Genomic DNA, 57,671 nt, shown 5'->3' with positions numbered 1-57,671 from the left:
GTATTGGGCGTGTGATTGTTGCATCAACTGAACAACAACCGTTAGTGATGGGGATCCTCGTTGCAGTAATAGTTGGATTAACATTAACGGCACCGATATCGAGTGCAGCCATTTGTTTAATGTTAAATCTGGAAGGGCTTGCTGCCGGTGCAGCAACGATTGGCTGTGTCTGTCAGATGATTGGGTTTAGTGTTAATAGTTATCGTGATAATGGATTAAGTGGATTGATTTCTATCGGTATCGGAACGAGTATGTTACAAGTACCGAACATATTAAAAAATCCATATATAATTATCCCACCAACGTTAGCGAGTGCGCTCGTAGCACCGATTATGACAACACTATTTCCAATGTATAATAATGCAATCGGAGCAGGAATGGGAACGAGTGGTTTCGTTGGACCGTTGATGACAATTCGTGTCATGGGCGCAAGTATTGAAACATATACACTGATTGCTATATTCTATTTCTTGCTTCCTGCGATTGTAAGTTTTACAATTTATTCATTAATGATGAAGATAGGACTTATTCGAAAAGGTGACCATACAATACAAATTGTTGAATGAGTAAAGGGGAATGTTATGAAACAGACAATCTATTTTGCTGGAGGCTGTTTGTGGGGTGTTCAAGCATTTATTAAAACATTACCAGGTGTTATTGAGACAGAAGCCGGTCGAGCGAATGGACAGACTAACACATTAGACGGAGCATATGATGGTTACGCTGAATGCGTGAAAACAACCTTTGATCACCATAAAGTCACTGTTGATCAATTAATGGGTTACTTCTTTGAAATTATTGACCCATATAGCATCAACAAACAAGGTGATGATGTCGGTGAAAAATATCGCACAGGTGTTTACAGTGAATTAGAATCACATTTGACTGAAGCACGTCGCTATATCAATCAACGTGATGATTCTGAAGATATTCAAGTTGAAGTGTTACCACTTACTAATTACGTGAAAAGTGCAGCCATTCATCAAGATCATTTGGACAAATATCCAGACGATTATTGTCACATCCCTCAGGCGTTATTATTGAAATATATTCGTTAAATTTTCGTACTTGCGCGCAAACTGAATCTGCGCGCAAGTATGGGTTGAAAAGAGGCTGAGAGTGTTCGTACTTGCGCGCAAACTGAATCTGCGCGCAAGTATGGGTTGAAAAGAGGCTGAGAGTGTTTGTACTTGCGCGGAAACTGAATCTGCGCGCAAGTTACGGGGTGAAAAAGGCCAAAAGTGTCCATACCTGCGCGCAAGTACGGGATGAACATACCATTATGTCTTCAAATGAAGTAGTAATACTTGTTTGAAGACTTTCTTTGTTAAATAATAACTATGAATACGATATAATATAACTATATTAATTAATGAAATGGGTGTTCATATGGAAGCTATTAATATCGCGAAAAATAATAAACATATTCAATTAAGACTGGATATGGCGAATCGACATGGATTGATTGCAGGGGCAACTGGAACTGGGAAAACAGTGACATTAAAAGTATTAGCAGAACAGTTTTCAAAAGCAGGTGTTCCTGTATTTTTAGCAGATATTAAAGGGGATTTAGCGAGCCTTGCTGAACCTATTGAAATCAACGAGAAAATACAACAACGTCTTGATACAATGGGAATCGATGATTATACACCGAATCAATTCCCTGTTAGACTTTGGGACATTTTTGGTGAGCAAGGAACACCTGTCAGAACGACGATTACTGAAATGGGACCAATGCTTTTATCACGTTTGCTTGAGCTAAATGATACTCAAACGGGTGTGATGAATATCGCGTTCAAAATTTGTGATGAACAAGGTATTGTAATGCTTGATTATAAAGATTTACAAGCAGTATTAAAGGATATGTATGAAAATAGTAGTGAATATAGCGGCTTATATGGTAATGTAGCAAAACAATCCGTCGGTGCGATCCAAAGGCGATTGTTAGAACTTGAAGCTCAAGGTGCAGAAAGCTTTTTCCAAGAGCCATCAATCGAATTGAATGACTTCATTCAACATTCAGAGGATGGACAAGGGATCATTAACGTTTTGATGGCCGAAAACCTTTATACAAAACCGAGATTATATTCGACATTTTTATTGTGGTTATTGACGGAGTTGTTCGAAGAATTGCCTGAGGTCGGTGATTTAGACAAACCGAAGCTTGTGTTTTTCTTTGATGAAGCGCATCTATTATTTGATGATGCTCCGAAAGCGTTTGTCGATCAAGTAGAACAAGTTGTCCGACTCATTCGTTCTAAAGGCGTCGGGGTTTATTTCATTACACAGAACCCTATTGATTTGCCAGACGAAGTGTTATCTCAGTTAGGGAATCGTGTACAACATGCATTGAGATCATTTACGCCTCGTGATCAAAAAGCCGTCAAGAGTGCCGCTGAAACGTTTAGACAAAATCCTGAATTAGATGTCGAGCAAGTGATCGGAGAATTGAAAACTGGTGAAGCATTGATTTCCTGCTTGAATGAAGATGGGCAACCGTCTATCGTTGAACGTGCACTCATTAGGCCACCGGAGAGTAAAATTGGCGTCATTGACGATACGGTGAAACAAACTGTTATAGAAAATAATCCGTTTCATCATCAATATCAAGATATCGTCGATCGTGAAAGTGCTTATGAAATGCTTGAAAAGAAAGTTGAAAAGACTCAAAAAGTTCCAGAAACAAAGAAATCAACTAAAAAGGACAATATTGAATTCAAACGTGTAGCGACCAATGTATTATCCACTGTTGGACGACAAATTGGTAAAGAAATTGTTCGGAACTTATTCGGAGGGAGAAAGCGTCGATGATCATTGTTGATATGATTATAGACATCATTGCTTCAATATTTTCACCTGGAAAAAGACGTAACAAAAATCATAAATAGATAAAGGAAGATTGGATGTACCGATATATTTTTCTAGATTTAGACAAAACAATATTCGACTTTGACGCCGCTGAAAATGAAGCAATTCGTGAAGTGTTCAAGTCAGAAGATTTAACAATTACCGATGATTTATTCGCTGAATACAAACAAATCAATCAAGCGACATGGCGCAAGTTAGAGACGGGTGAATTGACGAAGAAAGAAGTGATTACGAAACGGTTTGAGCTATTCTTTGAGCGACATCATATTAAAGTAGATGGTGTTCAAAAAGATCGATTATTCCGTTCAGTACTCGAAAGTAATACGCAATTAATTGATGGAGCACACTCACTGCTTGAGTACTTACAGAACAAAGACTACATTGTGTGTAGTGCATCCAATGGAGTGTATGAAACTCAAATGAAGCGGTTAAAAGGTACTCAACTGTTCGATTATTTTGATCACCACTTTATTTCCGAGGAAATTGGCTATGATAAACCACACGTCGAGTTTTTTGAGCAGGCGATTGAAAGACTTGGAAATATAGATAAAAAGCAGATATTAATGGTGGGTGATAGTCTTACATCTGATATCGAAGGGGCCAATCGTGCGAAGATAGATGCGTGTTATTTCGGAGAAGCATCGAATCATACAGCAAAATACCAAATTTATACGTTACAAGCGTTGAAAGAAATTTTATAGTGTGTGGTGTGTATATGGACTTAACTAAGATTCAACAATTTTCAAAAGAGCGGTTAGCAGGAGATTTAACAGGGCACGATTATCGTCATATTTGTCGTGTCATAAAAAATGCGAATGATATTATGAAAGATGAAACGTTGGCTCAATCTCAAGTTGACTTGATTCATGCAGCGATATATGTTCATGATGTCATCGATGATAAAGTGACAACAGATCCAGATAAAGCATTACAAGATGTCGATCAATGTTTAAAGGACGCATGTGTTACAGAGGAAGAAATTCATCATATCCATGATATTATTACGCATATGAGTTACTCAAGAAACTTACAATCACGTTATGAATTAACGTTAGAAGGCCAAATCGTCCAAGATGCTGATCGAATCGATTCACTTGGCGCGATGGGTATCGCTAGGACATTTTATTATGCAGGTCAAGCGGGGCATTTGTTATATGATGAAGAGTGCCCAAGAGATTTAGAGACGTTAACGACAGATAATTATCGGAATCAAGGGACTGCGATCAATCACTTCTATGAGAAACTCATTCACTTACATAAAACAATGAATCGACCAAGTGCTAAGCGCTTAGCAAAAGAACGAACAGAAGTGATTGAGTCATTTTTAGACCAATTTAATCATGAAGCATATAGATCATAAAAAAGGGGAATATATTGATGAAAAAATTTAAATACTTTTTAGTGATTAGTACTACGGCAATGTTGTTATCAGGATGTGCTGCACTAGATGATTGGGGTAAAGATTTCGAAAGTAATACGTCAGGATTAGAAAGAACAGTCACGATCTATAGTGAAGACGGTGAAGTGATTAAACAATATAAAGGAAAAAACGTCCGGACAAAGAATAGCAGTGAAACAGGCAATCAAGTCATTTTGAATATCGATGGCAAAAGAATTCAAATCATTAATGCAAATGTTGTCATTGAAGAAAAAGGTGTAGAGGATGTTGAAGTTTCTAAATAATCTTCAACATATTGTCATAACATGACGTATTATATCCTAATTCATATGGTTATAATAAGAATATAAATATAAATGATTAAGGAGAGTCATGATGAAGAGAATTATATCGATTGTGTTGTTCAGTGTACTCGTGTTACAAGGTTGTTCGAATGATGAGTCTAATGAGACCTCAAAGACAGATGATATTAAACAACTTGTCCAAGAGTTGAGTGGAAACAAAGAAGTGAAAGCAGCGTCAATCTCAAGTGAAACGTTAACGGTTGAGAATGATGGAGAAACGAAGAAATATAATTTACCAGAAAGTGAATTTTTTGTTTCAATGGCACCCTATATCAACGAAACACATCCATGTGAAATTCATAGTCTATCAGGTTGCCAAGGGGAGCTTGTAGGAGAAGATATTGAAGTGCTTATTGAAGATGAAGACGGTGAAGTCGTGGTCGATGAAACGATGACAACACCAGACAATGGATTCTTAGATTTCTGGCTAGAAAAAGGGAAGCAATATCATGTGACGATGAAGCATGACGGTAAAGTTGTTGAGAAAGATATCACGACAAATGAAGGCGACAATACTTGCATTACCGATTTGCAATTAAAATAATATTTGGAAGAAGTTTAGAACGAATCGTCCTAAGCTTCTTTTTTGAAATTTTCAAAAAAATAATTAGTGACAAGTTATTCAATTCATAATAAAATTATCTTGAATTTGAATAAATATATGGTACGCGTAAATTGATTTTACGCGCACGATAACGAAGAAAACGGCTAGAAATCGCAATATGGTGCGCGCAAATTGAATTTACGCGCACGATAACGAAGAAAACGACTAGAAATCGTGATATGGTGCGCGCAAATTGGATTTACGCGCACGATAACGAAGAAAACGACTAGAAATCGTGATATGGTGCGCGCAAATTGGATTTACGCGCATGATAACGAAGAAAACGTCTAGAAATCATGATATCTAAACATTAAAAAGGGGGCTTTAAACATGACAATTCAACTCATAATGTATTCAAAGGAAGACCATTTTGATGCGATAAACACATACCAATTCCACGATAGAACATTTACTGATCATCCGTTAACCGTTGTGAGAGATTGTGAAGGTGACAAGAATCGCTACCCTATAATCATTCAAAAAGATGACGTTGTCGTCGGTTTCTTTTGTTTACATTTAGATGAAGGCCCTGAGATGTATGGTTATCGTAATAATGTCATTTTACTTAGAGGTTACTCAATCGATGAGCGTCATAGAAAGTTAGGGTATGCCAAATCAAGTTTTGACATGTTAGACGATTTTATTTTGAAAGAAATTGAAGCGGACCTTGACGGAGTTATATTGGCAGTGAATGAATTGAACATTGCCGCTCAAAAAACTTATGCAAAAGTTGGGTTCAAAATCGATAAAGAAAATATTGTCTCCCATCGTGGTAAATTAATGGTCATGAAAAGAAACTTCATGGTTAAATAATGTGACTTCCGGGTATATTTATTATAACGATAATAATAAATAGGAGGTCATGTATATGAAAGTAAATAAGATTATTTATATTGTGTTAGCAATATTTTTCGGCGGATTAGGATTGCATAAATTCTATGCGAAGAACAACGGAAGAGGCGTTCTATATTTATTATTCTTCTGGACAGGTATTCCAGAAATTCTAGGAATTATTGAAGGAATATTAACCATTTTCAAACCGTCAGATGAGGAAGGTAACATTATTAAATAATAAAGAAAATAAATCATTAAAATGAGAAAGTGAAGCGTGACAATATGGAAAACAAAGTCCCAATGTCAAAATCAAAATCAATTAAATCCACACAAGTCTTTCCAGAGCATACGAATCATTTGAATACGATGTTCGGTGGTAAAATCATGGCAAATATGGATGAAGTCGCTGCAATCACTGCAATGAAACATAGTGGTATTAACTGTGTCACGGCATCGATTGACTCTATCGACTTCATTAAACCAATTAGAACAGGTGATATCGTTACTTACGAAGGGGTCGTATCTTATGTCGGGAGATCGTCAATGGAAATTTGTGTGCAAATACGTGTAGATGATCCAAAGGATCATAAATCTAGTCTTGCTGCGTTAAGCTTTTTAACGTTTGTCGCAATTAATGATGATGGAACGAAGAGACAATTACCGAAGGTATACCCAGAAACTGAAGTAGAGAAGTGGTTGTATGAAACGTCAGAAGCTCGTGTGAATACTAGACAAGATAGAAGGATTCAAACGAAAGGGACAATCAAGTACTTAACTAAATTTATGGAAAATAATTAAATAAATCACCATGAAAATTCCCGAGTATATATTATGTATATGCTCGGCTTTTTATTACTCATTTTTATAATCATTCTTTATGTGTTCAATTACTGATTGTGATGAAATCGACACAAACGCTTCAATAAAAGGACTTATTATACGTTATAATATACATATAAAATACTACTTTAAGGGTGATAAAATGAATACACCACTCATACAGACAATCCATCTATTGATGGATAAATTAAAAGCGAATGAATTACAAAATCATATCTTAATCACAAAGTTAGAAGATGAATCGACGATAGATATATTGCTCGCAACATTGAACGTGTTCGAAATGAATAAGAATGTCAAAATCAAAGATGTGACATTATTTTTAAATGAGTTTATAAAGCATATAGAGCCTGACTTACTGACATTCAACCATCAAGGTTGGATGCATCATCCACTCCAGCTAATGAAAGAGGAAAATGAACTATTCAGAGCGCAGCTCAATCATTTGAATCCACTCGTTGATTTAGATTTAGTGAAAGGTCAATTATCTAATGAATTGAACGGGTTAATCAAAGAAATTAAACGATTTAATGCACATTACAATCGTAAAGAGAAATTATTTTTCCCAATATTAGAACGTTATCAAGTGAATAGTCTTACACGGACGATGTGACGAATGGATGATGATGTTAGAGCTTACTTCAAAGCGTTAGAAAATAGAAGTGTCAGAATTGGTGAGTTAGAATCAAGGCATATTGAAATGAGTAAGAACCAATTTATAGAAGCATTTCAAAATATGTTAGACTTCGAACATTACTTACTGTTCCCGATTGTCAATCAATTGTTTACGATAGAAGACTTTAAAGCAATTGATGCTGAGAGTGAAGCGTTCGGTTACGCTGTGCACGTCGATAAGTCACAACATATATCAAAGAAAGAACAATTGGACCATAGTGAACAACATAAAATTGGCCAAGGGTATTTGACGTTGAAAGAAGTAGATTTAATTTTGGATAATATTCCGTTAGAATTAACGTTCGTTGATCGTAATGGTTTATTCAAATACTTTAATGATATCGTTGAGTCTAAAGATATGATGTTTATACGTACACCAATTTCTATTGGCCGTCACGTAGCCAATTGTCATCCTCCGAAAAGTATGGGGAAAGTGATGCAAATTATAAGACAGTTAGAATCAAAGCAAAAAGAGAAAGAGCATATGTGGTTTAAAAAAGGAGATGAGTTTATTTTCGTCACATACAAAGGTGTATTTGATGACGATGATGAATTCATGGGTGTTCTAGAATACGTTCAAGATATACAACCATTCTTTGAACTCGATGAACCCATTAAGAAACATATTACCCCGATTGATGAAAAAAATAGAGGTATATAAGTGACAAATATTTTATTTATTCCAAGCTGATGAAAATGACACTATTATATAATGGAAGTAATGGCAAGAATATAATAAAAGACTTTTTTCTGTAAGCAGAGTAAATGAGAAATACTCTGCTTACAGAACTAAAATCCTTAATAAAGTAAAGAAATAGCGATAAAATTTGATAATCATCAAATTTTATCGCTTCTTTTATTTCTAGTATTATTCAATTTTATATCAAATGATTTTTGATTATTACATAAACATTGTCAATGCGAATGTCCAAATACATAAGAAGATTAATAGGGCAATACTATATTTCATTGTCATTTTGAGTAATGCAGATTCTTCACCTGTTTTATTAACAGCTGCGGTTGCGATGGCAATCGATTGTGGTGAAATTAGTTTACCAATACTACCACCGACTGTATTAGCAGCAACGAGAAGATTTCCGTTAACGCCCATATTACTTGCAGCAGTTGCTTGAATTCCTGCAAATAACGTATTGTTATTCACTACTGATCCTGTCATGAAGACACCAATCCAACCGAGTACTGGAGAGAGTAGTGGGAAAATTGCGCCAGTTTTTGAAGCAACTTGTCCGAGTGCTGCAATCATACCACTATAAGTTGTCACTTTAGCAATCGCCAAGATTAATGAAATTGTTAAAATCGGAATCCATAATTCTTTAATGGATTTCATCAATAGGTTGAAGCCTTCTCCGATACTGACCGTTGGCGAAGTTAATATCGTAATGATAACGGCAAGTAATAAAGCTGTCCCCGTCGCACCGATTAAATTAATTGGTGACTCTAATCCACCAGGTAACGGTATTGTGACCGTTGATTTTGCTAAAAGATCAGCAATTTGTGGTACTGACCAGATTAAAATAAGCACTGTTAATAAGATAAATGGTGACCAAGCTTTTGCAATCGTACCGATTGGATGAGCTTTCGTTTCAATCTCTTCGTCAGACAGTCTAAACGTATTTTTCGGCTGCCAGAATCGACTAAGAATAGCAATACCAATCATTGCGAATAAACTTGGGAATATGTCAGCAAGTTCAGGCCCCATAAATACTGTAATAACAACTTGTGAGATTGTGAATATTATTGATGCTGTTAAAATTGCTGGTAAAGTTTCTTTAATTCCTTTGAATCCATCGATAATAAAGATTAATAAAGCTGGAATAACAAAATTAATGATAGGTAATGTTAATGCAGACATTTGTGAAACTTCTAATGCAGAAATACCTTCTAAATTAAATGTATCGACAATTGCAACCGGTATACCAATCGCACCGAAAGCACCACTAGAGCCGTTGGCGATCAAACATAGCATCGCAGCTTCTAACGGTTTGAAACCTAATTGTACAAGTAATACCGCACAAATCGCGATAGGTACTCCAAATCCAGCAGCCCCTTCTAGAAACGCATTTAAACAAAAACCGATTAATAAAAATTGTACACGTTGGTCAGCTGTGATTTGGATAATACTGTCTTGAATAATGTCGAACTTTCCACTCTCAAGGGTTACTTTGTATAGCCAAATGGCCATTGTAATAATATAGCCGATAGGGAATAAGCCAATGATTACACCTTGCAATATACTCCCTGATGTTTGTTCTAAATTTAAATTAAAAACTAGCATTGCTATAAGTGTTGTCACAACTAAAGTAATCCAAGATGCATTGATTCCCTTTACTTTCATCACTGTTAGTAACGTTAAGAACAAAATAATTGGAATCGCTGCGACAACACTGGATAAATACAAATTACCTAATGGATCGAATGAATCTACTAACATAATTTACACTCCTAAGCTTCAAAAAATGGATTTTGAATATTTTTGATTGTTTCTACTGATTTACTAAATTGCTGAGTTTCAACGTCATTTAGTGGCAATTCAATGATTTCTCTAATACCATCTTTGTTAATAATGGCAGGCACTCCGATGTAAAGGTCGTCATGGCCATATTCACCTTCTAATAGAGCACTTACTGTAAGGACAGCGTTTTGATCAGACATAATGGCTTTTGTAATTCTTGCAAGTCCCATTGCAACACCGTAGTATGTTGAACCTTTCGCTTCGATAATTTCATACGCAGCATCACGAACATTTACATACGTTTTTTCCATAAATTCATCTTTGTTTGGTAATTCATCAAGCAACATTGATAAAGGGCGGCCACCAATATCTGCTGTAGACCAAACAGGAAGTTCTGAATCGCCATGTTCACCAATAACCATCGCGTGAACACTTGTTGGGCTAACTTCAAATTGTTCACCTAAAAGATATCTAAATCTAGCAGTATCAAGAATTGTTCCTGAACCGATGACACGTTCTTTCGGTAATCCAGAGAATTTATGTACTGCATATGTTAGTATATCGACTGGATTTGTTGCAATCAAGAATATACCATCGAATCCGCTATCCATGACTTGATCTACGATAGATTTAAAGATTTTTAAGTTCTTGTCAACTAAATCTAATCTAGTTTCACCTGGTTTCTGCGCGGCACCTGCACAAATGACAACAAGTCCAGCATCTTTACAATCTTCATATGAACCGGCTTTAACTTTTAATGGAGAAGGGGCATATGTTTTACCATGATTTAAGTCTTTTACTTCACCGATTGTTTTCTTTTCATTTAAGTCGATGAGTACTAACTCATCTGAGATACCTTGGTTTAATAAACTGAATGCGTAACTTGCTCCAACATCACCTGTACCGATTAACACAACTTTTTGATTGTTTTTATGCATGAATAATTCCTCCTATGTGATAAATTTCACAATTATTATAGTTATATAATATCATGTATATATAGAAATACAAGTCACGAATCATTTAGAGAATAAATGTGTATTTATAAAAAAGTAATTATATAAGCAATGTAAGCGTCTACGTGATGTAGAATAAAAATTTTTGAACAAACGTATGTGTATTTTAAAATAATACATATAAGGTGTAGTATCTATCTGGTATAAATACAGATCTTCATCATCATCGATTCCCGTTAATGATATTGCTATTACAACGTGTTTGTAATTATTTGAACATTATTTGGAATACATTGTATATCATGATAAACTTAAAATTGTGACGATTTAGAAAAACATATAATCAGGAGTGAAGTAACGTATATGAGAACAACCATCAAGGTGATGTTTGCATTAATTGGTGTTATCGTAGGAGCAAGTTTTTCAACAGGTCAAGAGGCGTTGAAATTCTTCTCTAACCATGGAATGGATAGTTACATAGGAATTTTTGTATCAAGTATTGTATTTATATTGTCAGCATTGGCAATTGCTGAGTTTGGTACGCGTTATCAAAGTGAAGATCATGAGAAATCAATGAAAGTGATTTACGGTTTTAAATTTGGTGCTTTTTTTGATTTATTATTAAGTCTAATTTATTACTGTATCGTCATTGTCGTTGTTGCTGGTGGAGGGTCGACGTTAAGAGAAAGTTTCGGTGTACCGACGTGGCTTGGAACATTATTAATAGTTATCGTTGTATTCATTTCATTACAACTGCCATTTAATAAGATTTTGACAGCACTTGGGTTCATTACTCCATTATTAACGATGATGGTCGTTGGTATTGCATTATTCCAAATTTTCGGTGGAGATATCGACTTTTCAACAGTTGACCAAACGGCTCAACCTGAAAATGCTTCATCAGGATCAGCAATATGGGATGGTATAAACTACGCAGGATTTACAATTGCAACAGCTTTCGCCTTTATGGCAACGATTGGATCCTACGAAGGTAAAGAAGGGAAATTGCAATCTATTATCGGTGTTATTCTCGGTGCAATATCGTTAATGGTACTACTTGCCATTATTAATACGTCAATATTGGCAGAGCTTGAAATGGCGAACTCAGTGGACTTACCAATGTTACAGTTAGCGAAAGATATTCACCCAACATTTGGATTGATTATTAGTGTCATAATGTTACTTGCGATTTATAACACGGCACTTGGATTAAGTTTCGCTTATACCGTTCGATTCGGAGAATTTGGAACGATGAAATACAAGTTAATTGGAGCAATTAGTCTATTAGTTGGATACGGCTTAAGCTTTATCGGATTTGTTGATCTCATCGGAATTGTTTATAAATATATCGGTATTGTCGGATTATTCTTTGGACTTTCACATATTTTCTATTTCATGTTATATCATACGTACTTAAAGAAGCGTAAAAAGGCTTAAAAAAACGTGTCTATTATTTATAATAGACACGTTTTCTTTATTTCAATGACTCTGGGAATGGTGTTAGCTCTAGTCCAAAAACAATTGGGAACCAGAATAATACGATTAATATAATCAGAACGCAGGCGATTAAATTCAGTAAGAATCCAGTTTTCGCCATGTCTTGAATCGTTAATTTATTTGTTCCAAATATAATAGCGTTCGGTGGAGTCCCAACGGGTAACATGAATGCGCAATTGGCCGCCATTGCAGCAGGTAACATTACGGCTAATGGATGAACATCAATCGCCACACTTAATGCGCCAAGTAATGGCAATATCATCGTCGCCGTTGCTGTGTTTGATGTGATTTCAGTTAAGAATAATACGAACAATGTAATCACGATAATAATAAGGACAATGTTCATACCGTTTAAGTTCTTCAATTGTTCACTTAGCCATACATCAAGGCCTGATTCACTAATTCCACTCGCAAGTGCCAAACCACCACCGAATAACAGTAGCACGCCCCATGGAATATCTTTTACAACAGACCAGTCTAATATTCTACCTGGCTTTTTTCTAGTTGGAATGATGAAGAATAAAATACTGATAAACATGGCGATTGTTCCATCTTTAACAAGTTGTAACGCTTCGAAATTTTGAAAAAAGAATCCTCGAACAATCCACAAAAATGCAGCAAGTAAGAATATACATAATACAATCGTTTCTTCTCTCGTAATTTTACCTAACTTTTGAAGCTCAGTTTTAATGACTCGAGAACCACCTGGTAACTGAGTCATGGTTGATTTGAATCTAAAGAAATGTAAATACAACCAAGTAATGATAAGTAAGGTAATACTTGCTGGCACACCAACTAGCATATATTGTGCGAATGATATTTCAATATCAAATAATTCTTTCGCTTGTCCTGCAAGTAAAATTAAAGGTGGCGTTCCAATGAGTGTACCAAGTCCACCAATGGTCCCAGCGTATCCGATTGCAAAGAGTAAAGTTTTCTCGAACTTTTTAATGTTGGACGAGTTTTTACCATCGGATAAGGTTTCAGCTTCTAGAATTAAAGCAAGCCCGATCGGAACCATAATCATTACTGCAGCAGTGTTCGATACGAACATACTCATAATCCCTGTTGCAAGCATGAAGCCAAGGATTATACGAGATGTTGTTGTACCGATAAAATTGATAATATTTAATGCGATACGTGTATGTAAATTCCAACGTTCCATTGCAATGGCGATAATAAAACCACCCATGAATAAGAAAATAATATCATTTCCGTATGAGCTAGATACTGTGCCACTATCCATTACATTCCCCATCGGAAATAGTACAAGAGGAAGCAATGAAGTCACTGGAATTGGAATTGCTTCTGTAATCCACCATGTTGCAATCCATAGGGTTGAAGCTAAGACAAAAATTGCTGGCATCTCAAGGTTTGCAGGTCGGAAAAATAATAATGTGAGTAGGAAAAGAAGAGGCCCTAATACTAATCCTATCAATTGGAATGTATTGTAGCTAGGGCCATCATTTAAGTTAGATTCAGGTTGTTTGGAGAAAAACTTGAGTAATCCTTTCGTTCTATAATGATCTGTCCATAACATATCGTGAGCTTTTTTGATTTGATGGGATGACATATTAAAACTCCTTTTGTAATCGTTTGCAAATAATTATAACAATTCAGAATGAATGTTTAAAGGTTTTTTGTAAGGTAATCAGAGTAAATCGGGAATACTCTGAATACAGACAATAAATACACCCATAACAAAAGAGGACATCATCAGATGTCCTCTCATAATCTATTTTTATTTAGCTTTTTTTTGACCTTTGAAATAGTTAATAATCATTGGTAAAACGACTGGAATTAATCTAATTAATATTCTCTTCATCTGTTAAACCTCACTTTTTGCTAGAATTAATTATTAAATACCCACAAAATAACAAATTAAACATGCATTAATGATTTAAACTTCTCATCATCAAGTAATGTTCCGACGAAGAAACTTCCGAATTCACCGTAACGTGCGCTGACTTCATCAAATCTCATTTCATAGACTAATTTTTTGAATTGTAAAATGTCATCGCTAAATAAAGTGACGCCCCATTCGTAATCATCGAATCCAACAGAACCTGTAATGAATTGCTTCACGATTCCAGCATAACTTCTGCCGATCATGCCATGTGATTTCATTAATTCACGGCGTTCAGCCATATCTAACATATACCAGTTGTCATTACCTTCACGTCGTTTATCCATTGGATAGAAGCATACATAAGGTGACCTAGGGACTTCTGGATAGAGTCTTGCTTTAATGTATGGGTTTTCGTATGGGTCTTCATCAGAATCTTTCGCTAAGTAGTTACTTAATTCAATCACTGATACGTATGAGTATGTTGGAATTAAGTAGTCACTGATTGGAAGTTTGTTTAATTTTGTTTCTAACGCATTTAATTCATCCATAGTTGGTCTAAGTAGCCATAACATTAAGTCTGCTTTTTGACCTGTAATATTGTAAAATGCGTGAGAACCTTTATTTGATTCGTGAACTTTTTCTAAGCTTGATAAGTAAGCGTTAAAATCGTTGATCATTGTTGATTGTTCATCGGCACTTAATGTACGCCACTTTTCAAAGTCAATGGCATAAAATAAATGCAAACTATACCAACCGTCTAATGTTTTTGCTGCTTCGTTCATAATATCTCTCCTTTGTAAGTGTATTCATCATTCATCATATCGTAAAAATGTATAACATTCATCCTAAAGAGATGAATTTTCGATGAAATTTCGTTATAATTCATATATCAATTATTTTATGAAAGAAGGCTAGGAGAATATTATGTCAAACTTACGTTTAATCGAAACATTAAAAGAAAAGTTAAGCGGCGAGCAAAAAACGATTGTGTTACCAGAGGGTGAAGACGAAAGAGTATTAAGTGCAGCTGTAACGCTTAAAGAAGAAGGGATTGTGACACCTGTTTTATTAGGGAATATCGACAAAGTTAAATCGTTAGCAAATGAATTATCAGTCGATGTATCGTCTATTGAAATTATTGATCCTAAAACAAGTGAATTACGTTCGGAATTAAAAGAAAGCCTATTAGAACGTCGTAAAGGAAAAGTTGACGAGGATAAAGCAGAAACATTACTGAATGATGTGAATTATTTCGGTACGATGCTTGTATATACGAAAAAAGCAGATGGATTAGTTTCTGGAGCTGTACATTCGACAGGAGATACAGTAAGACCTGCGCTTCAAATTATTAAAACAAAAGAAGGCGTATCGAAAACAAGTGGTGTGTTCTTCATGATTAAAGGTGATGAGCAATATGTCTTTGGTGATTGCGCGATTAACCCGACGTTATCCACTGAAGACTTAGCTGAAATCGCAGTTGAATCAAATAATACAGCGAAAGCATTTGGAATGACACCAAAAGTTGCGATGTTAAGCTTCTCAACGAAAGGATCGGCTGATACTGAAGAAACAGAAAAAGTACGAAATGCAGTGGAATATGCTAAAAAGTTGAACCCTGATATGATTGTTGATGGAGAATTCCAATTTGACGCGGCATTTGTTCCGTCAGTCGCTCAAAAAAAAGCACCGGATTCAGACATTCAAGGTGATGCAAATGTATTTATCTTCCCGAGTTTAGAAGCAGGAAATATCGGTTACAAAATTGCTCAACGTCTTGGTGGATATGATGCGATTGGCCCAATTTTGCAAGGGTTAAATGCACCAGTTAACGACTTATCACGTGGTTGCTCTAAAGAAGATGTTTACAACTTAACTTTATTAACAGCTGCTCAAGCATTAGACTAAGGTGAGCCATTGGACAGTTTGAATTATCCATATAGATATATTGATCACGCATACGGTCATTATCCATTAGAGTCGTTTGGGTATGATGATATGTTATGTGAGATGGTTGGCTCGAATGAGAGTGAACGTGTTATAAGAAGTTGGGTCCATCAAAATACGATTGTACTTGGTATTAAGGATGCGCGACTACCTCATTTAAAAGACGGGTTAGAATATCTAGAATCTTTAGGGTATCACTATATCGTAAGGAATTCTGGAGGACTTGGTGTCGTTTTAGATGATGGGGTGCTTAACGTGTCCTTGATTATACCTGGTGGATTTGAAGTATCCATTGATGACGGGTATGAAATGATGTATGACCTAATTCAATCGACATTGTCGAAGTACAAACTCCCTATTGATGCGAAAATAATTGAACAGAGTTATTGCCCAGGAGATTATGATTTATCAATTCACGGCAAAAAATTTGCAGGGATTTCACAACGAAGAATTAAGAATGCCATCGCTGTACAAATATATTTATGTGTATCAGGCTCAGGAAGTGATCGAGCGCGATTGATGCGAGAATTTTATCGCCGTGCAACGGATAAATCCAGTCAAGAGAATTATCCCAATATCGACCCAACGCAGATGGCTTCATTAAATGAATTGCTAGGCACTGAATTAACAGCGATGGATATGATGATGGAATTGTTAATTACAATGAAATCAAATGGCTCCAAGTTGTTAAATCAACCATTATCAAGCCATGAAATTGATCGATTCGAGTATTACTATGACCGTGTTTTAAAACGTAATGAAAAAATGATAAAGAAAGGGGTGGGCGAATGAAGAATGAGATTTTTATATGTGATGACTGTCAAGCAGTGAATGTACATTCGTTATTACCAAAGCTTAAAAAATTAGACCCAGATGCAGAATATGTCATCGGATGCCAATCTTATTGTGGTCCTGGGCGTAAGAAAACATTCGCATTCGTAAATAATAGACCACTCGCAGCGAAAACAGAAGAAGAATTGTTAGAAAAAGTAGAACATCGATTACAACAAAAGAGAGACCCAGAAGAAGAAGCAAGGTTGAAAAAAAGAAATGAAGAACGTAAACGCCGATTAGAAGAACAAGAGGCTAAATTGAAAGAACGAAGAACGAAAAGTTAATATTGATAAACGATGAGGTAAATTATTCAAGTAGAATAATTTACCTCATTTTTAATATTTAATTTACATAGGATTAATAATCAAATGGTAAAGTGAAATAGATAACAGATAAAGTAATAAATGAGGGGGCTTATCAATGATTGAACGTGTATTGATTACCGGAAGTCGCGCACCGATAGCATATGAAGTAATCCAACAACAAGTGAAATTAGGCCGAAGTGTATGGGCAACGGATTCAACATCGAAGGTGAGTGTCAAACGTTCAAAGTTTTTAAGTGGCTTTGTTAAAACGAGAGCTCCACGATTTGATATTGAAGGATACATCGATGATATTAATGCGATTTGTAGATATTACAAAATCGACGTGATTATTCCCTTAAATGAAGAATCATTTTATTTATCTGAATTTAGAGATAGGCTTGATGTAGATGTATGGGTGGAAGATTTCAATAAAGTGCTCAGTATGCATAATAAATATAATTTCTCTAAAATTTTATCCAATTTAGGGTTTAACGTCCCATGCACTAAATTTGTTCAAACAAGACTTGATTTAGAGAAATTTTTAAGTGAACAATCAGGTGATGAATTTATTATTAAGCAAGCATTCACGAGATTTGGACAATCTGTACGTAAAGTGTCGAGAGAAGAGCTTATGAATACTCAACAAATAGACTATCCATTCTTAGTGCAACAATTTATATCGGGCACTGAATGGTGTTCATACTCGATGGCGTATGAGGGAGAAGCATTATCTACTGCGTTATACTTATCTAATAGTCAAGAATCTTACAACGCATCAACGCATTTTAAGTCTGACCAAAATGTAGAATTATGCCAAATTATTAATGATCTAATTAAAGCGTTAAATTGGTCTTACCAAATCGCATTTGACGTCATTCAATCAGAAGTGGATGGAAAGTATTACTTTATTGAGTGTAATCCAAGAGCGACGAATGGTGCATTGTTTATGAGAAAAGAAGTATGGAAATTAAAACAATCGACACCACGCTATGAGACACGTCAACTTGTTTTCGTATCATTTTTTAATTTTATGAAGCAACCAAAACGTTCTTCATTTGATAAGTTGAAATATGGTAAAGACGTATTTTGGCATCCAGAAGATAAAGCGATATTCTTTGAACAATTAAAGTGTGGTGCGGGTTGGTGGTTAGAAGCCCGTACGAAAAAGCGTAAAATAAATGTTGTCACGACAGAAGATATCGAATGGAATGGAGATAAAGAGGTTATATAAAGGGGAACTTTGCATGAAGTGGTATAGTCAGTATGAACAAATTGAGTGGCAACATGTATCGAAACAGTTACATTGGATGAAACCACAGTTGAAATTATGGATGAATGAGCTTGATCAATGTATAAAAAACGTGAGTGCAGAATTACTCGTACTTCATATTGAAGATCAATTAGTACCTGTGTCAGTCAGTCAGCGGAATTACAATGATACATGGATTAATTCACTATATGGACAATTTGTCCTTGAGACGGAAGAAGAATTTCTGAAAGTGAATATGCCGAAAATAGCCCATCGATTAGGATCAGCTATGATAAAGATTGCGGGTTCAATCTTAAAGTTTTCACAGTTAAAGACGGTCACAATCTATCCAAGTTTTACGTCTACGACTTTATATGATCATTATCAATTTGTAAACATAGAAGCAATCACTGAAGCGGTGGCAGAAAAGTTTCCACAGCATATGATCATGTTTAGAACGATGACTGAACATCGTGATGGTATGTATATCGAACAGTTAGAGCAATTGGCATTCAACAAGCAAATCTCTAGGATGGTTTTCTTGTACGATCCTGATGAAAAGCATACAAAAAACGAACGCAAAGATAAAAAGAAAGACTTCAAGAAGTTGAAAAAAAGTGGTTATGCCATTTCGAATTATGTAGATCGTAAAGACTTATCTAAAATGCATCTATTATATCAAGATATATATTTAAATAAATACTCGAAATACAATCCGATGTATACGCAGTATTACTTTGAAGCATTATATGAGAATAACTTAATTGATATATGGTGCATTAAGGATCAAGATGAAATCATTGCGTTTATGGGGATTTGCAACAATGATGAAACAATCGCACCATTGTACTTCGGGTATGTTGACCATATTAAAGGATTATATTTTATGATTTCGTCTTTATTGTTTAAGTATAGTGATGAACAGAACGTGTTAATCAATAATTCGGCGGGAGCTAAAGATTATAAGAAGGCTCGTGGAGCACGTCCACATCTAGAGTATCATATGGTTAAGTACGATCACCTGAAGCTGTTACCAAAATTGAGTTGGATGATTTTTAACACATTATCGACTGCAGTCGCTACACCAATTCTTAAAAAAATTGAAGGTTAAAAAGTATTATGAGACACTACTTAAGTAGTGTCTTTTTTACAAATCATGATGTTCTGTGTAAAATTGAATTATCAACAAATAGGACGGTTTAAGCGGATGGAATTATATAAAAATAAAAAAATGCTCGAAGAAAAAGTATTCAAAGATCCAATACATCGTCATATCCATGTAAGAGACCAGGTGATATGGGATTTAATTAAGACGAAAGAATTCCAACGGTTAAGACGAATTAAGCAACTGGGCACGTTATACTTAACATTTCATACAGCAGAACATAGTCGTTTCAACCATTCGTTAGGTGTTTATGAAATTGTGCGACGTATGATTGACGAAAACTTCGAAGGCCGTGATACATGGAACTCTGACAACCGTTTAGTCGCTTTATGCGCTGCGTTATTGCATGATATTGGGCACGGTCCATTTTCTCATAGTTTCGAGAAAATTTTTAATACGAACCACGAACAATTTACGAATGATATTATTATAGGAGAGACTGAAGTGAACCGTGTATTGAGCACAGTTCATGAAAGTTTCCCTGCTGAAGTTGCATCGATTATTGATAAAACGCATAAAGATAAATTGTTGATTTCGATGATCTCAAGTCAGATCGATGCTGATCGTATGGATTATTTACAGCGTGATGCTTTTTATACAGGTGTGAGTTACGGTAGCTTCGATATGGAACGGATTTTAAGAGTGATGCGACCGACTGAAGAGGAGATAGTCATTAAAGAAAGTGGAATGCATGCAGTTGAGGACTATTTGATGAGTCGTTATCAAATGTATTGGCAAGTGTATTTCCATCCGGTGAGCCGTGGTGGAGAAGTCATCTTGAATCTTGTATTGAAGCGAGCGAAACAACTTTATCAACAAGGCTATGCATTTAACACAATACCTAAACATTTATTACCATTCTTCAATGAAAATGTATCAGTCAAAGATTATATTCGTCTTGATGAAGCAGTTATATATTATTATTTACAAGAGTGGATTGAGGAAGACGATGAGATATTAAGTGATTTAGCGAGACGCTTTGTTCATCGAGACCTATTCAAATACTTACCATTTGATGGATCGCAAATTACAATCATGGAATTAACAGAGTTATTTGAGCAAGCAGGAATTAATCCAGAGTATTATTTCTTCTCAGATTCATATTCGGACTTACCGTATGATTATGATAGACCAGGTTCTAAGTCTAATCGTAAGCCGATTCATCTATTATCAAGAAACAAAAAAATCAAAGAAATTAGTTCGCAATCGGTAATCATTAACTCAATAACGGGTAAGAAAAGACAAGATTTCAAATTGTACTATCCGAAAGAAAAGATTATGAACATTCAAGATGAATCAATCAAAACTAAAATATTAAACTTACTCAATGAACTACATTAAGGAGGATTATGATGAGTCAAGGATTTCAATTTAACATTATCAAAAACGACCCACTCGGTGGCCATAAAGGAACAAATGCTGGATCAATCAGTTTAGAAAACGTAGCACCGGTTTTCATCGATGTAGCAAATGAAGATGTATTTATTGATATGGGAGGATTACATGCTCGTGCAGAGGTAGAACAGCGTGTCAAATGGGTGGCAGATAAAGAGGCCGCGAGTGGTGGTTTAGAATATTATCTAGTCTGGGTGACGACTGAACGAGGCCCAGAAGGACCATACTATGCTGGTGTTACATGTTGTTATATGCTAGTCAATAAAGAGAAAAAACGAGGCTACAAATTGATGCATGAGCATGTCAATGCGATGGACCAGTCGATGAAACATCAAATAAACTTAGAAAATCTGCCGAAGCGTTTAAAACCATTGCTTAAGACATTTTTAATCGACCATGATGAAGAGATGTATGAACGCGCGTCTCATGAATTAAAACAAGCATTAAATTGATATTGATTAATTAGTTAAATCATTATAAAATTAAGATAGCTATATAATATTAGCTAGGACAGATAAGGTCGAGTGCACATCCGTATGCATTCGACCTTTTCGTAATTGTTTTAGTGATTAAAGAGGCGAGTGTCATGAGGGAACTTGAATTAACGCTCACATCAAAGATTGAGCAAGATGGTGAAGAAGAGATACAACAATCGAACTATTTCGCAACGATGAAATCTGGTCGAAAAAAGTTTATTCAGTATGAAGAAAGGCTTGATCAAGATACTACGGATGTCGTCCTTGTGATAGGTGATCAATCTGTCAGGATGAATCGTTCAGGACAAATGAATGTTAAACTGTTATTCGAACCAGGGCATTACTACGAAACGTTCTATCATTATACATCGTATAAAATTCCGATTAAAATTTATACGCATGATGTGTTGATAAAACAGCGAGAGAACGAGAGCGTAATAGAGATTAAGTATGACTTATATGAAAGAGATGAAATTATTTCAAATCATCACATATTATTTCAATTAAAGGAGCAATCATAATGACTTATACTGAACAACTAAAAGAGAACTTAAAATTAGTATTAAAAGAAACGATTATTTCTGAATTTAACGTGGATGAAGTGGATGATATTAAGATTGAAACACCGAAAGATCCAACACATGGAGATTATGCAACGAATATCGCAATGATATTAACAAAACAGTTAAAAGATAACCCGAGAAATATCGCATCAAAAATTGTCGAATCGATTGATCAACATAAAGCAAATATTGAGCAAATTTCAGTCGCTGGACCAGGGTTTATTAACTTCACAATGGATAAATCATTTTTACAAGATGTATTGAAGACAGTCATTTCAGAAGGTACACAATATGGTAAGAGACCACAAGATAAAGACCGCGTATTACTTGAGTTCGTGTCAGCGAACCCGACGGGAACATTACATATAGGACATGCACGTAATGCGGCAGTTGGTGACTCTCTGGCACGTATTATGAACTACGGTGGGTATGATGTAGATAAGGAATACTATATTAATGATGCAGGGAATCAAATCAATAACTTAGCTACATCAATTAACGTCAGATACTTTGAGGCATTAGGTGAGTCGAAAGAGATGCCAGAAGATGGCTACCGTGGTAAAGAAATTACAGAGCTCGGTCGTCGATTAGCGAATGAACATCCAGAATACAAAGAGATGGACGAATCTGAGCGTTTATTAATGTTTAAAGATATTGGTGTGAAATATTTAATGAATGAATTAAAAGAAGACCTTGAAAAATTCAGAGTTGAATATGATTCATGGTTTTACGAAACAAGTTTATATGAAGACAATGTGATCAACCCAACGGTTGAGAAATTAAAAGAAAACGGCTATACGTATGAAGAAGATGGTGCGTTATGGCTTAAGACGACAGAGTTTGGTGATGATAAAGATAGAGTATTGATTAAAAGTGATGGTTCGTACACTTATTTCACACCAGATATTTCATATCATAATAATAAGATGTCACGTGGTTATGATAAATTGATTGATTTACTCGGTGCAGATCATCATGGATATCAAGCACGTTTAAAAGCTAGCATGGAGACTTCAGGATACGATAAAGAAGCATTAGAGATCATCATCATGCAAGTTGTTCGATTAATTAAAGACGGTGAAGAAGTGAAAATGAGTAAACGAACTGGAAAGACATATACACTTCGCGACTTAGTCCAAGAAGTCGGTGTCGATGCAGCGAGATACTTCTTAGTCATGCGTTCAAGTGACTCTCATTTTGATTTTGATTTAGATTTAGCACTATCTAAATCAAATGATAATCCAGTATATTATGCACAGTATGCGCATGCTAGAATTTGTTCTATTTTGAAGCAATCTGAAGGGGTCAAAGAAGGCGTTGATTTATCCCTTATTACGCATGACAAAGCTATTGATTTAATGATGGCCGTTGCCAACTTCGGTGAAGTCATTGAGCTAGCTGCGGATCGTCGTGAACCTCATCGTATGACGAATTATGTACAAGAGTTAGCAAGTAAATTCCATAAATTCTATAATGCGGAGAAAGTATTATCAGATGACAAAGCATTAACAGATGCTTATATATATATGATCGAAGCGGTTCGTCAGACGTTGAGTAATGCATTAATGCTCGTAGGAATTGAAGCACCGGAGGAAATGTAAATGCGAAGGTTCCGATTATATCTAATAGGCTTATTAATTTGTTTGTTCATTGTTGGCTGTAACCCATCCAAGGAATCAACGACATCAGATGAATCCTATAGAATCATTTCGCTTATGCCGAGCAATACTGAAATACTTTATGCACTTGATTTAGGCACATCGGTTGTCGGTGTAACTGATCAAGATGACTATCCGAAAGATGTTCAATCACTCCCGCAATTTAATACGTACGAATTAAATGCTGAGGCATTATTGAAATTGAAGCCTACGCACATCGTAACGCATGAAATTGCATACCCAACCCAACAAAAAGTATTAGATCAGTTGAAAAAAGAAGGCGTTGAAATCATTACGGTGGACGATGCGACAACGATTGATGAAGTATATGACACGTTCAATCAAGTCGCTACGCCTTTTGATCGTACTGATAAATCAGAACAATTAGTAGAAGAGACAAAATCACAAGTACAAGCAGTGTTAGATGATATTCCTTCATCGGATACAATGACTAGAGTGTATTATGAAGTTTCCTTAGAGCCTGAACGATATACATCTGGTAGTGAAACATTACATCACGATATGATTGCTCAATTAAAAGCGAAAAATATATACGAAGACCTTAAAGGGTGGCAATCGATTGCGTTAGAGAGTTTGATTGAAAAAAATCCAGATATATATTTGCATGCTTCTGATATAACAGAAGAAGATTTAATGAACGATATTCAAGGAAACAAGGCTTTGAAAAAAATTAAGGCAGTACAAAATGATAAAGTCTATGTGCTAGACCCAGATATTTTAAATAGACCAACCCCAAGAATTGATGAAGCATTAAAGTTATTAAGAGATCACATATATGAAGCATCTTAATTGGCTTTTACTATTCAATGTATTCATTGTTTTATTGTATTTAACGATCCGTTTAAATACTTTTGATGGGATATCTAATGAAGAGTGGTCTATTATGACCTCGATTAGACTCCCGAAGATTTTGATGGCGATGTTACTTGGTGCGATATTATCTATGGGAGGGGTTGTCTACCAACGACTACTTAACAATGCTCTGGCAGATAGTTATACGCTCGGTGTATCATCTGGCGCGGTTCTAGGTGCAGCATGTGCACTAATCTTTTTTAGCTCTGCGATCTTTATCCCGTTGATGAGTGCAATTTTTGGTTTATTGATACTTGTCATTATATTGACATTAAGTGCATGGTTGGACAATGGGAGATTAAGTATTACAGTGATTTTATATGGCGTGTTATGTTCAATGGCTTTAAGCGGGATATTATATCTTCTCATTATCTTTAATCCAACTAAAATTCAGTCGATTGCTCTATATATGTTCGGTTCTATGAGTGGGATGAATTATAATCATGTGTTAATTAGTACTGTGCTGTGTATTGGTCTATTTATTTATGCACGATATTTTAAGTATGAGTTATCTGTTTTAGAACTCGGTGATTTAAAGTCGAGAACGATTATCAGCCATGTCAAATTACATAAGTTAATGGCATTGCTAGTTTTCACCATTCCAACTGCACTTTTAATCGGATATACAGGTATCATCGGGTGGATCGGTATAATAGTTCCTCAAATGATTCAACGGAAGAAATCATATACAATGTATAATCATTTATATAGTTCAGCTATATGGGGTGCTACGCTATTAATGTGTTGTGAGTTAGTTAGTGCATTTATGTTTTATCCTATACAAATACCTGTCGGGATAACTGTTATGTTATTTTCATTACCTTTATTATTTATCATGATGGTTAACAAAAGTTAATCTTTTAAAATACAAACTGTTGTGTTATTTCATTAAATAGTATTAATATTGTTTAGAATCATATACAATAATATACAAGTAAAATATGTCAAAAAGGATATAGTGTATGAGAAAATATATGTTCATATTATTGATATTTATAATGGTCTGTACGGCATGTAGCCGAGAACAATCATCAATGAATAACGATAAAGGAAAAAAGGTTATTAAAACTGAAAATAATCATCACCAATCAGCCATTGATACGTTAAATCAAATAGATTACAAAAAGTTAAAAAGTTTTGATCAGAAAAAAAATGAAATAAAATTGAACCCATCAGACAATAATATTCTTGTTCAGTTAGTTCATACTGAAGAAGCGATGGATAATGTATATTTAATTGCTAAGCAACATGAAAAAATTATATTTGCAAAAAAATTAGGTGCGATTACGAAGTTTGATCGTGAATATGATATTATGCCTTATTGGTTAGAAGAACCAACTGATTTCACAAAGGATCAATTAGATGATATTGTTGTCCATCGACATTACGGGTCGAGTTTATTTTTTAGGCAGAATAAGAATAACTTTACAAATGTTCATGTCATGCCGATTGTATTAGATGCAAAAATTCAAAAGGAATCATTGATTTTGGAAGATCGATTGACAGGTTTATCAGATGACTTGAAGTTATCTTATTATCTAATTGACCAATTTAAAGTAAATTCAATTTTAAAGCATAAATCAACGAAAGATCAAGAAACATTCAAATTACATATGCCAGATTTAATTCAACGCAATAGTGTAAAAACATTGAAGGACAAAACATACATTGTCGATGAAAAAATTTTCACTGCTAAAGGCACAGACTATATTATTTCACAATTATTAGAGTATAATAAGATTTCAAAACACTTAGAGCTTGTCGGCCTATCATTAGATCCATACAAAGAGAACGAAAAGAAGTTCAAAGTGAGTCGAGAATTATTTGACCGTGAAAAGACTGCAAATATTTTTGGTGACGATGGAAAGGTCAAAAAGTTTTATGGAGTTTGGTCAACGAGTGAAAATAAAGATGAACAAAATTCTGAGTTATTATTAATTACAGAAGATACAATCTCTAATGGATTGAATATGGCTGTTCATCGTATTGAAGGTGAAATTCAAGACGTAGATTACGGTGAACATACTTTAAATGTTGAAGCTTTATTTACGCCTGCAAGTGACTTACAAGGTGGAACACCTTATTCAAGTACATTTAAATTGAATATATATAAAATTAATGGGAAACCTGTTCTAGTGGATAGTCGAGGATTAACTTATTTTAAGCTAATGGATTCGGTGAAAGAGTTTAAAAGTTTAGAAATGAATGAGAAATAGGAGTGATATGATGTCTAACAATGTATGGGGATTGTTTCCGATTTATTTATTTTTTGCTCATTATTTAGCACAACAGTCGGAAGGTATGGAATGGTTATATATCGTTGTACTACTCCTTTTTGTATTGCAGTTCGTATTATCAACGATTGACTATATTAAGTTCGGCCGTGAAGAATTGGCTGCTGACGTTCGAAAATCACTTGAGTATAAGTTGGTTGGTCTTAACGTTTTGGCAATATTGCTTATTGTCATTGATACCCTATTTCTAACCCCTCCAACACTACTAATTGGTGGAATAGAAGTGATTATTTCAGTAATATGTATATTAATTTTAAGATCAAGTAATATATATCCAATGATACGTAAAAACAAAAGAGCATATTTAGAAAATGAATCTTAAAATTTAATACGGAAGTCCTATATATACAAAGAAAGCTCATTGTTACACTACAACATGAAGAAAATGTATAAAAAGGAAGTGTATTATGAATATTTTAATTTTAACTGGGAGTGCATTTGGACATTCTCACACAGAAGCTGTAGCGGATAAAATCAACGAATTAATCGAAAAGCCTGAACATACTGTTGACCATTTAATGTTAAGAACTTTAGATATGCCATTATTTGGTCAAGGAAAAACAGATGACGTTGAATTATTAAAGCGTAAAGCAGAAGATGCAGATGCCATTATTATTGGTACACCAAACTATCACACGTCTTATTCGGGAATTCTAAAAAATGCGTTAGATCATTTAAGTTTTGATGAATTTAGTATGAAGCCTGTTGCTCTATTCTGTAATAGTGGCGGGATGAGAAGTACAGACCCTTTAACTCAACTACGTATGGTTATTCGTGGAGTGCATGGAATGGTGATTCCGAATCAAATTTCAACGACAGATAATGATTTTATGAAAAATGAAGTCGGTTATTATGAAATCAACGATGACGAACTGATTGAGAGAATTAGCAATATGGTTGATATGTTAATAGATCAAGCTTATAAATGTATTAACTAAATTAATTTGATTGAAAATGATTATGTAGTTAAGGTTTAGGGTAAAATATGTAGTTTATAAAATAAAGTAGAAATTCCTAGCGTTTTGTATTATAATCAATTTAGAGAATTTTCTCATCTTTTAAGCTAGGGGGTTTCGTTACAGTGGAGCATCAATCGAACAGTTTTCAATATGACTATGATGTGAGTGACAAGCCAAGTGAACAAATTATTCAAGATTTAAATTTATCAGAAAATGAAGCGGAATTAATTGATGAAGCTATTGATATGATGAAACAATCGAATTGTCAAATGAATGCAGCAGAACTTTTTGATGCTATTGAATTTATTCAGTCATTAAAGCAACCAACAAAGCAATTTCAACATAGACAGCAAGAACAATAAAAAGACAACCAAAGGTTGTCTTTTTTTGATGTTCAAATCCCTTTTTTTGTGAAAACTTTGATATGATGTAGGTATATTCATAACAAGGGGGATACAAATGTTCGCATTACATAAGGATTAATTGCAACAAGCGAAAGGACAACATGGTAAAGTCATTTTATTTAGTATGGTGATGTTCATTGTCGCCATGGTATTAACCTTTATGATATCAATGATAACGATGTTGATATTTGGAGGCGTTGTGTCTGCTGTTTTTGCAGGAGGGGAACCGACACCAGGTAAAATCTTTCTGGCGATTGTATTATATATTATTTTATTATTTGTATTAGGGATTATTTCAATCTTAATTATTACACCGCTATTCACCGGACTTTATCATTGGATGATCAAAGCCGGACGCGGGGAACAGATTACTTTTAAAGATGGATTCATCGCATTTAAAGATAAAGATCATTTCATCAAATTAATTAAATTAGGATTATTTAACTTTGCATGGAGTAACATTTTAATTATGGCACTCGTTGCATTATTTTTCTTAATTGCAATGATTTTCATTGCTTTAGGTGCTACACTACTACCATCTAGTAATGATGTTGGAGCTGGAATATTTCTCTTCATTCTGTTTTATATCATTGCATATATTTTATACATTATTGTCATCTGCCTAGTATCTTTAGTAGTCTTTATGACGCAAGCAATATATTTAGAAAATTATAATATGCCGACGATTGAGAAGGTGAAGACGGCGTTCAAAACAACTTTTAAAGGGAAGGTCGGTATTTGGAGTTTACTCATCAAAAATATTCTATTCATTATCGCATACTCAATTGTAACGGTAATATTGTATGTAGTGATGATATTCTTATTCGCTCAAGAAAATGCATTTACATCATTGTTAGCTTTTATCATATTGATTTTACTTTTCTTAATGTTCTGCCTGTTTAGTTATTTTATTATGGGAAGTTTAGTGTCGTTCTATCATCATAATAAGCAGAATCAACCAATCTCACGTCATTCAAACAACGAACATCAAGACGCTGAAAAAATATATAAAGATGATTATCACTCAATCGATCGATTTGATGGATAATTAATATAAGAATCCTCCAACACATTGTGTTGGAGGATTTTGTAAATTTAATGTAAATTACTTCATTTAATTCCTATTTACATGGTAAAGAAATAATCTAGCTAAGAAGTATTTATTGAAGTAAATGATAATAAGAGTGATAGTTATGATGTTGCTTATAATTCTTTCAATAATAAAAATGGAGAAACATCAGCAATAGAAATTGGTCGAAGACATCACACAGAAAAAGCTCTTATAATACACAACTATGCATTGAAGCAAATGGAAAATGATAATAATGATATAGAATTATATTATCATTATGGACAAGATCATTTACTTGAGATGGCACCAGAAGAGAAGACAACAAAAGTAGATGGAACTTCTGAAGAGGTTACAAAAGAAGATCCTGATGTAGATGAGCATGTAAAGTTAAATCCTGAAGACTTTGAGAAAAATGGTGTATCAAATGGTTCTGTAACGATTGCTGGTATCTTAGCGATGATTGGTTTAGCATTAACATTCTTCCGTAGAAAACAACAATAATTATATAATTAATTAGAGATGGAGCAATGCTCCATCTTTTTTATTAAAATAAATATAAAGATAGTTGGTAGATTGGGATAGAATAAGAAGATCTAGCAACTAAAAAGCGATTATAGTTGGTAGATTGAGATAGAATAAGATAATCTAGCCACTAAAAAGCGATTATAGTTGGTAGATTGAGATAGAATAAGATGATCTACCAACTAAAAAGCGATTATAGTTGGTAGATTGAGATAGAATAAGATGATCTACCAACTAAAAAGTGATTATAGTTGGTAGATTGAAGAGATGACATGAAAACTACAAACTAACACCCAGCAGTTTGTAACTGCTGGGTGTGTTTAATTAAAGAGGCTGGATGTCTTCTTTTTGTTTCCATTGAATATATCCATAAATACTGTTAATTAAGAAAGCAACCCACATCACAATCATTGCAACGCTTCCAAAGTTTACCGCTTCCATTTGAATGCTTTGGACTAAGTTTGTGACCCATAAGACGATTGTAATGATATTGACGACGATCCAGAAGAACCATTGTTCACTGAATCTTAATGTCATTAATGTTTGAGCGACAAGACTTAGTGATGTGCTTGCCCCATCAATCCATGGTTGCTCTGAATAAAATGCGCCTGACAATTGACTTAATAAGAACACGAGTGCTGCGTAAACGACGATAGTAACGACGATGACAATGCCCCATTGGTTCATTGAAAGCCCTCTTGAATCTACTTCTTCAGTTTTCTCTGATTGATCAAGATGGCGGTTTTTGAGCCATACATATAATCCGATGAATTGGAATACCCCAAAGATGACTTGCATTCCAACTTCTCCCATAAAGTGTGCTTTGAAACTTAAGTAACCGTAAGTTGAAACTTGAATTAATCCATAAAAGAATGTGGATAGACGGCCTTTGGCGGCCATGAACACACAGAGTACACCTGATATCGCTGCGATTAAATTCAGCCATCCATCTACGCCGATTGATTTTTCTTCTCCAATAAATAAAGGTAAGAAGAATATAATAATTTGAGCCAAAATAAACAAAGTAAAGAACGTTTTTTCGTATTTTGTAAACCCTTTAAAATCATTAATTATGTTCATTGATTTTCTCCTTGAATTTAATTGTCTTTACCATCTGCAAGCACTTCATCGACTAATTCATGTGCTTTCGTATACATTTCGTAGAAATCCCCACCGCTATCTAGTACTTTTGTAACATTTTCTAAGCCATGTGCCTTAATCTCATCTAAGAACATTTGATGCATATCTTGTCGCTGTTGTTCGTCACTCAACCTCATATCACGGAAGCCATCATCGACATACTCAGTCACTGGTGGTAAAACGATAATCAATGCCCATGTTTGTAATGAAATATAATAATCGAAGACAGGTTCAATTTTTTTATATTCCTCTTCTTTCGCATAAAGCTTCGTATATAATTTCGTTGTCATCACATCTGTATCTGCAAAGAATACTTTACGTGTTCCTGGTGAATGAATATGCTCTCGATTTAATTCAAATTGTCCGATACCAATTGCATGTAAATCCTTAATATCAAGTTCATCATCTGGCACTTGTCTAGTTGTTTGGTATTCACGTGAATATTCTAAAGAGTAACTCGTAGAATAACGACGTGCTAAGTCTCTAACGAGTGTAGTTTTACCAGTGCTAGCTGTTCCGATAATTAAAACGTTTTTCACAAAGAATCGACGGAAAGGACGCATAACGTAATCCCAGTTTAATAATGGATTTTCACGGATATCAGTCCCACTAATTCCAAGTATTTTACGATCAACCATTGTTATAGTTGTCGTGCGGTTTGTCCAAGTTGCGTTGAAATGTTGTTGTAAAGGTTCAATATATTCTTCTTCACCAACGTAGTAAGATAAGCTCTGTACTTCATAATCCCAAGACTTTTCTTCAATTCCTTGTTCAATCGCTTCGGTTAGCATTTTCAACCAAGGCTCCCAACCATCAGGATACTTAGGAATGTCAGTTTCATCTAATTTCATCACAGTGACATGATCATCATTTGCTAACAATTCACGCATTGCTTTAACACGATTATCAAGATGAAGACCAGCCTGATCACCACGATCTCCATCGTAGCCACTAACAATAACGAATGCGTGTTTATTTTCACGCTTAGCGCGTATAATCTGTTCGAAATGTCCAACATGACACGGCGCAAAGGTTCCAAAAAATATACCTAAATCTCTCATAATAAACTCCTTTGTATATCGACTTTAATTCTAGTTATAGTATATCAAATATTATTATACCAAATATCATTTTGAAAGCGATTTCAAAATTTAAGATATTTACAAGATGTTTACTGTAAATTAATAATAAATTTTAAAAAATTAGCCCATAAAAGAAGGGAATTAAATAATGGTTAGTATATAATGAAAGCAAAATAAAACTAAATTTGAAAAGGGGAATCATGATGAACAAAGTGTCAAAAGTATTCATGTATCGTACCCCTCACGATCTATGCCATTAAAACAGGTCGTTCTGAACTTAAATAATTTAATTATACTTAAAACACGCTCTTCAGAGCGTGTTTTTGGTTTATTATAAGCTAGTTATAGGGTATAGAGTAATAGAATCTATTATAATGAATATACAGACTAATATAGGAGTGATTCGATGTATAACAATACAAAGCACTACATTAATGGTGAATGGCTTGATGGGATATCACAAGAGACGGTAGATGTCATTAATCCGGCAACTGAAGAGGTATTCGGTCAAGTTGGACGAGGGACTAAAGAAGATGTGGATCGTGCGGTCGAAGCGGCGAAAGAGGCGTTTATAGAGTATCGTACGTGGTCAGTTGATGATCGCGTCGAGCTTTTAGACCGTATTATTGATGGCTACGAAGCTCGTAAAGAAGATATTATTGAGACGATTCGTTTAGAATTAGGTTCACCGGTGACGAAAGCTGAAGAGGTTCATTGGCAAGCCGGAATGAACCATTTCGTAGCGGCTCGTGATGCTTTAAAGTCTTTCCAATTTGATGAGCGCCGTGGGAATCATCTAGTGACGAAAGAACCGATTGGTGTCGTTGGGTTAATTACACCGTGGAACTTCCCGACGAACCAAACTTCTTTAAAGATTGGTGCAGCGCTTGCTGCGGGGTGTACGATGGTATTGAAACCAGCATTGAACACACCCATGGCGGCAATAATTTTGGCTGAAATCATTGATGCGGCGGGTGCGCCTAAAGGTGTATTCAACCTAGTCAATGGTAAAGGAAGCGAAGTTGGTGATGCGATCAGTACACATAAAGATGTTACGATGGTGAGCTTCACAGGAAGTGGTGTCACTGGTTCTAAAATTATGGAAAACTGTGCGAAAGACTTCAAGAAAGTATCGCTTGAACTTGGAGGTAAATCAGCCTATGTCATTTTGGAAGATGCAGACTTGAAAGCTTCAGCTCAAAGAGCTGTAAGAAATGTAATGAATAATAGTGGACAAGTGTGTTCGGCTGGTACAAGAACACTTGTCCCATCATCAGTATATGACGCATTCGTCGAAGAAGTATTGACAGAAATTGACTCTGTTGTCGTTGGAGATACAAAAGATGAATCTGTAGAAATGGGGCCACTTGTGTCACTTGATCAATACGAGACCGTGCAACAGTATATCCAAAAAGGCATCGATGAAGGTGCTGAATTAATCGCCGGTGGATTAGGTAAACCTGAAGGTCTAGAGAAGGGCTACTATGCTAAGCCAACAGTATTTTCCAAAGTGGATAACCAAATGGCGATTGCTCAAGAGGAAATATTCGGTCCTGTCATGAGCTTGATTGCATATGATGATGTTGAAGAAGCGATTGAAATCGCGAATGATTCAGTCTATGGATTGGCCGGTTATGTTGAAGGGAGTGATTTAGAACAAAAACGTTATGTCGCACGTTCAATTCGAACGGGTGTTGTGATGATTGATGGTGTACCAAGAGATCCTATGTTACCATTCGGTGGATATAAACAATCAGGTATCGGTCGTGAATGGGGAGATTATGGTATTGAAGAATATTTAGAAGTGAAGAGTATCACAGCATATTATGATGGAGAGTAGGATAATTGTATGAAGTTTATAGATCATAAAGGCATTAATGATGCCCAAATCAATTTGGCGATGGAAGAGTATGTGTTACACAACGTACCATTAGATGAGGATGACTATTTTTTATTTTATGTGAACTCACCATCGATAATTATTGGTAAGAACCAAAATACGATAGAAGAAGTCAATCAAAGTTATGTCGATCAACATAATATTACCGTTGTGCGACGAATATCAGGTGGTGGTGCTGTATACCATGATTTAGATAATCTCAATTATAGCTTTATCACAAAAGATGATGGGAATAGCTTTCATAATTTCAAGAAGTTTACTCAACCAATCGTCGATGTATTAAATGACTTAGGTGTTCCAGCTGAACTGAGTGGACGTAATGATATTGTTGTGAATGGACGAAAAGTCAGCGGTAATGCGATGGTCAGTGTAAAAGGTAGAATGTTTTGTCATGGTACATTGATGCTTGACTCAGCGATTGAAGAAGTTGTTAATGCTTTGCAGGTAAAAGATATTAAAATTAAGAGTAAAGGGATTAAGTCCATTCGTTCTCGTGTTGCGAATATTAATGAATTTTTAGATGAGCCACTAACAATAGAATCTCTAAAAGAGAAAATATTATCTTATATTTTTGGTGGTTTAGATCAAGTGAAAGAATATGAACTATCCGATAAAGATTGGGCGAATATTCGTGAATTAAGTGAAGAAAAGTATAAAACATGGTCATGGAATTATGGTAAAAGCCCTAAATATAATTGGTCGAAAGATAACAAATTCGAAGGTGGTTACTTAGACGTAAGATTAGATGTGAAGAAAGGCTTCATTGAACAAGCAGCAATCTTTGGTGATTTCTTCGGTATTGGGGAAGTTAGTGAATTAGAATCACACCTTGTCGGTGTCAAGCATGACCGACAAGCATTAGAAGAATCACTCAAAAAGATTGATACGAGTTATTATCTCGGAAGAGTAACCCAGGAAGAATTATTAACTTTACTTGTTTAAATATCAAACTTGCGCGCAGATTAAATTTGCGCGCAAGTTTGATTTCAAAAAGCTCATAATCAGAGTATACGTGCGCGCAGATTAAATTTACGCGCACGTATGACAAACAAAAGAGTGAACATCATCCAATTGATGTTCACTCTTTTGATTTTATTGATGATAATGCACGTGTTGCTTCATCACCACTGCGTGCACCGTGACACATGACTCGACCATTTGGGAATAAAGTGATCCAAATATCACCAACTTGATGACGTTCAATGGATTGGATCATCTTCGTATGACTCAGTTCGAAAATATTATCACCACAACGCTTAATGATGTGGTCTGTAGATTGTTCCATATAACTAAAGTTACCATCATGACAACTTACACAATCTTCTCTCCGGTTAGGTATGGGCAATTTCGTCAAATTTAACCGGTCGATGTAATACATATTATCAGAGTGATCATTGTCAATAATCAATTGTACACCAATGCTTACGACAAATTGAACGGTGGGTGGTATGATGCCAACAGTGCTACATGTGTCTTCTGTATTTGGCACATAGTCAAATAAGCAGTGTAAGCACCGGTCATTATTAAAGAATGGGATGACCGTACCTTTACGACCAATACAAGCACTATAAAGCCACGGGATTTGATACTTTAATGATAATTGATTGATGACAAATCTTGTATGAAAATTATCTGTCCCATCGATGATTAAATCAATTGGATGTGCCTGTAAGATATCATTCAAAGAATCTACCGTCACATGTTCTGGATAACAGGTGATTTGTGTATCTGGAGCGATACTTAGCAATCTATCCCTCGCAGCAAACACCTTCAACTGGTGAATATCACCATGGGTATAGAGTGTTTGTCTGCCGAGGTTTGATGATTCAACGATATCTTGATCGACAATAATAAAATTTTTTACGCCGAGTCGAATCAGTTGATCAGCATAAGCACACCCTAATGCTCCCATACCTATAAGGCATATATTCATTCGAGTTAATTCATCAACCCGAGATTCTCCAAGCAACGTTTTAGCACGACTGAGCATTATAAAAACTCTAATCCTTCTGATGGGCTTGATGCATTTGCAGTCATGCGTTTTGGAATTCTACCCGCTAAATGTGCCAATCTACCTGATTGAACTGCAAGTTTAAATGCTTCAGCCATTCTGACGGGATCATCACTATGTGCAACAGCACTATTCAACAATACTGCATCTGCTCCCAGTTCCATAGCGTAAGCAGCGTCACTTGGTGTTCCGAGTCCTGCATCAACGATAACTGGAATGTTAGATTGATCTATAATAAATTTCAGATTGACTGGATTTAGTATCCCAAGTCCTGAGCCGATTGGACTTGCTGCAGGCATAATCGCATGAACGCCAAGAGCTTCTAATCGTTTGGCAAGGACGACATCATCAGAAACATAAGGACAGACAATGTAACCTTCGTCTAACAATACTTTACACGCTTCAATTGTTTCAATTGGATCTGGTAATAATGTTTTATCACATCCGATGACTTCAACTTTAATCATGTCACATTGATTACTTGCATTTGCAAGACGTGCAATCTTGACCGCTTCATCAGCAGTTTTCGCTCCGGCTGTATTTGGGAATAGTGTATATTTTGATAAATCTAATTGCTGCAATAAGTTTGGTTGAGATTGATCATATATATCCATTCTTCTAACAGCAAATGTGAGTACATCAGTTTCAGATGCTTCGACACTCTTTAATTGAGTCTCATAATCACTATATTTTCCTGTACCTAAAAATAACCTTGAATTAAATGTTTTCGTCCCGATAGTTAACATATTATCCGCCTCCTACAAATTCTAAAAGTTCTAACGTATCCCCATCATGTACAACGACATCATCAAATTGATTGCGATTTACAATGTCATCATTTAACTGAGCAATGACACGTGATGTTTCCAAATTTAATTGATCTAAAACATTTGAAATCGATAAACTTTCTTCGAAATGCATTGCATCTCCATTAATTGTAATATTCATGATATTCCCTCCAAATCTTTCAATATAATTTCACTTAAAGTTTTGCCAGTATATGGTGCGAGCAAAATGCCATTTCGATAATGACCAATCGCACACGTCATATGATCAACACCAGGTATTAAGTTATAAAAAGGATCGTCGCCATGACGTTTTGAACGATGACCTGATTGATATTCGATAATAGAATATCCTTCGAGCATTGGATAATGAGCAACAGCTTGGTCAAGTAGTGTTTGAACACGCTGTGAATTGAATGTTGTATCATCTAAAACACTTGTTGCACCAATTAAGTAGGTTTCATTCCCTTTAGGGACGACATAAGTACCATCTTGATGGAATAATGTTTTATCCAGGTTCAATGTTGGATGACTGATTAATACACTCTCACCAAAAACTGTATCATATTGATCCATGGCATAATTTTTTAATAGGGTCTTTCCGTAACTTCCAACTGTGAGCGTTATATGGTCAACATCATATGATGCATCTTCGGTATATACTGTTAACTGGTCAATCTGTTCAACCTTTGTATGTTCTTTTAAAGTTACACCATTGAGCTCAATCGCTTTGACAAGTGCATCCGTTAATTGATGGACATTGACTGCGCCATCTTTTGGGATATGGATAGCACGCATCGCATTCGGTGCTTCCAAACAGTCAGTTATTTTAACCGTAATGTCAGATTGTTTTAGAAAGTTATACTGTTCTAGTAACAGATTTTCTTCATGAGTCGTTGAAGCAATTTTAGTGAGACCGTTATGGTGAATATCAATGGTTAAACCTGTTTGTGCTGACAATTCTTCAACCCATGCTGGATACATTTCACGTGATTGGATAGCCGCTTTGAAGTATGATGTATCTTCAGTGAACTCATTTTGTGCACCGAGCATGCCACCAGATGCTCTCGTCGCACCATGCCCAGCTGATGATTGATCAAATATTATAATATCCTCACCATTTATTCGTTTAGTCAGCTCGTAAGCAGTCGCTAACCCAAGGATTCCAGCACCAATGATGGCAACTTTATAATTGTGTGTATCGTTCATAGAGTAATTCCACCTCCTTTAGCGTTGCATTAAAGATAAAGGATTTCACTGCAATATGATGAGAAATACCTTTTAACTGTTTAATCGTATTTAAATTAACTCCACCGAGTGAAACGACGTCAAGGGGAGACTGATCCATAATGTCTTTTAGTCCATTGATCCCTTTAGGCGTTACATCTGGTTTCGATGACGTTATGAAAATTGGGCTATATAATACAAACTGGCATCCTGCTTTATGCGCACGATGAATTCCATTGATATCGTGGATTGATTGACTCAATATAAAATCTCTAGTGAGTGACGCATCAATCGGTCGATCCTTTAAATGTAATCTGTCGACATTCAGTGCCTGTGCAGCATCACGATTAGAATGAATAATCAGTTTATCTTTTGGGAATGATGATAATGATTGAATCAACGCATTAGTGAATTGTTCACGAATAATAAAGAAATCCACCATATCAATGACATCATTCATTCTCTTTAGTTCATGTGTAGGTAACCCGTTACCTTCCGTTATGACAATAAACATATCATCATCCTTATAAATTACTTATATGACCTGAAACGTGGTTATTTGAAAATAATAAACTAAAAATCAAAAAGAAAAAGGTATTGAACCAAAAAGAAAAATATATTTAACTAAAATAAAAAACCATCCACTAACGTGTTAGTCAGTGAATGGATTAAATCGATTTTCAGTGACTTTCCTACGCCAGTATAAACTGTATCAGGTTCTAAGAGTTCTAACCATTATGTTAATCTCAGCTCATGATATGAGCACCTCTAGTCATTTGTTCTTGTAATGATAGTATAAAGGAAAAAAGTATATTTGTTAACTCATTAAATTGGTTAATTGTGTGTCTATATATTTTTAATTTAATTATTTAATCATTCATCCACCCATCGATTCATATAATTTTATGTACTTGTAATTTACTCATATAACTTAAGGTTTGAATAAGCATTATATTAAGAAACATTAAAAAAATGAGATATAATGAAATGAAGAGGTGACTGCAATGGAATTTAAAATAACAGATAGAGCATTACAATGGTTTAAAGATGAAGTTCAAGTTGAAAGTGGACAGACGGTAAGGTTCTACCCTCAAATATATGGAGATAGTCCCGTGCAAGAAGGGATGAGCTTAGCGTTTGGATTTGAAGATGCTGTCGACATTGAAGTGTCTGTAGAACATAACGGTGTAACTTATTTTATCGAAGAGAGTGATATGTGGTTTTTTAAAGGGCATGACTTACATGTTGATTACGATGAAGCGGAAGATATGTTAACGTTTGAATATAAGTAATTTATAGGACATAAAAAATAGAAACTAGTAATTTAAATTATTATATAACATTAAAAGTCGTCTTAACCTGTTTAAGACGACTTTTTCTTCTTTCCAATTATCAATTCACTATAAGGTAGTTTTTCTATTAATGAATACAATAGCAATGTTGATATAATAGTCATACTACACAAAGTGGTAACATATAGTATAGGCCACTCTATTAGCGGGTTCAATATTTCTTGAATAAAGTATAACAAGATGAAATGGCTTAAATAAATATAATATGATCGATTACTAATATAATTGAAACAGTGATTTATTATGTTATATTGACCTGATGAAGTACGATGGCTGAACATTCTCAAACTGAATATGAGTAACATAAATATTAACACCGTAAAGATAATATTATCATACCGATATGATGTCACAATTGTAATACCTTCAATGTAGAAATTGTGGGTGATCCATAACATTGCAATTAGGAGTAATAAAATAATACAAATTAAGTATTGTTGAATGAACATCATGAAATACTCATAATGTTGTCCAATGTAATATGCACAGACAAAGTAAAATAACCACCACAATAGCATTGTTTTCGACTCGAACGGGTAAATTGCTTTCCAAAAATTATAATATTGATCAATGTGAAAAAATAAAATTGAATGTGTCATTGAGATAATAAATGTACTAATGATAGGAATATACATAGGGATTTTACGTAACCACTGATGACAAAAATAGTGGATTATATAATATTTAAATATGACAATGACAAACCAACCGTGCCATTTTCCTTCAATGATCTTCGTCCATAACGAATCGAATAAATCGTCATGATACCCAATCGCAATAAATCGTATACTATCGATTATTCCAAATATAATATAAGGGATTAATATATATTGAATTCGTTTCTTAAAAAAATTTTTAGGCAAATGGTTTTGATACGCATGAGACAAAATGACTTCAGATAACATAATAAATGAAGGAGTTGCGAACAATAGAAATAGTTGAAGGAATTGAATGAGTACTTTCAACGATTCATCTGATTTAAGGGCTAAAGAAGTCATCGAATGGATGAGGACAATCGTAATACATAGAATTGCTCTCAATAAGTTCAATTCATTAATCTCGCGCTTCATCATATGCTCATTATTACGTATTTAATGTATGCATCATTTGTTCGCGCTTTTTAAAATCTACATCTTGATAATACATATCTTTAACAAGTATATTTGGTCCAACGCATTTAACAGCTGGACAATGACAGTTCAATGCACGTGCTTTATCAGATTTAATCCAATCATTGAACGTATCATTCAACGATTGATTGTATATCGTATTTAACGTACCTTCGTGATCTCCGAAGTCGGTAATAATGACTTCTCCCGTGAATACGTTAATATTTAATCGATTTCGACCATCGGGGTCATTTCTAACGGTGACATTAGGTGCTGTTCTTAATCGTTCTAATAATCGTTTAGAAGATTCATCTTGGTTACACGGTAGAATTGGTAACGTTCCAAACAGCATCCATATATCTTCATCACGGATGTCTAAGATTTTGTGCATTGCTGCAATCGATTGTTCGATATTAATACCGGTCAATGCACTTGCGAAATCCACAGGATACATTGGATGTATTTCATGACGACTACAGAGCATATCTTTAACGACTTCTTGATGAATATGTTCAAGATGAGGGATTGTTGATTGATTGAGCATCGTCTCGGCAGAGATGAACATGCCTTGTTCACTTAACGCACGGGAATTTTCAATCATCGTATAGAACAGCCTCGCTTTTGCGTCTTCTTTAGGTTGTCTGCCCATTCGTTCAAAGCCAACAGTTGTAAATTCTTCGAGCGTTCCCCAATTATGGCTAATATGCATACAATCTATATATTCACCGATCGCTTCATACCGGTTTAACGGGACTGTTAAATTTGAGTTCATTTGTGTATAAATATTGCGCTCTTCACAATATTTAAGAATCGGTGTCACGACTTCTTTAATAGACTTCTTACTAAACATCGGCTCACCACCCGTGATGGATAGCGTATTTAAATGTTCAACACGGTCTAAAGCAGCAAACAAATCAGATAAATTAATTGTCTCAGGATCAATAGGAGTCAACGTATGACCCACAGCACAGTGTGCACATCTCATATTACACATATGTGTAGTTGTAATCTCAATATTTGTTAATGTATGTTGACCGAATTGGTCAATGTTGTTGTAACATTCCCAAGGGTCATTATGTATAGATAAAGGTTCTTTCATTTTGTAACGCCTCCAAACAATGACACTAGTATAACATGAAAAAAGAGTAGGTGATTGGTCACCTACTCAAAAAATTTAATCATGATTTACCACTCTATATTCTTTCTAATGACTCTTCTAATTGCTCATTTGTAAGGCCGTGTTTTTTCTCTGATTCAGCTACACATACTGCACATGCAGCATCACCAGTAATATTGACAGCTGTTCTTAACATACCAAGGATACGGTCAATTCCTAAGATAAGTGCTATTCCTTCAACAGGTAAAGTAACTTGTGTCAGAATCATTGCTAACATAATCAATCCAACACCTGGAACACCTGCTGTTCCGATACTTGCTAAGACTGCTGTTAATATAATCATCAGTAAAGCAGTAATACTTAAGTCTACATCATACACTTGTGCGATGAAAATCGTTGCGACCCCTTGCATGATGGCTGTACCGTCCATATTGATCGTAGCGCCAAGGGGTTGAACGAACCCACTAATGGCTCTCGGCACACCGAGTTTCTCTTGTGCGACTTTCATAGAGATTGGTAACGTACCACTACTTGTAGAAGTAGAGAATGCAACCGTTTGTGCCTCGAAAATTTCTTTAAAGAATGTAATTGGGTTCATCTTACCGACGAATTTCACCAGAGAACCATATACTAAATACATTTGAATTACTAATGCAAAGATAACACAGAACATATATAATGCCATTGCTTTGACACCGTTAATTCCCATTTCACCAGCTGCTGTCGCAAGTAAACCAAATGCACCGTAAGGCGCAAATTTCATCACGATATTCACAAGGTACATCATTATTTCATTTCCTTGTTCCACAACTTCTTTTACGACGTGTGCTTTCTTTCCTAGCATTGCGATGGCGAAACCGACAAATACACTAAATGTAATGATTTGAAGCATATTCCCTTCAACCATTGACTGTATAGGGTTTGTAGGAATAATATTTGTAAACGTCTCTACAACGCTTGGTGCTTCCTCTGCTTCGTACCCCTCCGATGAAGGTGTAATACCTGCATCCCCAGGTTTAAATACGAACGATGTTGTCATCGCGATGATGATTGCAAGTGTCGTTGTCAAAAGGAAGAAGAGAATTGTTTTAATTCCAATTCGACCAAGCTTTTTTGGATCTCCTAGTGCAGCAACACCTAATGTAATAGAGAAGAATACAATCGGTACAACAAGCATTTTGATTAGATTTAAGAAAATGGTACCCAGGGGACCGAATAAATATGTGTTCAATGGTTCAAATAAGTCTGGCGCGAATAAATTAAGACCTAAACCGACAATAAGACCTAATATTAAACCGATAAATATTTTCGTTGTAAGTTTCATCTTATGTAACCCCTTTCATCAATGTTCAAAATAATATGGATAAATAATTCCGATTTTATCCATATTCATATTATAATAGTCTAAATTCAATAAATCAACTTTTAATTGAATTTTCAAATAATTATAATTGTTATATTTTATTTTACATTGTAAGTTGTTTTCGATAAAATTAATGCATTCACCTATGAAAATATTATAAAAGGGTGTTATAAATTTATAATTTATAAGGGGAGGGTTTTCGATGGAGTGGTTTCAATCACTTGATGCAGTATATCAAGCGCTTATTGCGACTTTATTTACATGGTTTGTCACGGCGCTTGGTGCGAGTGTCGTGTTTCTATTTAAGACAATACATAAAACAATACTTAACGGGATGATGGGCTTTGCGGCAGGTGTAATGATTGCTGCAAGTGTTTGGTCATTACTGATTCCTTCAATAGAGATGAGTCAAAGTTTAAATGTGAAAGAGTATGTTCCAGCGTTAATTGGATTTTTACTTGGTGGTGCATTTCTATGGATATTTGATCAAATCATTCCGCATTTACATATTGGTGAAGATCGTTCAGAAGCTGAAGGGGTGCCGACGAGTTTACATCGGTCTATTTTGTTAGTATTTGCGATTACTTTACACAATATACCCGAAGGACTAGCCGTTGGGATTGCATTCGGTGCAGTGGCGGGTGGTGCTGAAGGTGCGACATTAGCAGGTGCAATTGCGTTAGCCATTGGAATGGCGATTCAAAACTTTCCAGAAGGGGCTAGCGTGTCATTGCCATTAAGAAGAGATGGATTCTCACGGATGAAAAGCTTTATGTATGGACAAGCATCGGCTATTGTTGAGCCGATTGCAGGTGTCATTGGTGCGCTACTTGTTGTAACCATTACACCGATTCAACCATACGCTTTGGCATTTGCAGCAGGTGCAATGATTTATGTCGTGGTAGAAGAACTAATACCGGAAGCACAACGTAATAGTAATACAGATATTGCAACGATCGGATGTATGTTAGGGTTTGCTGTAATGATGACGTTAGATGTTGCATTAGGATAAACCAGCTCATCATGAGCTGGTTTTTATTTTAATAAACGGAGGGATTTAAATGAAGTCATGGATATATTTAATTGCTGGTGGGCTCATGGAAGTTGTATGGGCATATGGTTTAGCTTTTTCAGATGGATTATCTAAGATTGAGTGGGTCATTCCAACGGTCATTGCTGTTGTAATCAGTTTTTGGCTATTTGGTAAAGCGTTAAGTGAGTTACCTGTATCGACTGGATATGCATTATTTACAGGACTCGGTGCTTTTGGCACGGCGATTTGTGGGATGGTCTTATTCAATGAAGAAGTATCATTATTGAAGATTGTGTTTTTAGTATCTCTAATCAGTTGTATTATTGGACTAAAATTAGTTCCTGAGAAGAAGGAATCGACTCAATACCCTATGCAAATTATATCTGATGAACTTGAGGAGGTTGAATAAAATGGGTTGGTTATTTCTAGGAATTGCTGGATTATTTGAAGTGCTATCGGTCAGTTTATTGAAGTTATCAGATGGCATGACGAAGAAAATTTATGTCGTTGGAACAGCAATTAGTTTTGGTCTAAGTTTAACGGTCTTAACGTTTGCACTACAGCACATTCCAGTTAGTATAGGCTACGGTGTATGGACGGGTATTGGAGCAGCAGGTAGCGTGCTGGCAGGGATGTTTATCTTTGGAGAGGCACACGATTATCGTAAATACTTACTTGTTGTCGGGATTGTGATTAGCATTGCAGGACTGAAATTTTTTGGTTAAAAAATGTCATAATCAATATGAAGATGTATAAATTCAATACGGTGAATATTAATGAAGGAGTGTAACAATGAAATATAAATACGAACAAGGTGATCATCAACATTCATTATTGTTATTTCATGGAACAGGTGGTCATGAGCAAGATATGCTACCGCTTGCAGAAATTATAGACCCTAAAGCCCCGGTATTGAGTATTCGTGGTAATGTTTTAGAACAAGGTATGCCAAGATATTTTAGAAGATTGTCGCCTGGTGTCTATGATGTTGATAATCTTTTTGAAGAAGGTGAGAAAATCACAGCAGAGCTAAACGAACTGACTTCAAAATATGATATTGATATAAATAAATCAACATTTGTAGGATATTCAAATGGTGCTAATATGATTGTTCATCTATTATTAACAGGGCAAGTAAAACCTAATAAAGCAGTGATATTGCACCCATTATACCCAGTAGATCGAGAGGACTACGGAGATTTATCGGGATGTGACATCTTGATTACGACTGGAGCTCAAGATATGATTGCTCCAACAAATGAAGCGATGAAAGTGAAATCTAGGCTAGAGGCAATTGGTGCAAATGTTAAAGTGCATATTACAGATGGTGCTCATGGATTACTAGAAGAGGAACTTGAAGAGGTTCGTCAGTTTAATCAACGGTAATAATCACTCTTGATTATTGGCTATATAATGTGGGTATATATCATTATAGATAAACAACTTAAAGGATGATGAATATGGTTAAAGTAATAGCACACCGCGGTAGTAGTGGAGAATGTCCAGAAAATACAATGATTGCATTCCAAAAAGCAGTGGAAGATGGAGCGGATATGATTGAACTAGATGTTCAATTAACGAAAGATAAGCAAATTATTGTGATGCATGATGAAACAGTCGATCGCACGACAAATGGTAAAGGATTAATAGGAGATATGACGTTAATTGAAGCGCAATCACTTCGTATTGTTGATCGTGACGGTCATCTAACAGATTATCAATTACCAAGTCTTAAAGATGTTTTGGATTATTTAAGTGATAAAGATATTGAATTGAATATTGAATTGAAAGCGAATAGCGATGATGAATATATGTTAGAACAAGGAACATATCAACTTGTTGATATATTTAAAATGCATGATCGTGTTGTCTACTCATCATTTGATGAAGGAGCATTGAGATACATTAAATCACTGAATAATGATGTTCACATTGCTTTACTAACTTCTAAATTGAATAATAAAGTGTTAGAGCGTATTAAAGATATGAACTGTTCAACGTATCACTTAAGCAAAAAAATCAAGTTTAAAGATATTGATAAATGTTTAGTGAATCAAGAGCAAGTGAGAGTATGGACGATTAATGATAAGAAAACGATGAAAGAGTATATCGATAAAGGCTATGATATTATTACCGACTACCCGAAGAAGGCAATCGAGCTAATTAATAATCAATAATTTTGTTAAAGACTTCGACGTATTTTCGGTAATCAGAGTAAACTGAAAATACTCTGAATACGGAAAGGAAATGAGTCGAAAATGGTCTGGTAATCAGAGTAAACTGAAAATACTCTGAATACGGAAAGGAAATGAGTCGAAAATGGTCTGGTAATCAGAGTAACTGAAAATACTCTGAATACGGGAAGGAAAAGAGCCGAAAATCGTCTGGTAATCAGAGTAAACTAGAAAAACTCTGAATACGGGAAGGAAAAGAGCCGAAAATCGTCTGGTATTCAGAGTAAATCAAAAATACTCTGAATACGAAATATAAATCTTTAATAAAGGAAATAAATAGCGATAACATTTGATTATCAAATGTTATCGCTATTTCTATTGTCAGGATTACTTAAATCTTAAATACTTTTTGAATTTTATAAGCTATTGATAACCTCTGACGTATTGTTTAGGTACAAAACAAGCACGTTCTTCTTTTCTTCCTGCATTTAATACCCAATGAGGATCTCTGAGAGATGCTCGTCCAATTGCAATTAGATCTGCATCTTGTACACCAACCACATGGTCAGCCACACGTGGATCATCTAACATACCAACCGCAATGACTGGGATTTCTGCTTGAACTTTAATTTCACGAGCTAAATGAACTTGATAACCTGGGTGTAATCTTGGACGTCTATCTTCAACGACAGGACCATTGCCGCCACCACTCACATCAATTATATCAGCTCCGGCTTTTTTGTAGCGCTTTGCAATTTCGACGCCGTAATCGATGTCATATCCATCTTTAGAATATTCCTTTGCAGAAATACGAACAATGAGAGGCATATCTTCTGGAATAACTGATTTAACCGCTTCAATAATTTCTGCACCGAATAATAGACGATCTTCACCATATTGATCGGTTCTATTGTTTGTTTTCGGTGATTGGAATTGATGAATTAAATAACCATGTGCGGCATGAATTTCAATCGTATCGAATCCAGCTTTTACCGCACGTTCGGCTGCTTCTTTATATTTAACAACCATATTTTTCACTTCGTCAGTTGATAGCGAACGAGGTGCTTTATATTTATCTCCCTCATATTTAATGTCAGAGCTAGATACTACATCATCTGCATCTTCCGCCTTACGACCAGCATGAGCGATTTGAATACCGATTTTGGTGCCATATTGATGTACCGAATCGACGATTCTTTTGAAATGTGGAATATGATCATCACTCCATAACCCCAGGCATCCGTCTGAGATTCTTCCATTCGGTGTTACGTTTGTCATTTCCATAATAATTAATCCCATACCACCAATTGCTCGAGATGTATAATGTGTGAAGTGGAAATCGTTAGGATAGCCGTCTTGTGCTGAATACATACACATCGGGCTCATCACTGCTTTATTTTGTAATGTAAGACCTTTTAGTTTGAATTCTGTTAATAATTGATCCATCTTATTCCGCTCCTTTTGAAAGTTTTTATTGATAATATTTTAGCACGAGTACGTATGAAACCAAATCATTACGCATTCACGTTATAATGGATTTGTAAAAATGATTAAGGAGTGATGGAATGAGTATTAAAGTTAATGGTGAATGGCAAGGAAATATGTCTTACAAAACGGTTGCACTACGTAGTGGACATGAAATTACAATGGATGCAAGTGTTGAAGCGGGTGGAGATAATGCGGGGCCGAGCCCAATGGAAGTGATGTTAAGTAGTTTGATTGGGTGTATGGGCATTGATATGAGCTTGATCTTAAAGCCACATCGAGACAAGATTTCAAAGATGGATATTAATGCAGAAGGTTTTCGTGTTGAAGAAAAACCACAACGTTATGACAAAATTGAGCTTATAGTTGATGTTGAAGGAGATGTGTTAGCGAAGCATGTATTTAGGGCGATTGATTTAAGTATGGATAAATACTGTTCTGCACGCGCTTCGATGAATGTCGAAGTAGAAGCGAAGCTTATTTTAAATGGTGAAACGGTTGAACGATAATTATTAAATTAATGAATGGACAGGTTTCAAGGTAACAAAAGAAAACCTGTCCATTAAATATTAATGAATGGACAGGAGTAATACATCTATTTGTTATTATGTTTATCAATGCTTGCACCAATAAAGCCTTTGAATAATGGGTGTGGTGCTGTTGGTCTACTTAAAAATTCAGGGTGGAATTGTACAGCGACAAACCATGGATGGTCTTTCAATTCAACGATTTCAACTAATCTACCATCTGGTGATGTTCCTGTAAATTGTAATCCTTTAGCTTCTAGTTGCTCACGATATTGATTATTGAACTCATAACGATGACGGTGTCTTTCGTCGATTGATGATACATCATACACTTCACGTGCTTTACTACCATCTTTTAATTCACATGGGTATAGTCCCAGTCTTAATGTTCCACCTAAATCAGTTACATTCTCCTGATCTGGTAATAAGGCGATGACTGGATATGGTGTATTTGGATTTAACTCTGATGAATGTGCGCCTCTTAAGCCGACGACGTTACGAGCAAATTCCACTGTCGCAAGTTGCATGCCTAAGCATATACCGAATAATGGGATGTCATTTGTACGAGCATATTGAATCGCTAATATTTTACCTTCAATACCACGATCTCCAAATCCTCCTGGAATTAATATTCCATCTAATCGATTCAATGTTACTTCTACATTATCTTCAGTCACATCTTCTGAATTAATCCAATGGATTTTAACATTTGTCTGATATGCATACCCTGCGTGTTTCAATGCTTCTGCAACGGACAAATATGCATCTTGTAGACTCACATATTTACCGACAAGTCCAATGTTTACTTCACCATCTAGGTTCTGTACGGTTGTAAGTAATGCGTTCCAATCTTTAAGTTCGGCGTCAGGCTTAGCGTCAAGATTTAAGCGATTTACGACGATATCGTCCATATGTTGACGTTGTAAGTCTAACGGAATTGAGTATAATGTATCTCTATCTTTACACTCAATGACACTTTCTTTATCGATATCACAGAACAAGGCGATTTTATCTCGTAAATCAGAAGTCATATCGTATTCTGTACGGACAACGATCATATCAGGTTGTATTCCAAGTCCTCTAAGCTCTTTAACAGAGTGTTGAGTCGGTTTTGTCTTCATTTCTCCAGCAGCTTTAATATACGGTAATAAAGTACAGTGAATGTACATCACATTTTCGCGTCCTAAGTCACTTCGGATTTGGCGGATACTTTCAATGAATGGCAAACTTTCAATATCACCAGTCGTCCCTCCAATTTCAGTAATGACAACATCTGCATGAGTCGACTCACCGGCAAGTAATAGTCTTGATTTAATCTCATTTGTAATGTGAGGAATGACTTGAACTGTACCGCCTAAGTAATCACCACGACGCTCTTTTTTGATTACGTCTGAATAAACTCTCCCAGCTGTAACATTTGAATGTTGGTTTAAGCGGATATCAATGAATCTTTCATAGTGACCTAAGTCTAAATCCGTTTCAGCACCATCATCTGTCACGAATACTTCACCATGTTGGTATGGACTCATTGTCCCTGGATCGACATTTAAATACGGATCGAACTTTTGGATTGTAACATTAAGACCTCTATCCTTTAATAATCTTCCAAGTGATGCAGCAGTGATTCCTTTACCAAGTGATGATACAACGCCACCTGTAACAAAAATGAATTTAGTCAATCGTTTGTCCTCCTAGTATAATAAAATAATAAAGCTCCCTTTCTGTATCGTAGAAAGGGAGCTTATCGTTTCTTCGTCCATAAATTATGGAGCCCAAATAAAATATTATCACGATTTGATAGATTGTCAATAATTATTCTTCTGTGTCATCGTCTTCATCTTCATCATCTTCGTCTTCTTCATCAATCAATACGTCTTCATCATCCTCAACGGATAAATCTTCATATTCGTCTGTATCTTCGTCAATGTCTTTATTATCTTCATCGAAGTTACCATCTCTATCTTTTACATCTTCTGATTCCACTTCTTCGTCAATGGCCTCATCATCTAAAGTATCTTCTTCAGCGATTTCGAATTTTTGAATTGTTGGTGCAATATTTTCTTCAATTTCATCTACTGAATACCAGTCACGAAGTCCCCATGTACCTTCTTCAACCGATAAGAAACGACCATCTGTATTCAAGTTTGTATAGAATTGTAATACGCGATCTTCGATTTCTTCATCTGTATATCCACCAATAGATTTAAACTCATCTATCATTGTATATAAAGATTGAGGACTTTTTTTTTCTTGTAAATATAAATAAGCCATTTCGATAAATGAATTTTCGTTGATCATTTCTTTAGTGTAGTCTTTTATTTTCATAGATTTGTGACGTCCTTTCAAAACGTTAATACTAACGGTATATTATCAACTAATGACTAATTATTCAACTAGTAATTAATATATTTAATATATTTAGGTAAATCATCGAGAGGATCGACATCAACGAAACCAGCACTATAAGCTAAATCACTCGTTTTGCAGTCGCTGGCATGGTCATAAAGTTCGATCGTTTTAACCCCTTCAAAGTGTCTACGAATGAATGTAGCACTTTGGACTAATGCGCTTTTTACTAACGTACATTGATTATTTGTAGAGGTTTCGATGACAATATTTTTAATGTATAAGTGGTGGTCGATGATATTAATATCGATATGTCCAATTTCTTTACCATCTAACATCAAGTTAATGATTTTATCTTTAGTCTCTGGATGAGGTCTTAACTTCAAGTTCGAAACATATCTCGCATCTAAATCTAAGTAATATAATCGTTCTTTACCGATAGGGCCATCTTCTTTCGTTGCAGTATGAATGAATCCCGCACGTTCATAAAGATTCCATGCCGCACTATTTAACGCATCAACGACAAGGTATAAATGATCGAATTTAGGGTGGAGGACAGCAACGTAATCAGGGATATTCAGTGCGATTTTTGTGCCATAGCCCATTCCTTGATGCTTTGAATTAACACTCAATGATCTCACGTAAATTACTTCATGAGGTGTATCGTATCCCACATGTTGATAATGCTTGTGAACTACGAAAAATCCAATCACTTCATCTTTATCATTGACTGCAACGCTTGGTGTACGATTATCATCTTCTATAGCTTCTTCTAATACATCAAGTGGTAATGAAGTGAATTCCATTTGTTCTTCATCTAAAGTGAATGTTTTAAGTTCATTTAGATCATGTTGTTCATAAGGCCTTAATGTAATGTTTTCGAAAGTATATGATTTTGTCATGTAATCACCTTTACAATTTAATTATTTTTTTAATTTTCTTATATATTATACCACGAAAAGTTATTTGTCATACATATCACTCGACATGTTTATGTTGTAATATAATAGTGAAAACAAATAACAAGCATGTTTGTTAATGTGTGTAAATTTAAAAATAAAAAGGAGAATTATTACATGAATATTGTTTTTATTGTTGCGGCGATTATCATTGTTATATTTGCTGCACTCGCTTTTTTATTTCCGACACAATTTGGTGAAATTGCAACGAATGTTTATGATACTGTAGCGACAAATTTCTCGTGGTTATTTTTACTTGCAGTATTTATATTCGTTGTGTTTTTAATTTCATTAGCGATATCACCATATGGACGAATTAAGTTCGGTCGTAATGATGAGGAGCCAGAGTTCTCATTTAGAAGTTGGATTGGGATGTTGTTTAGTGGTGGATTAGGTGTTGGTCTTGTGTTCTATGGAGTTGCTGAACCGATGACACATATGGCTGACGCTCCATTTGCTAAAGAGATGGCCCTTGGAGAACAAGCTCGAGTTGCGATGGGATACACATTCTTCCACTGGGGGATGAGTCAATGGGCAGTATTTGCTATTGCAGGACTTGCGATAGGGTATTACCAGTTTAGAAGAGAGAGAAATGGATTGATTTCTACAGCGTTAGAGCCTTTATTCGGTATGTACTATCCGAATTGGATTCGTAAAGTGATTGATATTCTAGCCGTTATTGCGACTGTTACAGGAATTGCGACGTCAATTGGACTTGGGATTATGCAAGTCAATGGTGGATTGAATATTACATACAATATTCCCAATAATAACGTTACATTGATGATTATCACGCTGTTGATGACTGTAATCTTCATTATTTCTGCAACGACAGGGCTTAAAAGAGGGGTTAAATATTTAAGTAATATGAATATGGCAATTTGTGTGTTGCTTATTTTATTCGTATTAATCTTTGGACCAACACGATTTATACTTGAAACGTTTGTTGTAGGGCTTGGAGATTATATTACGAACTTTATTCCTTATTCATTAAGGCTCAACCCATTTGTAGAGAACGGTGAGAGTCAATGGGTCCAAGATTGGACAGTGTTCTATTGGGCATGGGTTATTGCTTGGTCACCGTTTATTGGTGCTTTTATTGCAAGAATTTCACGTGGACGTACGATTAGAGAATATGTATTAGGCGTATTAATTATCCCGCCATTGCTATCTTTTGTATGGATGGCGACGCTTGGTGGTAGTGCGATTTATATGGATTTATTTGAGTCAACGAATTTAGTTGATATTGTTCAAGATGATAATACGAAAGCGCTCTTTGCATTCTTTAATGAATTACCATTTGGACTTGTGACATCGACACTTGCAATTGTGTTAATCTTTACATTTATTGTGACAAGCGCTGATTCTGCGACGTATATCGTCTCTAGTATGACAAGCAATGGAGACTTGAACCCATCGATGAGAATGAAAATTTCCTGGGGAATTATTATCGCATCGATTACGTTAGCGTTAATTACAACAGATGATGGATTAACTAGTTTACAGACGGGAGCAATTGTTGCGGGTCTCCCATTTACGTTCATCTTGTTAATGCTAATCATTAGTATGCTCATTGCGCTCAGAAAAGAGCCGAACGAAGCATTAAAGCGTGTCGAAAAACGTAAAATGAAGAAAAAATATCCGGATGGAAATCCAGATCGAAAGTAACTCATCAGAAGTGATAAAGAAAAAGTAAAAGGAGAACGAGATGAACATAGGTATAGATGCTGGTGGTACACTGACGAAAATTGTCGTTGATGGCGAGGAAAGAGATTATAAAGTAATTAAATCATCTAATAAAGAAGCGATAGCAAAGTTTGTGAATCATTTTGAAGGGGCAAATATTTATTTGACAGGTGGTCGACAGAAAGTGATTGCCCAATTGTTAAATGAATCACCGAAAGGATATTCAGTTGAGTTTGATGCAACGTTTAATGGTTTAAAACAACTATTATCTGAACAATATGATGCGATGGATCGATTTATTTTCTGTAATATAGGGACAGGTTCTTCATATCATTTAGCAACCGACCATCAACAACGTGTAGGGGGTTCTGGAGTAGGAGGTGGCTTACTGATGGGCCTTGGATATTTATTGACAGGTGAGCAATCATTTGAATCACTCGTACGTTGCTCTAAATCTGGCCATCGTGATCTTATTGATTTAACTGTAGGGCATATTTATGAAGGACAAGATGCACCAATACCGAAAGATTTAACCGCTGCAAATTTTGGAAGAGTGTTGGATACGTTGGATGAAGATGTGTCTAAAGAAGATCATATGGCATCGGTGATGGGGCTAATCGCTGAAACAATATGTACAATTGGTATTCATATGGCTGAGATGTATGATTGTGAAGAAGTAGTCTATATCGGATCAACATTACAAGATAATGAAGTAATGCTCAACGTTTTGAATCGTTATACGAATTTAAGAGGCAAAACCCCTGTACTTGTTGAAAATGGATCATTTGCAGGGGCATTAGGCTGTATTACAAGTGAAAGTTAACATCATTTATGTTGATTTGAAAGAGTTGTTCGAGATCAATTGGCTCAATTTCCGTTATATTTTTGTGCCATTCAAGGTGAGATTGATTGATTGCTATAACAGAATCGAAATGATGTAAATAAAGAGGCCACTCATGGAGAACAACCCAAATTTCTCTTGATTGGCTTTCTTTTTTTATGTGATTAAGTAGTGCTAATTGATGATGAACATCTAAAGATGTTAAAGGCTCATCTAAAAACATAATCGGTGTAGGTTGTAGAAACGTTTGGATATAACATAAAAGGCGAAACTCACCACCGCTTGTTGTATGAACCGAGTCATAAGGAGTTTTATTAATATTAAATTGGGCAAGCAGTTGTTCAGTGTCCTGAAAAGAAATTTTTCGTTTAACGAGTTTTAAGAAATCAACTATTGAAATGTGAAGACGATTTTGTTGTTGTGGCATATAAGCAATCATTTTGTGTATATTATGATTTACTATAGACTTACTTTCGTATGATAACGACGGTTTATGATGGTAAAACGTTAAAGCCTTTAATAACGTACTCTTCCCTGCACCATTAGGGCCAATAATTGCATGCATTCCTTGAGGCTTTGTCGTCATGTTTTCGAAACCAGTCAGTTCAATTGGTAGTTTGGATTTATCGTCGTTCAGATGATGAATAATCATTTAAGTCGATACACCCCATCTCCTCGAGTAAAATATATAATTTATAATAAACATAGTTTATTGCCATTAGATGCGGTGTAATAAATTTTTCATATGATTCATTAGGGACAATTGCACGAGATGTTTTAAGATCAATGAAGTGCATAATAGAGTCGATCATTTCAGATGATTTGTTACTAATCAGAACATAATCTATACTTGCTTCTTCAAGGTATGCTACCATCTCATGGACCTGATCTGTGTAATGTGGAGCAATGACCATGATACGATCTGCAGACGTTAAATGTTCACCTTGATAATATTTTGATTTTGGTAATTTTTCTTGACTATTGAGTAAATAGTCGTTAAAGAAATTAGCCTCGTCAAATGATTTAATATATATTTCACCTTCGGTCATAATCGCCTGTGCTAACAACCTTGCGGCCATCTCGAATTGTTCTTCTTGTGCACTAATACGGTCAAAAATACCACGTAATTGTGTATCGAAAATTTTAGACATTGGAAACCCCTTCTAACATTTCATTTTAATAATAAGTATGATGATGTGCTTTTGAAAAAATTTTGAAAAATACGGGCTAAACTTGTATGGTTATGTTATAATCTTAAAGCTATTATATTAAAATATTAATCATTGTTAAAGTATCTCGTAGTTTTCGGTTGTATAAAGAGTGATGTATAGGTTAATATAATACGATAATTTTGAAGTTCTTGAAATGTATTTGTATAATATAAGTGAAATAAACCACATTTGGTATAAAGGAGATTTCATTGTGAAAATATACATTGATTCAGCAAATATAGATCATATAAAGGAAGTTCACACACTCGGATTTATTGACGGTGTGACAACAAACCCATCTTTAGTTGCTAAAGAGAAGAACATTTCATTCCATGATAGATTGGTTGAAATTTGTGAACTTGTAGATCGTCCAGTTAGCGGAGAAGTGATTTCATTGGAAGCAGAAGGCATGATTGAAGAAGGACGCAAATTAAACGAATTACATGATCAAATTGTGGTCAAAATACCGATGACAAAGGCTGGGCTTCAGGCAGTGTCGGTATTAAATCGTGAAGGTATTAAGACGAATGTTACATTAGTCTTTAGTGCGACTCAAGCTTTGTTGGCGGCCCGTGCTGGTGCAACGTACGTGTCACCTTTTATAGGTCGTCTTGATGATATCGGAGTGACTGGCATTGACTTAATAAAAGAGATTAGTGTAATGTTTAATGAACATGAAATCGCTACCGAAATCATTGCTGCATCCATTCGCCATGTCGAACATGTCAAACTTGCAGCGCTCAGTGGTGCTAATATAGCAACAATTCCTTATGATATTATAATGAAATCAATGAATCATCCTTTAACAGATCGTGGTATAGAGAAATTTTTGGCAGATTGGGATACGAGAGAAGCATAGTATAGAAGGAGTAAGTCAATGAGTGAACAAGTGATTAAAGTCGTAGGTGGAAACACTTTACGCGGTGAAGTTTCAATTAGTGGTGCTAAAAACAGCGCGGTTGCATTAATTCCAGCGACAGTTATGGCGAATGGTGTTGTGACGCTTGATAGTTTACCAGAAATATCAGATGTGAAAACGTTAATGAGCCTATTAGAAGATTTGTCAATTGACACCGAAATGATTGACGAGTGTACAATTAAAATTGATGCATCACATGCAGTCAATAAGCAACTCCCTAATCATAAAGTTCAATCTTTACGAGCATCGTATTATATGATGGGAGCATTACTTGGGCGATTCAATTATTGTGATATTGCATTGCCGGGAGGTTGTCCATTAGGTCCACGCCCAATTGATCAACATATCAAAGGGTTCAAAGCATTAGGTGCTGAAGTGATTGAAGATGGAGAATCGATGAAATTAAGTGCACCGAATGGATTAATCGGAACAAAAATCTTTTTAGACGTTGTGAGTGTCGGTGCAACCATTAATATTATGCTTGCAGCAAGTCGAGCTAAAGGTAAGACAGTTATAGAAAATGCTGCGAAAGAGCCAGAAATAATTGATGTTGCAACATTACTCAACAAAATGGGTGCGAAAGTTAAAGGTGCTGGAACAGACACGATTAAAATTTCCGGTGTAAATGATATGGATGGTGCGACACATAGTGTAATACCCGATCGAATTGAAGCAGGTACGTATATGTGTGTTGCGGCTGCTTGTGGTGAAGAAGTTCGTATCAATAATATTATTCCGGATCATATGGAAGCTTTAACGATGAAATTGAAAGAGATGAACGTGTCTGTTCAACTTGAAGATGATTATGCGATCATTAAGCGACCGAATCAATTCAACCCAGTCCATATAAAGACAAATGTTTATCCAGGATTTGCAACTGATCTCCAACAACCAATCACACCATTGTTCTTTTTGGCTGAAGGCAAATCTACGATTACTGAAACAATCTACCCAGAACGCTTTCGTCATGTCGATGAATTGAAAAATATGGATGCTGACGTTCATGTCGAAAATGGCTCTGCAACATATCATGCACAACAATTGAAAGGTACAGACGTATACGCAAGTGACTTAAGAGCTGGTGCGTGCCTGATGATTGCTGGATTAATAGCTGACGGTACAACAACAATCCATAATGTTCGTCATATAGACCGTGGGTACAGTGATATTGTATCTAAATTAAAAGCAATCGGTGCAAATATTTGGCGAGAAGATATATAAGATAGCCTAGAGGCTATCTTTTTATTGGATTAAATGACAACGTATTCATTTATGATATACTGTTGTATGAATGATACATAAGGAGATGATTGGTGTGGAAAGAAGTTTATCAATGGAGTTAGTGCGCGTGA

Annotated in this window: 64 protein-coding genes and 1 riboswitch (2 of these 65 cut by a window edge); of the genes, 44 read left to right on the top strand and 20 right to left on the bottom strand. The window is 35.3% G+C overall.

The features are described from left to right. The 12 genes from EDD62_RS05705 to EDD62_RS05650 form a co-directional block, all read left to right on the top strand. Window positions 1–566, top strand: partial view of a PTS transporter subunit IIC gene (locus tag EDD62_RS05705; RefSeq protein WP_123807883.1) — the 3' portion only. Its footprint begins 442 nt before the window's first position; 566 of the gene's 1,008 nt are visible here — the last part of the coding sequence; its start codon lies off the left edge, out of view; its stop codon occupies window positions 564–566. A gap of 15 nt (window positions 567–581) precedes the next feature. Next, window positions 582–1,058, top strand: coding sequence for a peptide-methionine (S)-S-oxide reductase (locus tag EDD62_RS05700; RefSeq protein WP_123807882.1), 477 nt, complete (start codon window positions 582–584; stop codon window positions 1,056–1,058). 331 nt (window positions 1,059–1,389) lie between these two features. Further along, window positions 1,390–2,811 carry a helicase HerA-like domain-containing protein gene (locus EDD62_RS05695; protein ID WP_077139713.1) on the top strand — a complete coding sequence of 474 codons (1,422 nt, stop codon included), beginning with the start codon at window positions 1,390–1,392 and terminating at the stop codon, window positions 2,809–2,811. A 92-nt stretch (window positions 2,812–2,903) separates the two neighbouring features. Beyond that, window positions 2,904–3,569: a YjjG family noncanonical pyrimidine nucleotidase gene (locus tag EDD62_RS05690; protein ID WP_123807881.1), complete on the top strand. Its 666-nt coding sequence runs from the start codon at window positions 2,904–2,906 to the stop codon at window positions 3,567–3,569. A gap of 14 nt (window positions 3,570–3,583) precedes the next feature. Further along, window positions 3,584–4,228 (top strand): HD domain-containing protein, encoded by a 645-nt coding sequence (locus tag EDD62_RS05685; RefSeq protein WP_123807880.1) that lies wholly within the window; start codon window positions 3,584–3,586, stop codon window positions 4,226–4,228. Between the two features lie 17 nt (window positions 4,229–4,245). Beyond that, window positions 4,246–4,551 carry a DUF5052 family protein gene (locus tag EDD62_RS05680; RefSeq protein WP_077139716.1) on the top strand — a complete coding sequence of 102 codons (306 nt, stop codon included), beginning with the start codon at window positions 4,246–4,248 and terminating at the stop codon, window positions 4,549–4,551. A gap of 88 nt (window positions 4,552–4,639) precedes the next feature. Beyond that, window positions 4,640–5,155, top strand: coding sequence for a CueP family metal-binding protein (locus EDD62_RS05675; RefSeq protein ID WP_077139717.1), 516 nt, complete (start codon window positions 4,640–4,642; stop codon window positions 5,153–5,155). Window positions 5,156–5,545: 390 nt separating this feature from the next. Next, window positions 5,546–6,028: a GNAT family N-acetyltransferase gene (locus EDD62_RS05670; RefSeq protein ID WP_123807879.1), complete on the top strand. Its 483-nt coding sequence runs from the start codon at window positions 5,546–5,548 to the stop codon at window positions 6,026–6,028. A gap of 55 nt (window positions 6,029–6,083) precedes the next feature. Beyond that, complete coding sequence (locus tag EDD62_RS05665; RefSeq protein ID WP_077139718.1) at window positions 6,084–6,287, top strand: TM2 domain-containing protein; 204 nt, start codon at window positions 6,084–6,086, stop codon at window positions 6,285–6,287. Between the two features lie 44 nt (window positions 6,288–6,331). Then, on the top strand, window positions 6,332–6,847 hold the full coding sequence (locus tag EDD62_RS05660) for an acyl-CoA thioesterase (protein WP_170152784.1): 516 nt from the start codon (window positions 6,332–6,334) through the stop codon (window positions 6,845–6,847). A gap of 184 nt (window positions 6,848–7,031) precedes the next feature. Then, entirely contained in the window at window positions 7,032–7,502 is a 471-nt protein-coding gene (locus EDD62_RS05655) for a hemerythrin domain-containing protein (protein ID WP_170152783.1), read from the top strand. 3 nt (window positions 7,503–7,505) lie between these two features. Further along, complete coding sequence (locus EDD62_RS05650) at window positions 7,506–8,225, top strand: PAS domain-containing protein (RefSeq protein WP_123807877.1); 720 nt, start codon at window positions 7,506–7,508, stop codon at window positions 8,223–8,225. A 240-nt stretch (window positions 8,226–8,465) separates the two neighbouring features. On the opposite strand, the gene EDD62_RS05645 is transcribed toward EDD62_RS05650, so the two are convergent. After that, window positions 8,466–10,016: an L-lactate permease gene (locus EDD62_RS05645; RefSeq protein ID WP_123807876.1), complete on the bottom strand. Its 1,551-nt coding sequence runs from the start codon at window positions 10,014–10,016 to the stop codon at window positions 8,466–8,468. 11 nt (window positions 10,017–10,027) lie between these two features. Continuing rightward, window positions 10,028–10,975: an L-lactate dehydrogenase gene (locus EDD62_RS05640; RefSeq protein WP_123807875.1), complete on the bottom strand. Its 948-nt coding sequence runs from the start codon at window positions 10,973–10,975 to the stop codon at window positions 10,028–10,030. Window positions 10,976–11,356: 381 nt separating this feature from the next. Here EDD62_RS05640 and EDD62_RS05635 point away from each other — a divergent pair, with 381 nt between their 5' ends. Then, window positions 11,357–12,430, top strand: a complete 1,074-nt coding sequence (locus EDD62_RS05635) for a YkvI family membrane protein (protein ID WP_123807874.1) — start codon at window positions 11,357–11,359, stop codon at window positions 12,428–12,430. Window positions 12,431–12,467: 37 nt separating this feature from the next. On the opposite strand, the gene EDD62_RS05630 is transcribed toward EDD62_RS05635, so the two are convergent. Together EDD62_RS05630 and hemQ are read right to left on the bottom strand one after the other, a co-directional pair. Beyond that, window positions 12,468–14,063 carry an SLC13 family permease gene (locus tag EDD62_RS05630; RefSeq protein WP_414731058.1) on the bottom strand — a complete coding sequence of 532 codons (1,596 nt, stop codon included), beginning with the start codon at window positions 14,061–14,063 and terminating at the stop codon, window positions 12,468–12,470. Between the two features lie 308 nt (window positions 14,064–14,371). Further along, window positions 14,372–15,121, bottom strand: a complete 750-nt coding sequence (hemQ, locus tag EDD62_RS05625) for a hydrogen peroxide-dependent heme synthase (RefSeq protein WP_123807873.1) — start codon at window positions 15,119–15,121, stop codon at window positions 14,372–14,374. 142 nt (window positions 15,122–15,263) lie between these two features. On the opposite strand from hemQ, the gene pta reads away from it, so the two are divergent. From pta to EDD62_RS05540, 17 genes are all read left to right on the top strand, one after another. Next, the gene (gene pta / locus EDD62_RS05620) at window positions 15,264–16,244 is read left to right on the top strand and encodes a phosphate acetyltransferase (protein WP_123807872.1); all 981 of its coding nucleotides are present in this window, start codon (window positions 15,264–15,266) and stop codon (window positions 16,242–16,244) included. Between the two features lie 18 nt (window positions 16,245–16,262). Beyond that, the gene (locus EDD62_RS05615; protein WP_282957918.1) at window positions 16,263–17,075 is read left to right on the top strand and encodes a lipoate--protein ligase family protein; all 813 of its coding nucleotides are present in this window, start codon (window positions 16,263–16,265) and stop codon (window positions 17,073–17,075) included. Next, entirely contained in the window at window positions 17,072–17,401 is a 330-nt protein-coding gene (locus EDD62_RS05610; protein ID WP_077139727.1) for a YuzB family protein, read from the top strand. The genes EDD62_RS05615 and EDD62_RS05610 overlap by 4 nt, the downstream gene beginning before the upstream one ends. A 136-nt stretch (window positions 17,402–17,537) precedes the next feature. Beyond that, window positions 17,538–18,653 (top strand): ATP-grasp domain-containing protein, encoded by a 1,116-nt coding sequence (locus EDD62_RS05605; RefSeq protein ID WP_123807871.1) that lies wholly within the window; start codon window positions 17,538–17,540, stop codon window positions 18,651–18,653. A gap of 13 nt (window positions 18,654–18,666) precedes the next feature. Then, window positions 18,667–19,782 (top strand): hypothetical protein, encoded by a 1,116-nt coding sequence (locus EDD62_RS05600; protein ID WP_123807870.1) that lies wholly within the window; start codon window positions 18,667–18,669, stop codon window positions 19,780–19,782. Between the two features lie 96 nt (window positions 19,783–19,878). Further along, window positions 19,879–21,177, top strand: coding sequence for an HD domain-containing protein (locus EDD62_RS05595; protein WP_077139730.1), 1,299 nt, complete (start codon window positions 19,879–19,881; stop codon window positions 21,175–21,177). A gap of 5 nt (window positions 21,178–21,182) precedes the next feature. Then, window positions 21,183–21,683, top strand: a complete 501-nt coding sequence (locus EDD62_RS05590) for a YwhD family protein (RefSeq protein WP_123807869.1) — start codon at window positions 21,183–21,185, stop codon at window positions 21,681–21,683. Window positions 21,684–21,817: 134 nt separating this feature from the next. Further along, window positions 21,818–22,228 (top strand): YwiB family protein, encoded by a 411-nt coding sequence (locus EDD62_RS05585; protein ID WP_077139732.1) that lies wholly within the window; start codon window positions 21,818–21,820, stop codon window positions 22,226–22,228. Further along, window positions 22,228–23,871, top strand: coding sequence for an arginine--tRNA ligase (gene argS / locus EDD62_RS05580; protein ID WP_123807868.1), 1,644 nt, complete (start codon window positions 22,228–22,230; stop codon window positions 23,869–23,871). The genes EDD62_RS05585 and argS overlap by 1 nt, the downstream gene beginning before the upstream one ends. After that, entirely contained in the window at window positions 23,872–24,738 is an 867-nt protein-coding gene (locus tag EDD62_RS05575; RefSeq protein WP_077139734.1) for a heme/hemin ABC transporter substrate-binding protein, read from the top strand. It begins immediately after the preceding gene. After that, window positions 24,725–25,657 (top strand): FecCD family ABC transporter permease, encoded by a 933-nt coding sequence (locus tag EDD62_RS05570; protein ID WP_077139735.1) that lies wholly within the window; start codon window positions 24,725–24,727, stop codon window positions 25,655–25,657. The genes EDD62_RS05575 and EDD62_RS05570 overlap by 14 nt, the downstream gene beginning before the upstream one ends. Before the next feature lie 106 nt (window positions 25,658–25,763). Further along, on the top strand, window positions 25,764–27,017 hold the full coding sequence (locus EDD62_RS05565) for a hypothetical protein (RefSeq protein WP_148086838.1): 1,254 nt from the start codon (window positions 25,764–25,766) through the stop codon (window positions 27,015–27,017). 10 nt (window positions 27,018–27,027) lie between these two features. After that, entirely contained in the window at window positions 27,028–27,417 is a 390-nt protein-coding gene (locus EDD62_RS05560; RefSeq protein WP_123807866.1) for a hypothetical protein, read from the top strand. Between the two features lie 85 nt (window positions 27,418–27,502). Continuing rightward, window positions 27,503–28,033, top strand: a complete 531-nt coding sequence (locus EDD62_RS05555) for an NADPH-dependent FMN reductase (RefSeq protein WP_077139738.1) — start codon at window positions 27,503–27,505, stop codon at window positions 28,031–28,033. A 143-nt stretch (window positions 28,034–28,176) separates the two neighbouring features. After that, window positions 28,177–28,416: a hypothetical protein gene (locus EDD62_RS05550; protein ID WP_123807865.1), complete on the top strand. Its 240-nt coding sequence runs from the start codon at window positions 28,177–28,179 to the stop codon at window positions 28,414–28,416. Window positions 28,417–28,537: 121 nt separating this feature from the next. Next, window positions 28,538–29,506 (top strand): hypothetical protein, encoded by a 969-nt coding sequence (locus EDD62_RS05545; RefSeq protein WP_123807864.1) that lies wholly within the window; start codon window positions 28,538–28,540, stop codon window positions 29,504–29,506. Between the two features lie 261 nt (window positions 29,507–29,767). Then, window positions 29,768–30,031, top strand: coding sequence for an LPXTG cell wall anchor domain-containing protein (locus EDD62_RS05540; RefSeq protein ID WP_123807863.1), 264 nt, complete (start codon window positions 29,768–29,770; stop codon window positions 30,029–30,031). A 345-nt stretch (window positions 30,032–30,376) separates the two neighbouring features. On the opposite strand, the gene pnuC is transcribed toward EDD62_RS05540, so the two are convergent. After that, window positions 30,377–31,132, bottom strand: coding sequence for a nicotinamide riboside transporter PnuC (gene pnuC, locus EDD62_RS05535; RefSeq protein ID WP_123807862.1), 756 nt, complete (start codon window positions 31,130–31,132; stop codon window positions 30,377–30,379). A gap of 17 nt (window positions 31,133–31,149) precedes the next feature. Continuing rightward, window positions 31,150–32,253 (bottom strand): AAA family ATPase, encoded by a 1,104-nt coding sequence (locus EDD62_RS05530; protein WP_077139742.1) that lies wholly within the window; start codon window positions 32,251–32,253, stop codon window positions 31,150–31,152. A 427-nt stretch (window positions 32,254–32,680) separates the two neighbouring features. Between EDD62_RS05530 and EDD62_RS05525 the strand changes: the two genes are divergently transcribed. Continuing rightward, window positions 32,681–34,114, top strand: a complete 1,434-nt coding sequence (locus EDD62_RS05525; protein WP_123807861.1) for an aldehyde dehydrogenase family protein — start codon at window positions 32,681–32,683, stop codon at window positions 34,112–34,114. A gap of 9 nt (window positions 34,115–34,123) precedes the next feature. Next, window positions 34,124–35,116: a lipoate--protein ligase gene (locus tag EDD62_RS05520; protein ID WP_123807860.1), complete on the top strand. Its 993-nt coding sequence runs from the start codon at window positions 34,124–34,126 to the stop codon at window positions 35,114–35,116. A gap of 136 nt (window positions 35,117–35,252) precedes the next feature. On the opposite strand, the gene EDD62_RS05515 is transcribed toward EDD62_RS05520, so the two are convergent. Genes EDD62_RS05515 through EDD62_RS05495 form a run of 5 tightly spaced genes read right to left on the bottom strand, consistent with a single transcriptional unit; the run spans window position 35,253 to window position 38,711 of the window. Further along, on the bottom strand, window positions 35,253–36,164 hold the full coding sequence (locus EDD62_RS05515) for a HesA/MoeB/ThiF family protein (RefSeq protein ID WP_123807859.1): 912 nt from the start codon (window positions 36,162–36,164) through the stop codon (window positions 35,253–35,255). Next, a complete protein-coding gene (locus tag EDD62_RS05510) occupies window positions 36,164–36,931 on the bottom strand; it encodes a thiazole synthase (RefSeq protein WP_123807858.1) in 768 nt (255 codons plus the stop codon). Before EDD62_RS05510 ends, EDD62_RS05515 begins: the two co-directional genes overlap by 1 nt. Before the next feature lies 1 nt (window position 36,932). Further along, window positions 36,933–37,133 carry a sulfur carrier protein ThiS gene (gene thiS, locus EDD62_RS05505; RefSeq protein ID WP_123807857.1) on the bottom strand — a complete coding sequence of 67 codons (201 nt, stop codon included), beginning with the start codon at window positions 37,131–37,133 and terminating at the stop codon, window positions 36,933–36,935. Beyond that, the gene (locus EDD62_RS05500; protein WP_123807856.1) at window positions 37,130–38,179 is read right to left on the bottom strand and encodes an NAD(P)/FAD-dependent oxidoreductase; all 1,050 of its coding nucleotides are present in this window, start codon (window positions 38,177–38,179) and stop codon (window positions 37,130–37,132) included. The genes thiS and EDD62_RS05500 overlap by 4 nt, the downstream gene beginning before the upstream one ends. Next, window positions 38,157–38,711, bottom strand: coding sequence for a thiamine phosphate synthase (locus EDD62_RS05495; protein WP_077139749.1), 555 nt, complete (start codon window positions 38,709–38,711; stop codon window positions 38,157–38,159). Before EDD62_RS05495 ends, EDD62_RS05500 begins: the two co-directional genes overlap by 23 nt. Before the next feature lie 158 nt (window positions 38,712–38,869). Then, window positions 38,870–38,977: riboswitch (TPP riboswitch) on the bottom strand. A 224-nt stretch (window positions 38,978–39,201) separates the two neighbouring features. Between EDD62_RS05495 and EDD62_RS05490 the strand changes: the two genes are divergently transcribed. Then, complete coding sequence (locus EDD62_RS05490; protein ID WP_077139750.1) at window positions 39,202–39,489, top strand: HesB/YadR/YfhF family protein; 288 nt, start codon at window positions 39,202–39,204, stop codon at window positions 39,487–39,489. A gap of 71 nt (window positions 39,490–39,560) precedes the next feature. Here the strand turns inward: EDD62_RS05490 and EDD62_RS05485 are convergent, their stop codons facing one another. The 3 genes from EDD62_RS05485 to EDD62_RS05475 all read right to left on the bottom strand — a co-directional run bounded on the left by EDD62_RS05485 (window position 39,561) and on the right by EDD62_RS05475 (window position 43,099). Then, window positions 39,561–40,619: an acyltransferase family protein gene (locus tag EDD62_RS05485; RefSeq protein WP_170152782.1), complete on the bottom strand. Its 1,059-nt coding sequence runs from the start codon at window positions 40,617–40,619 to the stop codon at window positions 39,561–39,563. 13 nt (window positions 40,620–40,632) lie between these two features. After that, the gene (gene yfkAB, locus EDD62_RS05480) at window positions 40,633–41,757 is read right to left on the bottom strand and encodes a radical SAM/CxCxxxxC motif protein YfkAB (protein ID WP_123807854.1); all 1,125 of its coding nucleotides are present in this window, start codon (window positions 41,755–41,757) and stop codon (window positions 40,633–40,635) included. A gap of 94 nt (window positions 41,758–41,851) precedes the next feature. Then, the gene (locus EDD62_RS05475) at window positions 41,852–43,099 is read right to left on the bottom strand and encodes a dicarboxylate/amino acid:cation symporter (protein WP_123807853.1); all 1,248 of its coding nucleotides are present in this window, start codon (window positions 43,097–43,099) and stop codon (window positions 41,852–41,854) included. A 241-nt stretch (window positions 43,100–43,340) separates the two neighbouring features. On the opposite strand from EDD62_RS05475, the gene EDD62_RS05470 reads away from it, so the two are divergent. The 5 genes from EDD62_RS05470 (at window position 43,341) to EDD62_RS05450 (ending at window position 46,348) form a co-directional block, all read left to right on the top strand. Beyond that, window positions 43,341–44,150 (top strand): ZIP family metal transporter, encoded by an 810-nt coding sequence (locus tag EDD62_RS05470; RefSeq protein WP_123807852.1) that lies wholly within the window; start codon window positions 43,341–43,343, stop codon window positions 44,148–44,150. Between the two features lie 49 nt (window positions 44,151–44,199). Then, window positions 44,200–44,580, top strand: a complete 381-nt coding sequence (locus EDD62_RS05465) for a DMT family transporter (RefSeq protein ID WP_123807851.1) — start codon at window positions 44,200–44,202, stop codon at window positions 44,578–44,580. 1 nt (window position 44,581) lies between these two features. Then, a complete protein-coding gene (locus EDD62_RS05460; RefSeq protein ID WP_123807850.1) occupies window positions 44,582–44,896 on the top strand; it encodes a DMT family transporter in 315 nt (104 codons plus the stop codon). Between the two features lie 67 nt (window positions 44,897–44,963). Further along, complete coding sequence (locus tag EDD62_RS05455; RefSeq protein ID WP_123807849.1) at window positions 44,964–45,557, top strand: alpha/beta hydrolase; 594 nt, start codon at window positions 44,964–44,966, stop codon at window positions 45,555–45,557. A gap of 74 nt (window positions 45,558–45,631) precedes the next feature. After that, window positions 45,632–46,348, top strand: a complete 717-nt coding sequence (locus tag EDD62_RS05450; protein WP_161485354.1) for a glycerophosphodiester phosphodiesterase — start codon at window positions 45,632–45,634, stop codon at window positions 46,346–46,348. 420 nt (window positions 46,349–46,768) lie between these two features. Here EDD62_RS05450 and EDD62_RS05445 read toward each other — a convergent pair whose 3' ends face one another. Continuing rightward, a complete protein-coding gene (locus tag EDD62_RS05445) occupies window positions 46,769–47,791 on the bottom strand; it encodes an NADH:flavin oxidoreductase/NADH oxidase (RefSeq protein ID WP_123807848.1) in 1,023 nt (340 codons plus the stop codon). Window positions 47,792–47,910: 119 nt separating this feature from the next. On the opposite strand from EDD62_RS05445, the gene EDD62_RS05440 reads away from it, so the two are divergent. After that, the gene (locus EDD62_RS05440) at window positions 47,911–48,339 is read left to right on the top strand and encodes an OsmC family protein (protein WP_123807847.1); all 429 of its coding nucleotides are present in this window, start codon (window positions 47,911–47,913) and stop codon (window positions 48,337–48,339) included. Between the two features lie 86 nt (window positions 48,340–48,425). On the opposite strand, the gene EDD62_RS05435 is transcribed toward EDD62_RS05440, so the two are convergent. The 3 genes from EDD62_RS05435 to EDD62_RS05425 form a co-directional block, all read right to left on the bottom strand. Beyond that, entirely contained in the window at window positions 48,426–50,036 is a 1,611-nt protein-coding gene (locus EDD62_RS05435) for a CTP synthase (RefSeq protein WP_123807846.1), read from the bottom strand. A gap of 133 nt (window positions 50,037–50,169) precedes the next feature. Next, on the bottom strand, window positions 50,170–50,682 hold the full coding sequence (gene rpoE / locus EDD62_RS05430; protein ID WP_123807845.1) for a DNA-directed RNA polymerase subunit delta: 513 nt from the start codon (window positions 50,680–50,682) through the stop codon (window positions 50,170–50,172). Between the two features lie 68 nt (window positions 50,683–50,750). Next, on the bottom strand, window positions 50,751–51,605 hold the full coding sequence (locus EDD62_RS05425) for a GNAT family N-acetyltransferase (protein WP_123807844.1): 855 nt from the start codon (window positions 51,603–51,605) through the stop codon (window positions 50,751–50,753). Between the two features lie 174 nt (window positions 51,606–51,779). Between EDD62_RS05425 and EDD62_RS05420 the strand changes: the two genes are divergently transcribed. After that, the gene (locus EDD62_RS05420) at window positions 51,780–53,330 is read left to right on the top strand and encodes a BCCT family transporter (RefSeq protein ID WP_249037341.1); all 1,551 of its coding nucleotides are present in this window, start codon (window positions 51,780–51,782) and stop codon (window positions 53,328–53,330) included. A gap of 40 nt (window positions 53,331–53,370) precedes the next feature. Continuing rightward, window positions 53,371–54,171 carry a type II pantothenate kinase gene (coaW, locus tag EDD62_RS05415; protein ID WP_123807842.1) on the top strand — a complete coding sequence of 267 codons (801 nt, stop codon included), beginning with the start codon at window positions 53,371–53,373 and terminating at the stop codon, window positions 54,169–54,171. On the opposite strand, the gene EDD62_RS05410 is transcribed toward coaW, so the two are convergent. Next, window positions 54,155–54,841 carry an ATP-binding cassette domain-containing protein gene (locus tag EDD62_RS05410; protein WP_123807841.1) on the bottom strand — a complete coding sequence of 229 codons (687 nt, stop codon included), beginning with the start codon at window positions 54,839–54,841 and terminating at the stop codon, window positions 54,155–54,157. The genes coaW and EDD62_RS05410 overlap by 17 nt on opposite strands. Continuing rightward, window positions 54,813–55,340, bottom strand: coding sequence for a DUF2529 family protein (locus EDD62_RS05405; protein WP_123807840.1), 528 nt, complete (start codon window positions 55,338–55,340; stop codon window positions 54,813–54,815). Before EDD62_RS05405 ends, EDD62_RS05410 begins: the two co-directional genes overlap by 29 nt. A gap of 271 nt (window positions 55,341–55,611) precedes the next feature. On the opposite strand from EDD62_RS05405, the gene fsa reads away from it, so the two are divergent. The 3 genes from fsa to glpX all read left to right on the top strand — a co-directional run. Continuing rightward, window positions 55,612–56,259, top strand: a complete 648-nt coding sequence (gene fsa / locus EDD62_RS05400) for a fructose-6-phosphate aldolase (RefSeq protein WP_123807839.1) — start codon at window positions 55,612–55,614, stop codon at window positions 56,257–56,259. Window positions 56,260–56,277: 18 nt separating this feature from the next. Next, window positions 56,278–57,540 carry a UDP-N-acetylglucosamine 1-carboxyvinyltransferase gene (locus EDD62_RS05395; RefSeq protein WP_123807838.1) on the top strand — a complete coding sequence of 421 codons (1,263 nt, stop codon included), beginning with the start codon at window positions 56,278–56,280 and terminating at the stop codon, window positions 57,538–57,540. A gap of 94 nt (window positions 57,541–57,634) precedes the next feature. After that, on the top strand, window positions 57,635–57,671 hold the beginning of the coding sequence (glpX, locus tag EDD62_RS05390) for a class II fructose-bisphosphatase (RefSeq protein ID WP_123807837.1). 938 nt of this gene lie beyond the right edge of the window; the window shows 37 of its 975 coding nt (coding positions 1–37); the start codon lies at window positions 57,635–57,637; its stop codon lies beyond the right edge, outside the window.

Source organism: Abyssicoccus albus, from assembly GCF_003815035.1.
Taxonomy (GTDB): Bacteria; Bacillota; Bacilli; order Staphylococcales; family Abyssicoccaceae; genus Abyssicoccus; species Abyssicoccus albus.
This window is presented reverse-complemented; position numbering and strand designations above follow the sequence as displayed.

Excerpts from the sequence above, each read along its gene's own strand:
- EDD62_RS05700 (WP_123807882.1), top strand. The coding sequence starts at position 582 with ATGAAACAGACAATCTATTTTGCTGGAGGCTGTTTGTGGGGTGTTCAA.
- EDD62_RS05695 (WP_077139713.1), top strand. The coding sequence starts at position 1,390 with ATGGAAGCTATTAATATCGCGAAAAATAATAAACATATTCAATTAAGA.
- EDD62_RS05690 (WP_123807881.1), top strand. The coding sequence starts at position 2,904 with ATGTACCGATATATTTTTCTAGATTTAGACAAAACAATATTCGACTTT.
- EDD62_RS05685 (WP_123807880.1), top strand. The coding sequence starts at position 3,584 with ATGGACTTAACTAAGATTCAACAATTTTCAAAAGAGCGGTTAGCAGGA.
- EDD62_RS05680 (WP_077139716.1), top strand. The coding sequence starts at position 4,246 with ATGAAAAAATTTAAATACTTTTTAGTGATTAGTACTACGGCAATGTTG.
- EDD62_RS05675 (WP_077139717.1), top strand. The coding sequence starts at position 4,640 with ATGATGAAGAGAATTATATCGATTGTGTTGTTCAGTGTACTCGTGTTA.
- EDD62_RS05670 (WP_123807879.1), top strand. The coding sequence starts at position 5,546 with ATGACAATTCAACTCATAATGTATTCAAAGGAAGACCATTTTGATGCG.
- EDD62_RS05665 (WP_077139718.1), top strand. The coding sequence starts at position 6,084 with ATGAAAGTAAATAAGATTATTTATATTGTGTTAGCAATATTTTTCGGC.
- EDD62_RS05660 (WP_170152784.1), top strand. The coding sequence starts at position 6,332 with ATGGAAAACAAAGTCCCAATGTCAAAATCAAAATCAATTAAATCCACA.
- EDD62_RS05655 (WP_170152783.1), top strand. The coding sequence starts at position 7,032 with ATGAATACACCACTCATACAGACAATCCATCTATTGATGGATAAATTA.
- EDD62_RS05650 (WP_123807877.1), top strand. The coding sequence starts at position 7,506 with ATGGATGATGATGTTAGAGCTTACTTCAAAGCGTTAGAAAATAGAAGT.
- EDD62_RS05645 (WP_123807876.1), bottom strand. The coding sequence starts at position 10,016 with ATGTTAGTAGATTCATTCGATCCATTAGGTAATTTGTATTTATCCAGT.
- EDD62_RS05640 (WP_123807875.1), bottom strand. The coding sequence starts at position 10,975 with ATGCATAAAAACAATCAAAAAGTTGTGTTAATCGGTACAGGTGATGTT.
- EDD62_RS05635 (WP_123807874.1), top strand. The coding sequence starts at position 11,357 with ATGAGAACAACCATCAAGGTGATGTTTGCATTAATTGGTGTTATCGTA.
- EDD62_RS05630 (WP_414731058.1), bottom strand. The coding sequence starts at position 14,063 with ATGTCATCCCATCAAATCAAAAAAGCTCACGATATGTTATGGACAGAT.
- hemQ (WP_123807873.1), bottom strand. The coding sequence starts at position 15,121 with ATGAACGAAGCAGCAAAAACATTAGACGGTTGGTATAGTTTGCATTTA.
- pta (WP_123807872.1), top strand. The coding sequence starts at position 15,264 with ATGTCAAACTTACGTTTAATCGAAACATTAAAAGAAAAGTTAAGCGGC.
- EDD62_RS05610 (WP_077139727.1), top strand. The coding sequence starts at position 17,072 with ATGAAGAATGAGATTTTTATATGTGATGACTGTCAAGCAGTGAATGTA.
- EDD62_RS05605 (WP_123807871.1), top strand. The coding sequence starts at position 17,538 with ATGATTGAACGTGTATTGATTACCGGAAGTCGCGCACCGATAGCATAT.
- EDD62_RS05600 (WP_123807870.1), top strand. The coding sequence starts at position 18,667 with ATGAAGTGGTATAGTCAGTATGAACAAATTGAGTGGCAACATGTATCG.
- EDD62_RS05595 (WP_077139730.1), top strand. The coding sequence starts at position 19,879 with ATGGAATTATATAAAAATAAAAAAATGCTCGAAGAAAAAGTATTCAAA.
- EDD62_RS05585 (WP_077139732.1), top strand. The coding sequence starts at position 21,818 with ATGAGGGAACTTGAATTAACGCTCACATCAAAGATTGAGCAAGATGGT.
- argS (WP_123807868.1), top strand. The coding sequence starts at position 22,228 with ATGACTTATACTGAACAACTAAAAGAGAACTTAAAATTAGTATTAAAA.
- EDD62_RS05575 (WP_077139734.1), top strand. The coding sequence starts at position 23,872 with ATGCGAAGGTTCCGATTATATCTAATAGGCTTATTAATTTGTTTGTTC.
- EDD62_RS05570 (WP_077139735.1), top strand. The coding sequence starts at position 24,725 with ATGAAGCATCTTAATTGGCTTTTACTATTCAATGTATTCATTGTTTTA.
- EDD62_RS05565 (WP_148086838.1), top strand. The coding sequence starts at position 25,764 with ATGAGAAAATATATGTTCATATTATTGATATTTATAATGGTCTGTACG.
- EDD62_RS05560 (WP_123807866.1), top strand. The coding sequence starts at position 27,028 with ATGTCTAACAATGTATGGGGATTGTTTCCGATTTATTTATTTTTTGCT.
- EDD62_RS05555 (WP_077139738.1), top strand. The coding sequence starts at position 27,503 with ATGAATATTTTAATTTTAACTGGGAGTGCATTTGGACATTCTCACACA.
- EDD62_RS05540 (WP_123807863.1), top strand. The coding sequence starts at position 29,768 with ATGGAAAATGATAATAATGATATAGAATTATATTATCATTATGGACAA.
- pnuC (WP_123807862.1), bottom strand. The coding sequence starts at position 31,132 with ATGAACATAATTAATGATTTTAAAGGGTTTACAAAATACGAAAAAACG.
- EDD62_RS05530 (WP_077139742.1), bottom strand. The coding sequence starts at position 32,253 with ATGAGAGATTTAGGTATATTTTTTGGAACCTTTGCGCCGTGTCATGTT.
- EDD62_RS05525 (WP_123807861.1), top strand. The coding sequence starts at position 32,681 with ATGTATAACAATACAAAGCACTACATTAATGGTGAATGGCTTGATGGG.
- EDD62_RS05520 (WP_123807860.1), top strand. The coding sequence starts at position 34,124 with ATGAAGTTTATAGATCATAAAGGCATTAATGATGCCCAAATCAATTTG.
- EDD62_RS05515 (WP_123807859.1), bottom strand. The coding sequence starts at position 36,164 with ATGCTCAGTCGTGCTAAAACGTTGCTTGGAGAATCTCGGGTTGATGAA.
- EDD62_RS05510 (WP_123807858.1), bottom strand. The coding sequence starts at position 36,931 with ATGTTAACTATCGGGACGAAAACATTTAATTCAAGGTTATTTTTAGGT.
- thiS (WP_123807857.1), bottom strand. The coding sequence starts at position 37,133 with ATGAATATTACAATTAATGGAGATGCAATGCATTTCGAAGAAAGTTTA.
- EDD62_RS05500 (WP_123807856.1), bottom strand. The coding sequence starts at position 38,179 with ATGAACGATACACACAATTATAAAGTTGCCATCATTGGTGCTGGAATC.
- EDD62_RS05495 (WP_077139749.1), bottom strand. The coding sequence starts at position 38,711 with ATGTTTATTGTCATAACGGAAGGTAACGGGTTACCTACACATGAACTA.
- EDD62_RS05490 (WP_077139750.1), top strand. The coding sequence starts at position 39,202 with ATGGAATTTAAAATAACAGATAGAGCATTACAATGGTTTAAAGATGAA.
- EDD62_RS05485 (WP_170152782.1), bottom strand. The coding sequence starts at position 40,619 with ATGAAGCGCGAGATTAATGAATTGAACTTATTGAGAGCAATTCTATGT.
- yfkAB (WP_123807854.1), bottom strand. The coding sequence starts at position 41,757 with ATGAAAGAACCTTTATCTATACATAATGACCCTTGGGAATGTTACAAC.
- EDD62_RS05475 (WP_123807853.1), bottom strand. The coding sequence starts at position 43,099 with ATGAAACTTACAACGAAAATATTTATCGGTTTAATATTAGGTCTTATT.
- EDD62_RS05470 (WP_123807852.1), top strand. The coding sequence starts at position 43,341 with ATGGAGTGGTTTCAATCACTTGATGCAGTATATCAAGCGCTTATTGCG.
- EDD62_RS05465 (WP_123807851.1), top strand. The coding sequence starts at position 44,200 with ATGAAGTCATGGATATATTTAATTGCTGGTGGGCTCATGGAAGTTGTA.
- EDD62_RS05460 (WP_123807850.1), top strand. The coding sequence starts at position 44,582 with ATGGGTTGGTTATTTCTAGGAATTGCTGGATTATTTGAAGTGCTATCG.
- EDD62_RS05455 (WP_123807849.1), top strand. The coding sequence starts at position 44,964 with ATGAAATATAAATACGAACAAGGTGATCATCAACATTCATTATTGTTA.
- EDD62_RS05450 (WP_161485354.1), top strand. The coding sequence starts at position 45,632 with ATGGTTAAAGTAATAGCACACCGCGGTAGTAGTGGAGAATGTCCAGAA.
- EDD62_RS05445 (WP_123807848.1), bottom strand. The coding sequence starts at position 47,791 with ATGGATCAATTATTAACAGAATTCAAACTAAAAGGTCTTACATTACAA.
- EDD62_RS05440 (WP_123807847.1), top strand. The coding sequence starts at position 47,911 with ATGAGTATTAAAGTTAATGGTGAATGGCAAGGAAATATGTCTTACAAA.
- rpoE (WP_123807845.1), bottom strand. The coding sequence starts at position 50,682 with ATGAAAATAAAAGACTACACTAAAGAAATGATCAACGAAAATTCATTT.
- EDD62_RS05425 (WP_123807844.1), bottom strand. The coding sequence starts at position 51,605 with ATGACAAAATCATATACTTTCGAAAACATTACATTAAGGCCTTATGAA.
- EDD62_RS05420 (WP_249037341.1), top strand. The coding sequence starts at position 51,780 with ATGAATATTGTTTTTATTGTTGCGGCGATTATCATTGTTATATTTGCT.
- coaW (WP_123807842.1), top strand. The coding sequence starts at position 53,371 with ATGAACATAGGTATAGATGCTGGTGGTACACTGACGAAAATTGTCGTT.
- EDD62_RS05410 (WP_123807841.1), bottom strand. The coding sequence starts at position 54,841 with ATGATTATTCATCATCTGAACGACGATAAATCCAAACTACCAATTGAA.
- EDD62_RS05405 (WP_123807840.1), bottom strand. The coding sequence starts at position 55,340 with ATGTCTAAAATTTTCGATACACAATTACGTGGTATTTTTGACCGTATT.
- EDD62_RS05395 (WP_123807838.1), top strand. The coding sequence starts at position 56,278 with ATGAGTGAACAAGTGATTAAAGTCGTAGGTGGAAACACTTTACGCGGT.